This window comes from Psychrobacter sp. ANT_WB68 (assembly GCF_008369115.1).
GTDB lineage: Bacteria > Pseudomonadota > Gammaproteobacteria > Pseudomonadales > Moraxellaceae > Psychrobacter.
In genome coordinates this window covers 1-57,671 of sequence record NZ_VOAZ01000001.1, presented here as the reverse complement: position 1 = coordinate 57,671, position 57,671 = coordinate 1, and the positions used below count along the sequence as shown (strand labels likewise).

Genomic DNA, 57,671 nt, shown 5'->3' with positions numbered 1-57,671 from the left:
CTTGTACATGATGACTGATTTGTTTAAGACCGGCATTAGGTAACAAAATAAGCATTTGCTCTTTTTTACCCACGCTATCCAATAGATGACTCATCGCTTCGACTTGGGCATTGTCACTTACCCCAGCTTTTGCTGGTAGGGCAAATCGTGATAGCTCGATATGCTTATCATGAATGATTTTATTCAGCATCAGATACAGTTTGCCGAGCATCACGCCTGCCAATGCGACTTTGGCGTGGCTATTATCTGCTTTTAGCATCACATAAGCACCGCTTTCATCAAAGTGTGGCTCATTGAGCGCACTTACCCCAAGCAACAATGGCTGTTTGAGTAATTCGGTCACTGCTTGATTCAATAGCTGGGTACATAATGCCAAATAAGGCAGACGCTGCGACGGTGCTAGGCGCTCAAGCATATTGAACTCATCATGAAAGACAATCTGGACGCTGACACTGTCGAACGGGCGGGTCGCAGACAGTCTGGCAGCAGTACTCGCTTTGTGGCTGCTACTATTAGTAGCCGTCACTTCCTCTTGCATACTGTCCGTTTCATTACTGACGACACTATCTAGCGGATGGTTATTGTTATGGTCTTCAGCTTCATTGTCATCATTGTCATCATTGTTCAGTGCTGCATCCTGACCCTGTTGCCGTCTAACATACTGATTTACGGCACTATGGATGTCTAATTTTCGGGTATTTGGTTTTTTACCACTGGTATCATGAGCTGTTTCTTTAACTACGCTATCAAAACCAGTTGAGTCAGATTTAAGGCTAGGGTCAGAGTTATACTCTGATTCACTGTCACGCTCAAAATTTCGTTCATAACCACGCTCAAATTCACGTTGATCGAGTTGTCTATACTGCTCGCGATGCAAGTCTTGAATATCACGGCTCAGCGCATTGATTTGCTCTCTGGATGGACGCGCAATATAGCCATAGATCAGCCATAGCAATAAATGTAGCAACATCGAGCCAATAACAAACGGCCATTGCATGGCGATAATCTCACCCTTGCTAATGTCTTTTAGCGTCAAGGCCACACTACCGATGACCGCATCGCCTTTGGTCGCGATTTGACTAATGGTATCACCTTGCTGCATCGGCGCATTACCAACCGGTACCAATATATCGCCATTATTGTCTTTAATCAGTATGCGGGTCACGTCCTGCTCACTGGTATAGCGATTGGCAATGACGCTTAGACTGACGCGGTCTTTATTTTCTAAAGATAAGCGTGCTTCATCTATGAGCTGGGCGACCATTTGCTCGCCCTTTTGGGCACGGCTGTTGGTCAGCTGCTGATCGGTACTGATGACCAATAATAGGGTCTGCAAACAAAAACTGACCAGAAGAATAATGGCAAACAACCCTTGCCGCGGCGCTAAATACGTCATGATATGTTAAACTTTTTTGGATAAATGGAATTAAAAAACGAGGCTATGGCTCATTTTCTGGAAGAATATGCAGCTATCTTTGTTTAATATACTTTTGCTCAATCTACTTTGGCTCTGTATAACCACGCCGCCTCTAAGCGACGGACACGTCATAAAAAGCTATTTCATAAGAAGTTATTCAATAACACGCTATTTCATAAGCATCAAATAATTATTCAATAAAACTCAATCCATGAGACCTTGCCATCCTACAGGAGATTTGTTGTGCAAGTATGTTTGGCTCAGGCGTAAATCAAAAAATCTCCCGCTCATTTGTCCTACTATATCACCATAGTAAGGGTTATGGCGTCAGCTAATATCATAAATTTATTGTAAGAATTTTCTTTTATTCCAAGGCGCTTTTTGGTGATGATAAGCATTTTTATCTGACTGTGAGACTTTGTACCTCATCTATAGGCGCTGCCGAGTAAAACTGTTATTATTCCTAATCTTATATCAGCATACAAGGGACAATTGAGCGATGCAAAAAAATACATCTTACTCGTTACCAAAAGACAGCAAAGCCTGGCAACAAGCCGTTGATTCTGTAGCGTCATTATTGCCTGAGGGTACTAATCTGCAAGATTTTGATGCGCTGCAATCCTTGCCCGTTTTTGCGTTGATTGTGGTATTGCCTACGCATGTATCATCGCTCGACATCCATCAATATGTGCAATCATGGGTAGATGAGCAGCCTAACTGGCATTTGGTCACCGTAGCAGAAGATGCTGATGCCAATTTTGTTGATATTGAGATTGCCGATATAGACACCACACAGCCATTTGCTAAGCGCTCGTTTGTCGATGTGCAAGTTTTCCGCTATTTGCTAGTGCCGGTCACAGATACTCTGATGCATCCTGCTAAGAAGACGGCGGCAGCGCACATTATTGATGACCAATTGACCACGCGTTTGCGTCATGACTTAGCGGAAGACTATAAAAACTCGCAAAGCGCAATCAGTGGCGACCACTTAGACGTTGTCGATTGTCACATCTTATCGGTCGGTCATATGTTACGCACCCATAAGCTGGCTTGCTTTGATATGGACTCTACTTTGATTGAGCAGGAAGTCATCGTTGAGCTGGCAAAAACAGCTGGGATTGGCGAGCAAGTAGAAGCCATTACCGAAGCAGCGATGCGCGGTGAAGTAGATTTTGATGAATCTTTTGCTCAGCGTGTGGCATTATTAAAAGGCATTCCAACGAGCGTGCTGGATGATATTTGCACGCGTTTGACCTTGTCAACAGGCGCGCGCACCACGATCACTGCTCTTAAAGCCTTGGGTTATCATACGGTTTTAGTCTCAGGCGGCTTTACCTATTTTGCCCGCTATATCGCTGAGCAGTTAGGCATCGATGAAGTGCATGCCAATGCGTTAGATATCGACGAAGGCGAAGTCACCGGTCATGTGCAACTGCCTATTATTAATGGTGCTAAAAAAGCGGCGATTGCTGAGCATACCGCTGAGCGCATGGGTATTGATATGTCACAGGTAGTCTGCGTCGGTGATGGTGCCAATGATTTGCCGATGATGGCTTTGGCTGATTTGGGCGTGGCGTTTAATGCCAAGCCCATCGTCCAAGCGCGTGCAGATGCTGCGGTCAATGTCACAGGGCTTGAAGGCGTTCTTTATGCGCTTGGCTATCCAGCTTTTTCCCGACCTAAATAACGCTTAAACACGCTAAACCACGAGCTAGGTTAAGGGTTTATTCTTAGCCTAGTTTTTATGGTTGAAGCATTTTTTATACTTATATCTCTTTTACCCTATTCATCTCACTTTTAACTTGTTAAATAAGAAAGGAATGTCCATGACGGCATCACAATCCCCACGGCCAGATGCGCCGTCATCTTCCACTCATGCAGCCAGCCAGCCTATAGCTGACGAGAGCAGCCCCATTTATCACGACAATCCAAAACAGTTATTGGGTGTTTATGTCAAAGGTATTGCCATGGGTGCGGCGGACATTGTGCCCGGTGTTTCTGGCGGTACCATTGCCTTGATTGCGGGGATTTATGAGCGCTTGATTAATGCGCTAAGTAGCGTGGGTCCCAACCTTTGGCAGATATTTTGTCAAGAGAGCGGGCTGAGAGGCTTGGTTGCAGTGTGGCGACAGGTTGATGCCACTTTTTTAGTGTGTCTATTACTTGGTATCGCCACCAGTTTTGCCACCTTAGCCGGACTCATTAAGCACTTATTAGACAATCAACCTTTACTGATTTGGTCATTCTTTTTTGGTTTGGTGGTGGCGACTGTCTTTATCTTATTGACTGAAATTACGCGCTGGAATATAGGAAGGGTCGCATTATTTTTGCTGGGGGCTGGTAGCGCCGTCGTCATCAGTAGCTTGCCTTTATTGACCACAGCACCGAGCTTGCCTTATTTGTTCCTTGCGGGCGCGATTGCCATTTGTGCGATGATATTACCCGGTATCTCAGGCTCATTTATCCTGTTATTAATGGGCGCTTATCATTCGATACTCGAAGCAGTTCATACACTAAACTTTAGTATTATTCTCACTGTCATTGCCGGTATGGCAACGGGATTATTGCTCTTTACCCGTATACTCAAGTGGTTGTTATCACGCTACTATCAAGCAACTCTCGCCTTACTGACAGGCTTTATCGCAGGCTCATTGGTAAAGGTATGGCCGTGGAAAACGGATGCGCTAGGCACATTAAATAGCGCCGCCGTCAATAATGTCATGCCGGGGCAGTATCCTACTGGCGCTCACTGGCTAACCACTTTAGGGCTGATGCTATTAGGGGCAGTTTTGGTAACTGCCTTATCATGGTGGGGACGCCGCGGCGTTCGTCCTTAAAAGTCATTCAATCTAAAAGAATCTTAAAGCTAAACCGACTTTAAAAAACACTTTAATTCCGAAAAAGCGCCCCTCATTGTGGCGCTTTTTTGTTTATCTTATTGGCAGAATTTACGCAGTATTTTCTGACTATCGTTTAAAAAAATCAAACGTCAGCTGTTGTCGCAAAGTCGTCGCTACCCTCTTTAGTTTTAGGTTGCAAACTTCCATAATGACCTTGTTGGAATTCACCTGATGAAGAGCGAGATGAACAATGTCATTAACAATATTTTCTATTTTTGCGAGTGAAACATGGGGCGCTGGGGCGATACTCGGTACTGGTCTACTGATAGGTGTGGTACTGGCGCTTGCTTTATCGTCGCAGCGTTGGTTGCTATGGTATTTGTTCGGCGGCATGGCATATTGGTTGACGGTTGAAGCCATCCACAGTTTATTGACGTATTGGTTAGTATTGTCAGAATGGCACAATTATGTGGTCGCTATGGGTATCAGCTGGCTGCCTTTAGCCGCTTGGGTACTCTATCGAGCGCTGCGTTACGAAGATGTCAGTCGCACCGTCCATCAACAACGTGAACTGCAAGCCGCCCGCTATATTGAGCATACGCCCGTCTATGACGATGACTATCAGCCGCGCTTTCAGTAATTTTATCCCGTCATACTGCCGTCATCGAATGTTACAAGATACTTAAGGCGCTCTACGTAACTCCTAAAGAATTGAAACCTATCATTCGTTCAATCGTTTATAATCTAATTATATATTTGTCGCAAAAATTGTTATAAAGTACGCATTATTTTGCGTCTTATTCTTTAGGAGTTCGATTATGTTTACTGTTCCTGTACTAGATATCAAGTCTGATCCGTTAGATGTTTTATTGGCAGTGATTGGTTACCGTTTATCGATGCTGGCTGATAGCGATAACGAAGACGTCAAAGCGCTGTTTGCTGATCGTAAAGTAACTATCGAGCTTGCCAGTACTGAAGCTGATGTTGCGCGTTATTATAGCTTTGATAATGGTGCATTTAGCCAACACAGCGGTCATGCTAAAAAAGCTGACCTGACCATTAACTTTAAAGACTCAATGACAGGCGTTAAGCTGTTGACCAAAGGCAGTCTTCCTGCTTTTATGACTGCCGTGCAAGAAGGTAACTTAACCATAGAAGGCGATTACAGCCTAATGATGTGGTTCAATAAGCTTGCCAAACACATCGTGCCAGCCATCCCAGAACAATACAAACCTTATATCCAAAAAGCCAAGCCATATGCTTATAAAGCACAAAAACTTGCTAACCATTGGATCGGTGTTGCTAAGCACAAGTTGGGTAAATAATTGAGTAATTTAGACAAGTAGCTGACTAACATTTAACAAGCTACTTAGCACTATTCTGATTTTCTAAAAAGGTTGCGGTATACTATACGGCAACCTTTTTTATTGCCTAGATTTTATCGCCTTAACTTCATAAAAGGCAAAAACCCAAGGTTACTTAATTTAAATAATAGTTATTAATTTATCTAACACTTCTAATACCGTTATAAAAGGATTTATCTCATGGCAGGATTGCTTAATATCTCAGAACCGAATGCCAATAACCATACTGATACGACACTTAATAATAAAAACGCGTCCCATAATTTTTTAGCGACATTAGCAACAGACGCAACTAATACCAAGCAACAAACAGCCAGTAAGCACAGCCGTGAACAGATTGCTCAATTATTTGATTTGCCATTGATGGATTTGTTATTACAAGCGCAGACGATACACCGCCAACACTTTACCGCCAATGAAGTACAAATCAGCACCTTATTGTCTATCAAAACGGGCAACTGCCCTGAAGATTGTGGCTACTGCTCCCAATCTGGTCATCACCGCGATACCACTAAGCTACAAGCAGAAAAACGGATCGAGGTCGATAAGGTCATCGCCGCCGCCAAACGCGCCAAGGCTACAGGTTCATCGCGATTTTGTATGGGTGCAGCGTGGAAGCACCCAAGTGCCAAAGACATGCCTTATGTGGTAGAGCTGGTGAAAGAGGTGAAAGCATTGGGGCTTGAAACCTGTATGACCCTTGGTATGCTAGATACAGACCAAGCGGCACAGTTGGCAGATGCTGGACTAGACTACTACAATCATAATCTAGATACCTCAAGAAGTTACTACGAGCAAGTCGTCAGCACCCGCAGCTATGATGAGCGTCTAGATACCATTGCAAACGTACGCAATTCAGGTATTAACGTTTGTAGTGGCAACATCGTTGGCATGGGCGAAAGCCGTGATGATCGCATTGACTGGGTCCATGAGCTGCTTAAAATGCCCAAAGCGCCTGAATCCATTCCGGTTAATCTACTGGTTCCTATTCAAGGGACACCGATCGGCGACAAGGTCTTAGCAGAAGGTCAGCTACCAGTCCTTGAATGGATACGGACTATTGCCGTGACGCGCATTTGCTGTCCAACCAGCTATGTCCGTCTATCTGCTGGGCGCGAAAGCTTGTCTGACTCTGAGCAAGCATTGGCATTTATGGCAGGGGCAAATTCATTCTTTTATGGTGATAAGCTTCTGACCACAGGCAATGCAAGTCAATCAGGCGATGATAGACTCATGCGTGAGCTTGGTTTGACTAAGCAGTTTGCCGCGCCACGAGCGCCGAAGCAAGTACCAGTACTTGACGCGATGAGTGGTCATCAGTCGCAAGTTGTCTTAGCAGAATAGATGCCATGCGTGCCGCTACCATTATCGCGTCATCTGCGCTAAGCTTGCCGACGTTATTGTGCATGAAATATTAAATCGTAAGAGAGAGAGTATGATGGCAGATTATTTTAATTGGATTAAAGCGGCACACATTATCTCCATGGTGTGCTGGTTTGCGGCGATATTCTATTTGCCACGCTTATTCGTTTATCATGCAATGAGTGACGATAGCATCAGCCACGAGCGTTTTGCCATTATGGAGCGCAAGCTCTATCGCGGCATCATGACGCCGTCGATGATAGCCACCTGGATATTTGGTCTATGGATGTTGGGACTGGGCTGGGATGTTTATAAAACTCAGGGCTGGCTACACGTAAAGCTCTTATTGGTGATACTGCTATCTGGCTATCATGGCGCATGCGGATTTTATCGTAAAAAGCTCATTGATAACCCGCATTACAAGTCGCATAAATTTTGGCGTTGGTTTAACGAAGTGCCAGTGTTTGCGTTGGTTATTATCGTGATTTTAGTGGTGGTAAAACCCTTTTAAAAATACCTAACAGTAAAGCTTATTTACCTTAAAAGTATTTTGTATTTTTATACTGAAAATCCATAAAAAAGCGTCCGTTACTTTAATAAGTGACGGACGCTTTTTTAGGTCTCAATAAGCTGATTAAATGCCTTTAAACGTTTGGTCGCATGATTTGATAAACATTGCTCAAATCATAAACACGGTAGCGCGCAGGCTCACGGCGATTTTCGCCCGCATAGCTGAGTATCAAGGCTTGCTTGGCGCTCTCATCAACCCAACCAACAAATAGTCCACTATGCTCGACGCCATTGTAGCCGTGGTTGATATAGTAGAGCCAATCACCGACTTCAATATCCTTGCTACTGGCATAAGGACCTTGACCGTAGGTGCCTTTATGGATGGTATCGCGGCTCACTCCTGCCCGGTTAAACACGGCATTGAGATAATCCCAGCAGCCACCTTTAATAATCGCACGCTCATTTAATGCCATCTTACGCGCGGTACTGATAACTTCGCGCGCCGCCTGACTGCTTTGGGTTTCAGCATTGCTCAGCAGCGGCAAATATTCGCTATCGACGTTATCATAATTGCCGGATAAAAATGCGGGCAGAACAGATGGTGCTTGGCGTTGTACTTCCGGATAACGATAATTGTTTTGAGCGTTACCAAGGTAAGCATTCTGATTAGAATGGTTGTTGTTAGAATAGCTTGGCTGCGCATTACTCGTATTTGAGCGATAGTTAGGAGAGGTATTAGCACGTTGGATGGTAGAGCGCGTGCTGATTTTGGCAGAAGGGACAGCCGAGTACGCTGGGCTATAACGGGCACTATAATCAGGTTGGGCAGATTTTTGCGCAATCAAGGTGCTCATACTATCGGCATGAACTTGACCGACCGCCCCGAAGCTAAGTAGAAATGCACTGCACGATGTTGTGATTGACCAAAGGGACAAACGCGACATGACTAACTCCTTGTCAACATATTATTGATAGCCTAGTATTCACAATTCAGTATTAATAATCTAGTATCGATATTCAGTATCAATAACCGCATTAACGATAAGATCAATAACCGCATTAACGATAAGTAAGATGAGATTTTTCAACCCTACTTATAAACCATTTGTACAGGAATCTGCAAGTATTATTGCTCTAAGATAAGCGATAAAAGGTGTGATATTAAGGATAAGTGGTCAGTCAGCGAAGGGTTTTAGAGAGGCGGGCGGCGATTTGAAAAGCATAGTCGGCCATCAGTTTGAATGTCAGTCATAGTATGATTAGAGCATTAAAAGCTGATCAATATTTTAATCGTTACTCATTTTAATATTAGCATGGCGCTTGGTCAGCGTCTGCCCTTGTAGGATAGCTTTGGCAGCGGTTGCTTCTTGGATATTGTCAAAACCGCTAATCAAGTACTTACGTATGTCATCACAATCAACAATCTGTAGCTGTTCACCGATCAGGTTGATTTTGTCGCCATCGGTCAGATGAATATGCTCACGTTTCCCTTGATGGTCATGCACCATCTCACCATCACGTACCCACAATACGCCGCTACTGATAACGCCGCTCATGGCTTTTTTATGCTGCTGGCGTTGCCGATTAAAAACGAAACTGCCAATGATAAGTAATGCCAGAGCGCCGATAGCCAAGCGCTCAGGTAGTAAACTCATTGCCAAAGCAACCGCCACTGCCCCAACCAATAATGCGAAGCCAAACCAAAACAACCCATTGTCAGCCGTACTAGGCTGACCTTGCAAAGTGATTTTAGCGCCGTCATCAGTCAGCTTTAGCATGCACGATTACCTATGAAAGAGCAGTGAAAGTATTATTAAAACACGAGTGTCAGCCGTATGGTGGTCTGATATGACTACCAGCCTAGGGCTGTTTTTTGCATGGCAATCAACTCAGCGATGCCTTTTTCGGCAAGAATCAGCATATCGTCTGCTTGAGTACGGGTAAATGGCTTTTCTTCTGCCGTACCTTGCAGCTCGATAAACTCACCTTTTTGGGTCATCACCACATTTAAATCGGTATCACAACTGGCGTCTTCTTCGTAGTTTAAATCGAGATACGCTTCGCCATCTTTCATACCAACAGATACTGCAGCTACCAAACCAATTAATGGATCAGCTTTTAATTTTTTGGTTTTTTGTAGGCTTTCTAACGCATCAATAAGGGCAATAGCGGCGCCCGTCACACTAGCCGTACGCGTGCCGCCATCCGCTTGCAACACATCACAATCAAGATAAATGGTATTTTCGCCAAGCTTACTCAAATCAATCATCGCCCTTAAGCTACGACCGATTAAACGCTGGATTTCTTGCGTACGACCTGATTGTTTACCGCGTGCCGCTTCACGTTGATTACGGGTATTGGTCGCACGTGGCAACATACCGTATTCCGCTGTAATCCAGCCCTTGCCTTTACCTTTGAGCCAGCGCGGCACGCCAGACTCAACGCTCGCGGTACATAATACTTTGGTATCGCCAAAGCTGACCAATACTGACCCTTCGGCATGCTTAGTGTAATGGCGCTCAAAGCTGATTGAGCGAAGTTGGTTAAGCTCACGGTTGTCAATACGCATAAAATTTCCTAGTACGGTGTTGTAAAAGCAGGATTATAAAATAAGAGGTTCGTCGCTACGTGGTTGATTGGTATTTATTTGGTGGGGTATGATGGTCATTGTTACACCACCCTAAAAAACAACCGCAGGCCCTAGCAGACATCAATATGACGATATCCTAACGTGACAGCGGCGCAATAGCAAGATTCGCTCAAGCTATTACGCCGCTGCTTTAGTAAGATTTAGCGTTGATTTTATTCTAAACCTTCCATCTTACGCAATTCTTTACGTAGGATTTTACCGACGTTTGATTTTGGTAATTCATCAACGAATTGGATATGACGCGGACGTTTATAGCCAGTCAATTGCTTTTTGCCAAAATCAAGCAACTCTTGCTCGGTCACATCGCCTTTTTTGACCACAAACAGCTTTGGCTCTTCACCGCGCTGGTCATTCGGAATACCAATGGCACCGCACTCCACTACTCCTGGATGCTCGCTCATGACTTCTTCGATTTCATTTGGATACACGTTAAAACCAGAAACCAAAATCATGTCTTTTTTGCGATCGACAATTTTTATAAAACCTTTTTCGTCCATAATACCGATGTCACCTGTTTTGAGGTGACCACTGGCCGTAAAGGCTTCAGCCGTTTCTTCAGGACGATTTTGATAGCCAATCATCACTTGCGGACCTTTGACACAAATTTCACCGCGATCACCTAGTGCGACTTCATTTTCCTCTTCATCAATCAAAATTACGTCGGTGCTAGAGGCAGGAATACCAATTTTACCGGTAAATTCAGAGATGGTCATCGGGTTAAAGGCAACCACTGGTGAGGTCTCAGACAAACCATAGCCTTCAACGATGGGCAGACCAGTGATTTTATGCCACTCTTTTGCCACGCTTGGCAATACTGACATACCGCCGCCAATCGATGCTTTTAGGTTAGAGAAATCTAGGTCAGCAAAGCCTTCTTTATGAACCAAACCATTAAACAAGGTGTTTACCGCAGGGATGTAGGCAGGTTTATATTTGCCCATCTCTTTAATGAGACCATCCAAATCACGTGGGTTCGGGATGAGCAAGCCTGCACAACCTTGGTACATACTATACATGCCACAAACCATAAATGAGAACACATGGTATAGCGGTAGTGCGGTCAAAAGAACATCCGTAGCGTCGATATCATCTTCGAAAGCACTATCCATCAAGACACTAATCTGCAGCATATTAGCGACTAAATTACCATGCGAGAGCATTGCACCTTTGGCAACACCGGTCGTACCGCCAGTATATTGCAACAATGCCACATCGCTTAAATTTAAATCTGGACGCTTATATTTGCTGGCTGAGACTGCATTTAACGCATGCTTAAAGCTGGTGCTCTCTGGCAGATGATAAGCTGGAATCATCTTTTTGATATGGCGCGCGACCAAGTTAACCACTGGCCCTTTTATCGTGCCTAGCATGTCGCCAATTTTACAGACGATGACATGCTTAACCTGACCCTTATCTTCCGCATCTTGATAGGTTTTTGCAAAATTCTCAACGATAAATAAGGCTTTCGTACCACTGTCATGTAGCTGATGCGATAACTCACGACTGGTATATAAAGGGTTGACATTAACCAGCACCATACCAGCACGTATGATACCTAACGCCACCACTGGATACTGCAAGATATTGGGCATCATCACCCCCACTTTATCGCCTTTCACCAATCCTAGCGATTGTAAGTAGCTAGCAATTTGACGACTGTATAAGTCTAATTGCTTATAGGTAATAGAGGCGCCCATGCAGATGTAGGCAGGTTTTTGTCCATAACGGCTAAAGTTACGCTCGAACACTTCAAGTAAAGACGTACTGTCATCTGGCATATCGATTGTTGCCCCGATACCATAGCGCTCATAAGAGCTCAGCCATGGACTGTCGCTATCTATCGTCGGCATGGTAGGAAATGCATTTTCAACCATTGATTGAGTATTACTCGCAGCGTTATGATTGGTGGTTTCTTTATTGATACTGTCCGTCATAGTCTTTCCTAAATGTTACCGTTAAATATAGAGTATATTTTCTGCCCTTACCGTGGTCGCCAACCACGTATTTATAAAATTAAAAACCTGTGAATAACAAACTGCTCATCACCTAAGCGCTGGGCACCACGGTTATGCACAAAATTTTTAAATCGAAAAATTTTAGGCTGATGCCTAAGTTTACGCTCACTATTATGCAAGCGGTTAATCACGCACTTTTATCGTGAAATAAAAAGAGATAATCGGTATGAACTATAGCAGTTTTGCTCACCATTCTCTATGAATACGGTCAAATCATCCTAGAAAAATAAAAAAAATGATAAGGTCTTATATAAACGACCTTATCATTTTTCACTATTACCACATCGAATACCTAGTGGTTTTCAACTCTATTTATCATGCATTAAAACTGATAATTATGGGTAAAAAGCTTGATATTCGATGCTAAGTTACTTAACCGTGATTCTTCTCTTCTAAAGCGCGTAAGTCTTTGTGTAAAATCTTACCAACGTTAGATTTTGGTAACTCATCGATAAACTCAACATAGCGTGGGCGCTTATAGCCAGTGAGATGTTCTTTACTATAAGCAAGCACTTCTTCCTTCGTCAAGCTGTCATCACTACGTACGACATAAATCTTCGGTACTTCGCCACTCTTTTCATCATCGACACCGATGACGCCACATTCCAAAATCTTTGGATGAGCTGACATCACATCTTCCACTTCGTTTGGATAAACGTTAAATCCTGATACCAAAATCATATTCTTTTTGCGATCGACAATCTTAAAGTAGCCTTCTTCATCCATCACGCCGATATCACCGGTACGGAAATAACCGTCAGAAGTCATGACTTCAGCTGTCGCATCTTCGCGCTTCCAGTAACCTTTCATTACCTGCGGACCACGAACACAAATCTCGCCACGCTCACCCAGTGCGACTTCATTACCCTCTTCATCCAAGATAGCCATGTCCGTTCCAGGCATCGGTAGACCGATATTACCTGAGAACTCACCGGTACCTTCCGGGTTTGCTGATGCAACGGGAGAGGTCTCTGATAGACCATAACCTTGAACGATGATATTACCGGTAATTTTTTGCCATTTTTCAGCGGTGTCTTTTAAAACTGCCATCCCGCCGCCCATAGACATCTCAAGCTTGCTATGATCTAAGGCTTTAAATGCCTCACTATTAGCGAGCGCATTAAATAGCGTGTTTACTGCTGGGAAAAACGCGGGTGGGTAGTCTTTATAAGCTTTGATTAAGCTTGCGCCATCACGTGGGTTTGGCACCAATAGTCCGATACAGCCGCGATATAAGCCAAACATGCCACAAACCGTGAATGAGAAAATATGATACAGCGGCAAGGCAGTCATAATAACAGGCTGCTCATTAAGCCCTTCAAACTTATCAAAAGCATCGCCAAGATACGTATCACACTGAATTAAGTTTGCGACCAAGTTGCCGTGCGTGAGCATTGCGCCTTTTGCGACACCTGTTGTACCACCGGTATACTGTAGTACTGCCACATCCTCAAGCCCGATATTGGTTGGACGTTTATACTTTTTAGCCGATAATTTATTGAGGGCTTTTTTAAAGTTTACGCTCTTTTTAAGCGTGTAGTGAGGCACCAGTTTTTTGACGCGGCGCACGACAGTATTGACGATAAAACCTTTTAACGGGCTCATCAAATCACCCATCGAGGTGACCATAACATGATCCACCAAGTCTTTGCCAATGTCTTCATAGGTTTTGGCAAAGTTCTCCAGAATAAACAACGCTTTGGCCTCAGAGTCTTCTAACTGATGCTTCAGTTCTTGTGTGGTATACAGTGGATTGACGTTGACCAAGGTCATGCCAGCACGTAGAACACCTAATACGGTAACCGGCAGCTGTAAGATATTGGGCATCATAACCGCCACTTTATCGCCTTTTTGCAGTCCAAGCGATTGTAAGTAAGCGGCAATTTGTTTGCTATAACGATCTAAATCTTCGTAGGAGAGCTTTACATCCATACATACAAAAGCGGTACGACCAGCATGTTTAACAAAATTCTGTTCAAATATATCGATTAAAGAGGTATTGGCGGCTGGCATATCAATATGATATTGAATACCAAGCTTTTCATAAGTTTTGAGCCACGCTTTGTCATCACGACGAATTAAGTTACCCTGATTTTCCATAATCTTACTGCTCCTAGTAATGGTGTGCTGCTGTTAACCCTTCTCTATCACAGAGTGATAAACATACCAAACATCGTCGTATAAGCTGACCAGCGGCTGACGATATAAACGTATGGCGATGGGTAAAAAAATATAGCGATAAATAGCCCTTTGTTGATTAACATACACACTTTATACAAACTACTCAATATAAAAGATTGCTACCTGAGTTCTTAAACTTACTTGACGGTAATTAATACTATATCTATCAACTGCCTATCTATAAAACGACCGACGACATCACTGATGATTACCACTAACTTGCTACCGAACAATGCTTTTTTATCAATAAAAACAACCATGCCTGACGCTTTTATTACCGTTTATGGTCAAGGGCGCTGGCCAGCTCAGTTAAAGTCACAAAGTTACGCCGCGTGCCGTCTTTATCGCTAGCCGGTTTTTGTGCAAGGGTGCTGGTCACAAGGTTGCTGCTGTCGCTATATTGCCAGTCATTAATATAATCGCTTTGGCTTAAGCGTTGACCGAAGCCCGCTACCGCGATGGCAAACTGGGTATCGATAGTGCTTTTGTTTAAAGGAAGACTGACATGATTAATCGGTTGACTGATTAGTTTAGAGCTACCGCCCGTAGGCGCTTTATAACGAATATTTAGATAGCCGAGCTCATTGGTTTTTTTACCGCTAGCTATCTGCTTTGACTTATTATCACTATAACGACGCTCACTGTATAAACCTTTTTTACCCGTTGGCGTCACCTCAAACAGCGCAATAACTGCTTTACCTGCCCCCAACTCGCCTGCATCGACTTTATCATTATTAAAATCTTGCTCATTTAATACGCGGTTTTCATAACCTATCAAGCGCCATTCGCTGACCACATTAGGGTTGAACTCTACTTGCACTTTTACATCTTTGGCAACGGTATTAAAAGTCGCTGCCAGCTCATCACCAAAGACTTTTTTAGCTTCAGTCAAACTGTCGATATAGCTATAGTTACCATTGCCACTATCCGCCATTTGCTCCATCATATGATCGTTGAGATTGCCACGACCAAAGCCAACGGTCGACAAGGATATACCACGGTCGCGATTGGCTTTGACTAAATCTAGCATCTCATCGACAGCGCTGATACCGACATTAAAGTCGCCATCGGTCAGCATCATAATACGATTGATACCGTTCTTCTTCAGCCCTTGCTCTGCTTGTCTATAAGCCAGCTTGAGCGCATCTTCACCATTGGTCGATCCACCGGCACTTAAGCCTTCTATCGCTGCCAGTATTTTTGCTTTTTGGTCACCACTGGTCGCAGGCAATGCCACACTGGTACTGCCCGAATAAGTAACAATACTGATGCTGTCTTGGGCGCGCAGCTGCTCCGTGAGTAATTTAAGCGATGACTGCGCTAGTGGCAGCTTATCTTGTGACGACATAGAGCCTGACACATCCACCAAAAACACCAGATTAGCGGGCGGCATGGCTTGCTTGTCACTTTTATTAGACCAGCTATTATCAACCGCTTTAATACCAACTTTAACAATCTTATTATCCTGATCTGCCTTATCCCACGGCGAGTCGACCACTTCGGTGGCGACGACAAATGGCGCGTTGGCGATACGTTTACCCTCATCAAATTGATAATTAAAATAATTCATCAGCTCCTCTACCCTTACAGCATCAACAGGTGGCAACTGCCCTTCATTAAGATAGCGACGTACGTTGGCATAACTGCCGGTATCAGTGTCGATAGATAAGGTAGCAATAGCCATTTCAGTGGTGCGATGTACTGGATTAGAGGTGTTCTTTTGATAATTATCACGCGCTGGTGGGCGTACGGTTATGCCAGATAAAGGACGCACACTCCATTGCGGCGCCGATCGTGTCATCATGCTCACAGTATTGTCAGCAGGGGCAGTGCTTGGCATTGCTACCTCCGACTGGGCGACTGGTACAATAGGCTGGACAGATTTTGCATTCTCTAATGGCTTTACGGCATCTTGATTGACAGTGCTACTGGTTGGCGCAGGCATCGGCGTGCTCATTTGCGATGAGCTACACGCCGTCAAGCACATACTGGTGACCACACTAACGACCAATGCATTTCTGGTTAGATTCTGAGCAAGGGTTGGTGATAAAGAGGCAGATGACATAGTCGCTACTCCATAGGATAGACAGTGCTAGACAAGGTGATTAAGGCTTTTATCCTGACAAAATTTCTGTAGTTATTGAATACTAAAATGCTAAAAACCTGTTAATTCACTATACTTATCTTATTTTGTAAAAGCTATCAGCCAACGCACACTAGACACCTCATTCCTAGTAAGTCATATCTGGCACGTCACGACCTGTCGTCTATTCTGACTTATGCCTTTTTAATTCTGCCAATATCCTTTACGATAGCACTATCCTAATTGTACGCTTGAACCAATTATTTATACCTATTAAAACTGATAAGTGAAACCTACTTTATGTCCGATGTTATTGATCATACGATTACCCCCATCATTCCTAGTGAACCTATGGACACCCGCTCAGTGGCGGAGTTCACTGAGCAGGCCTATCTCAACTATGCCATGTACGTCATCATGGATCGGGCACTACCCAATATCGCTGACGGTCTAAAACCTGTGCAACGTCGTATCGTCTATGCCATGAGCGAGCTGGGGCTAAAGTCGACTGCCAAAGCCAAAAAATCTGCGCGTACCGTCGGTGACGTCTTAGGTAAATACCACCCACATGGTGATAGTGCTTGTTATGAAGCCATGGTACTAATGGCGCAGCCGTTTAGCTATCGCTACCCGCTCATCACCGGTCAAGGTAACTGGGGTAGCCCTGATGATCCTAAGTCGTTTGCTGCCATGCGTTATACCGAAGCCAAAATGTCGGCTTACGCCAATACCTTGCTTGCAGAACTCGGACAAGGCACCGTTGATTGGCAGGATAACTTCGATGGCACGATGCAAGAGCCAACCACCCTACCTGCCCGCCTACCCAATATTTTATTAAATGGTACGACTGGTATTGCCGTTGGTATGGCAACCGACATTCCACCGCACAATCTTAATGAGGTGGTACGCGCCGCTATTCGTCTGCTAAAAAACCCTGAGTTATCGGTTAAGCAATTAACACAGTCGATACCAGCACCTGACTTGCCGACCCCAGCTGAGATCATCACCAGTAAAAAAGACTTACAAGCCATGTATGAGACTGGACGTGGCAGTTATAAAATGCGCGCGACCTTTCATATTGACCCAAAAGAGAAGAATTTAGTCATCATCGACGCGCTTCCTTATCAAGTCTCAGGCAATAAGATTCAAGAGCAAATCGCTAAGCTGATGACCGATAAGAAGTTACCGTGGATTGTTGATATTCATGATGAGTCCGATCATGAAAACGCCTGTCGTATCGTGCTCGAGTTACGCTCTTCACGGGTCGATGTCGATCGTGTCATGAGTCATTTGTTTGCCAGTACCGATCTTGAAAGCAATTACCGCGTCAATATGAATATGATTGGTCTAAACGGTAAGCCACAGGTCAAAAACCTCAAAGAAATCTTAGAAGAATGGCTCGTCTGTCGCCGCTCAGTGGTTACGCGCCGTCTGCAATATCGCCTTGATAAAATCGATAAACGCTTACATATTCTGGCAGGTTTGCTGATTGCTTATCTGAATATTGATGAAGTCATTCGCATCATTCGCGAAGAAGACGATCCAAAATTATCGTTAATGCAAGATTATGACCTCACTGAGATTCAAGCCAATGCTATCTTGGATATTCGTCTGCGCCAATTAGCTAAGCTCGAAGAGATTGAACTGCGCCGCGAGCAAGATGAGCTCGCTGCCGAACGCGCCATCATCCAAGAATATTTGGATAATCCTGACAGCTTGACCAATCTTATGATTGATGAGCTCACCGCCGATATGAAGGAACACGGTAACGAGCGTGTGTCACAATTGGCGGAACGTGAAGAAGCACAAGCATTAAAAGAGTCTGATCTCGTCCCGAGTGAGCCTGTGACCGCTATCCTATCGAAAGCGGGCTGGATTCGCGCCGCCAAAGGTCATGACGTCGATGCTACTGGTATGACTTATCGTTCAGGTGATAGCTATCAAGCACACGTCCGCGCTAAATCTAACGAGAGAATCTACGTGCTCGACAGCACCGGACGCAGCTATAGTATCGACGCCCATAACCTCGCCTCGGCACGTGGGCAAGGCGATCCATTGACCAGTGTTTTAAAGCCGCCCGCAGGCGCCAGCTTTGAGCAGCTATTAACCGGTGCAGATGATCAGCGCATTATCCTCGCCAGCTCCGCAGGTTATGGCTTTATCAATACCATCGGCAATCTTGATAGCAATCAAAAAGCGGGGAAAAACATCATTAATCTAGCGACTGATAGTCGATTGCTGCCGGTTGCACGTATCGATGCGCCAGCGGATATGACTGCCAACGCTAATAATGGAAACGCCGAAGGTGAAAACAGCACCACAAGCGCCACTCCTGACCATATCGCCGTCGTGACCAATGCGGGATATTTACTGATATTTGCCCTTGATGATTTGCCTGAACAGGCTCGTGGTAAAGGTAATAAGATGATTAAATTAAAAGATGGTGAAGAAGTGCTTGCCATCACGCCACTCAGTCAGCAAGACAGCCTAATCATCACCGCTGGCAAACGCCACGTGACGCTAAAGCCTAATGATTTGGCTAATTATACGGGCACACGTGGTAATCGTGGTGGGCAGTTGCCAAGAGGCTTTCAGAATGTGACGAGTGTTGAGGTTGGTTGATGAGAGTAAATACATGAGCTTAGTTATCAATATGAAAGAGGAGTTTAATGAATCTCCTAATGTCAGGGAAAACGATAAATCTAACAGTAGTGTGGGTTCATCGATACTACTTTTTATTGTTTGTTTACTAGTTTGGGGAAAAATGGTTTCGTATGGTCAACATACACTCATAACTGCTTTACTACCTAAAGTATGACAATCAACCTCAGAAAAAATATCTAAAATAAATAATTTGGAATATAAAGATGTTAAATACTCAAACCCCAAAAATCATATTCTTTGACATTGATGATACGCTCAGCCGTAACGGTATTATCGCCGCGCACAACCAAGCGACCCTTGAAGCGCTTGCTGAGACTGATATTAAACTGGTGATTTCAACGGGGCGTTCTAAAGCGATATTGCCAGCGGATATTTTAGGCTTACTGGAAGCGGATATATTAGATGCTATTATTTGTATGAATGGTCAATATAGCTTTGATAATAAGGGCTTAATCAGTCATTATCCGTTATCAGATACCCAGACTGATAAGATTGTAATGCTGTGCCAAAAGAGTGAACTTATCCATAAATTTGACTCGGCGACTCATATCGCATGGTCACATGAAAACGCGCGCCTGCGTGAATACAATGCCATAACGCCAAACTCTATTCTTGATCCAAATTATCATAAGGCAAATACGGTTTATCAATGTTCGGTATTCTTTAACAATCAAGAAGAGAAAATGCAGGACGTCGATTTTGCTCAAGATGATTTAAAACTGGTACATTGGCATCATATTGGCGCAGATATCTTGCCGGTAAATGCTTCCAAAGCTCGCGGTATTAAAGACGTTTGTCAATATTATGGCGTAGACGCGCGCGAGTGCATGGCGTTTGGTGATGGCATGAATGACTTAGAGATGTTTGATTTGGTCGGCTATGCGGTGGCGATGGGCGATGCGCAACCCGCCCTAATCGAGCGTGCAGATTTCGTCACTGGCACGATTGAAGAATACGGAATACAAGAAGTGCTTGAGCAATTTAAGATAGCCTAATAAACAGAACCGTTTCAAGAAAAAGCAGTCAAAACACCTGTCTTAATAGCCAATAAAAACCCTTGCCAAACACTGACAAGGGTTTTGTTTTTCTAATAACTGCTAATTTTTACGTCATCATTCAGAGCTGATTGACTTAATAAGGTAGCGAGGTACCAAGACTAATGCCGCAAGTAACTATCTTAACAATTAAATATAGGGCAAAAAAGGACTTAACGCTTCCTTGTCATCAGACTATAAACCCAGCCACCAATTTTATAAAAGCCGACGACCATCAGGATAAGCACCAGCGCTGCCAGCACATAGGCCAGCCAAGTGGGCACACTACTCAGCCAACCAATGGTAAATGCCAAGCCCATAAAAGTTTCTACCGGCCAGTTTAGGATAGGCGTTGGTGAGCCAGCATGGAACATCATCATAAAAGCGAATATGCCAAGCACTGCAGTGATAATTCCAGCTCGTTTGCGGTTATTCATCTTATCCCTCTATCTATTATTTAATCAATGTGGTAAGAGCTTTACTTGGCTTTTTATTTTGCTATTTTTATTAACGTTTAGACATCACGGCATCAAAACCTTAAGGCATAGTCAAACCACCATCGACAGCGATAGACTGTCCGGTAATGGCCAAGCTCAAATCAGACGCCATTAGTAGCACCGAATTGGCAAAGTCAGCCACCGAGGTTGCTTTACGTAATGGCGTGGTGGTCGCGATATAATCAAAGACTTCTTCAGTTGTCAAACGGCTTGCATCCGTGGTTTGTAGCAGTCCGCCTGCTAGCAAGTTAACGCGGATTCCATATTGTCCAAGCTCAGCGGCTAAGTTACGCGTCAGCCCAATCAATGCAGATTTGGCAGTGGTATAGTCGTAATACGTGACCACCGGATTATAAACAAGATTGGTTGAGATATTGACAATCTTGCCCATTCTTTGCGCTTTCATTTGTGGTAGTACCGCTTGCACGGTATTGACCGCACCTTTCACAATACCGTCAAGCTGCTGCGAAAAATGCGCCCATTTGACGGTTTCGATACTGGTATAGTCGGCACTGGGATTAAAGTGATAGCTTGGCAAAGCGTTATTGACCAATATATCGATGCGGCCATAACGCGTAACCACTTCAGCTGCCAGCGCTTGCATTTGTGCTAAGTCGCTAACATCAGCTTGATAAGCAAATGCTTGACCACCTGCTGCGATGATATCAGTAACCACTTGGTCAGCAGCCTCTTTACTATTAAGATAATTGACGCAAACGCGCGCGCCTGCTGCTGCCATTTGCTCAGCAATCTGGGCGCCAAGTCCGCGACTAGCGCCAGTAACGATAGCGACTTTATCCGTGAGAAGCGCTGGAATCATTGGTTTACTCTGAGTCATGATGTTGCATCCTTTATTATTGTGTTATGGTTAATCTATTTATTTTATAAAATTATATTGTTGAGTGGCGGCTGAAAATAAACCAACGCTCATCATAGCATGATTGTTTACGCTCATTATCTTACAAAGGTTTAACAATAAACCTCATACTACTACTTATAAATAATTCTTAGCCAGTTCTCAGCATTAGCTCTAATAATTGTATGAATATCGGTTGCATCCTTACCCTTTAAATTATTCACAATCATAGCCATAATAGTTTTACATTTGGCTTGATGACTTATATTCAGCACTTAGTATTTAACACTTAGTCTCTAGCACTTAGCATTAACTATCTACCATCTAACTTTTACTCATTTGCATCATTTTTACTTTAGGAGAGATATTTTGACCCATTTATTATCGTCCAACCCTGCCGCTCACAGCGTTGCTCGTAGCGCTCGTATACTACCAAAAGCACTATTAGCGGTGACAGTCGGACTTGCACTTGCCAGCTGCAGTAATTCTGACAATGCGGCAACTGACGGTACAACTGCCAGCACAGAAACGCTTAATTTGTATAACTGGTCTGAGTATATGCCGCAGGAAATCTTGGATGGCTTTACCAAAGAAACGGGCATTCGGGTCAATTACACCACCTTTGATTCTAATGAGGCCATGTACGCCAAGCTCAAACTGCTCGACGACTCTAGCCAATATGACTTAGCGATTCCATCGACATATTATGTGGAAAAAATGGCCAAAGAAGGGCTGCTACAAGAGCTCGATAAGTCTAAATTAAGCAACTTTAAAAATCTCGATACTTCATTTACCAATACCAAAGTTGATCCAGGAAATAAATACTCGATTCCTTATATGTGGGGCAGCACTGGTTTGGCCATCAATGGTGAAGCGGTTGATCCTGCAACAGTGAATAGTTGGAATGACTTATGGCGTCCTGAGTATAAAGGTCAGGTGATGCTGATGAATGATATGCGCGAAGTGTTTGGCATGGCGCTATTGACCCTTGGATATTCAGGCAATAGTAAAAATCCTGAAGAAATTAAAGCGGCTTATGAGAAGCTAACGACCTTGATGCCAAACGTAAAGACCTTTAACTCGGATGCCTCGCGCATGCCTTATATGGAAGGAGAAACCACAGTTGGGATGAGTTGGAATGGCGAGGCAGTCATTGCTAATAACGAAGGCTTGACCAGCTTGGTTTATAAATACCCAACTGAGGGCGCAATATTATGGATGGACAACTTTGTGATTCCTAAAAACGCCAAACAAGTCGATGCGGCGCACAAGTTTATTGATTACTTGCTCCGTCCAGAGAACTCTAAAATCGTCAGTGAAGAGATTGGTTACGCCTCGCCTAATATCGCTGCCCGTGAGATGATGCCAGAAGAAGTGAGAAACAATCCAACCATCTATCCTAGTAAAGAAGTACTAGCAAAGGCTGAGTTCCAAGAAGATGTGGGCGATGAAGCTTTGCAAGTCTATCAGCAGTATTGGGATAAGCTAAAAACCGGTCGTTAACAGGTTGTTCATTGCTGTCTTTTAGCAAACATGATCGTAAAAAAACGCTGACTCTATCAAGTCAGCGTCTTTTATTTGTCTTTTATTTATAAGTGCAAATCGGTTTCGCTACCTTTATGTTCAATACGACGCTGCTCGCGGCGCTGATAGCGCAGACCAGAGGCTGCAAACCATTGGGGTTTGGTAGTTTGTAATAAATCACTAAGCCGCTGCAGCTGCAGCTGTAAGGTTTGGGTCAACCAAAAATAGCCTTGCCACTCAAAACCCAAATTCTCTACGCTTGGATATTCTGATACCGCAATGCGCGTAATGGGTTGAAAGACCTCATCAGTTGGACTACGTAATACCGCGGCCATATGCTGCATCGCCTGCGTCAATTCGTGCTGATATTGAATCAGTAAAATATGATTTTCATCATCAATCTCAATATTGGCCAAGCGCGGTGCCGCACTGAGCAATAAATCAATGGTACCAATAATATTCCGATGGGTGCGTTGAATGGTCTCTAACGTCTCTTTTTCAATACCAGATTCACTGGCTGTCGCGGCGATATGCGGACGCACGGCAAGCAGGCGCTTATTAATTTTTTGCAATGCCTTCACCAAAGACTTATTGACTGGCGTATCAGGGACAGAGCTGCTCGAAGGATAAGTAATACTAGCTGAGCTGGTCGCCTTACTATACTTAAACGGCTTGGGCACTAACACTTCCGCATCAATATGATTACCGACCCCTGCGTATAAATTACTGCACGTTTCAAGATTGCTTGCCAATAAAAACCGCCACATCAACGTCGATTTAAGTGGCAAAATTAAGGTTGCGGCGACCGCCACCCCTGCACCGAGCAGAATATTAAACGCTCGGTATAAACCATCTTGGGCGATATTGCTATGGTCAGGGCTAGAAACAATCATCAGCATGGTGATACCTGTCAATAGACCAATATAACCCAGTTGCTTGACCGCTGCATAACCGATGATGCTACTAATAATGCCTATTAGCCCATAATATAACCACACCAAGCCACCTATATCTTGAATCAGCCATAAGAAACTGAGTCCGACCACCACACCTAATAAGGTGCCGAGTATCCGCTCTTTGGCCTTGGTATAAATCGCCCCTTGATATTGTAATAAACCCAATATCACAAACACAGTAATGGTCGTCCACTCACCATGCGGCAAGTGCGTAAACTCATTTAACAAGAGTGCAATAAGCACGGCCATACCCAAACGTATGGCATGCAAAATATCCGCATGCTGATAACGGGCATAAGGCTCTACAAACGGTGCGGTAAATCGCTGCCAAAAAGTCGGTTTCACGCAAGCTGTCTCTTATAATAAATGAATAAAAATATGGTTAAATAATAGCTGCTAGCTTAACTATTGATAAAGCGATAATAAAGAAATGATCAAAAAATAACGCCTTTCATCTATTAAAAGATAAAAGACGTTACAGGTCAAAACATGCTAGCACATAATGAGAAAAAATCCTCTATCCGCTCGTGCTCAGTGGTCAATCGCCCACGTTATTTTACTACTGACTAGCATGCTTTTAATAATCATAACGGCAACAACTACGCTTCTAAAAAGTCTAAGATGCCTTCCGCGGCTTCACGACCTTCCCATATCGCTGTTACGACCAAATCAGAGCCACGCACCATGTCGCCACCAGCAAAGATTTTGGGGTTACTGGTTTGAAATTTAAAGGTTTGCTTTTCGGCGGCTACGACCCGACCCGAGCTGTCCATCGTGATTTGCTGACCTGCAAACCAATCAGCAGGGCTAGGACGGAAACCAAAGGCCATAATGACCGCATCACATGGGATAATTTCTTCTGAATTGGGAATGGGCTCGGGGCGCTGGCGACCACGATTGTCAGGAGCGCCCAATTGCGTGGTAATCACCTTGACCGCGTTCACTTTACCATTTAAACCAATAATTTCTGTTGGTTGACGATTGAATAAGAACTCAACGCCCTCTTCGCGCGCATTGACCACTTCGCGGCGGGAGCCAGGCATATTTTCTTCATCGCGGCGATAAGCACAAACTACTTGCTGCGCCCCTTGACGAATACTGGTACGGTTACAGTCCATTGCCGTATCACCGCCGCCTAGCACCACTACTTTTTTACCTTTTAAATCGATATATTCTTCTGGATTTTTCTCCCAGTCGTTACAGCGATTGACGTTGGCAATCAGATAATCTAGCGCATCATAGACACCTTCTAGTGCTTCACCAGCAAAGCCACCGCGCATATAAGTATAAGTACCCATGCCCATAAATATCGCATCATATTCGCTTAACAGCTCATCAATACTGATATCCGTACCAATTTCTGTCTCTAAACGAAAATCCATGCCCATGCCTTCAAAAATGACACGGCGGTTACGCATGACGTCTTTTTCCATTTTAAATTCTGGAATACCAAAGGTTAATAAGCCGCCAATTTCTGGGCGCTTATCAAAAATAACAGGTGTCACGCCATTTCTTACTAAGATATCCGCACAGCCCAAACCTGCTGGACCGGCACCGATAATAGCGACTTTTTTGTCCGTCCAAACCACATCCGACATATCAGGACGCCATCCAAGGGCGAAAGCGGTGTCATTGATATACTTTTCGACGTTACCAATGGTCACCGCACCAAAGCCGTCGTTTAACGTACAAGCGCCTTCACATAAGCGGTCTTGCGGACAGACACGTCCACAAACCTCAGGCAAGGTATTGGTACGATGGCATAACTCTGCAGCCTGAAATATTTGACCTTCGCTGGCCAATTTAAGCCAATTGGGAATGTAGTTATGTACCGGACATTTCCACTCACAGTACGGATTACCGCACTCAAGGCAGCGATGCGATTGCTGCGCCACTGACTCACTCTCAAACGGCTGATAAATTTCAACAAACTCAGTTGAACGCGTAGCGATGTCTTTTTTCGTGGGCTCAAGGCGTGGTACATCTAAAAACTGAAAACTATTTTCTAAGCGTTTTGCCATGGTGTTGTCTCTTTTATAGTGGGTGACGACAGCCAATATCTGTAGCCTCACTGAGGCAAACTTACGGATACGGACTGTCATTTACCTGCTTAAAACCTATGCATTAAAAACTGCTCGTAAACTCTCTTGCTGACTCATCTCGTTTATTGCGGATCAGCCGTCGTGGTCTTAAGCAAGGTCGCAACGTTCGCTGCTTTGGGCTTCACCAAATAGAACTTACGGGCATAATGCTCAAAGTCCGCTAAGAGGGTTTGTCCCCACGCACTACCGGTTTTATCGACATGGGTTTCAATCACTTGTTGCAAGTAAATACGATGACCTTCCATTTGCTCACTTGAGATACGGTTTAAGTCAATCAGCTCATGATTACAGCGATCAAAAAAGTCGCCATCCATATCAAGCACATAAGCAAAACCACCCGTCATGCCCGCGCCAAAATTTAGACCCGTACGTCCAAGAATGGTAATGATGCCGCCCGTCATGTACTCACAGCAATGATCGCCCGTGCCTTCAATGACCGCATGCGCGCCAGAGTTACGTACCCCAAAGCGCTCGCCTGCCGTGCCCGCAGCGTATAATTTACCACCCGTTGCACCATAGAGACATGTATTACCGATGATAGCGGTTTCTTGCGCACTAAAGCTTGAATCTTTCGGTGGATAAATTACAATCTCACCGCCTGCCATGCCTTTACCGACATAGTCATTGGCATCGCCTTCAAGCTCAATATGTAAGCCGCCAGCATTCCAGACACCCAAACTTTGCCCTGCGGTTCCGTTTAGATGCAGCTTAATGGGCATATCACTCATGCCAAGGTTGCCCCATACCTGCGCAATCTCACCCGAGATACGTGCGCCGATTGAGCGATCACAGTTACCAACTGCGTAGCTATAATCGCCGCCATTACCTTGACGAATATTGAGCAGCATATCACTAATCATCTGCTCAGCAAGCAAGCCTTTATCAAATGGCTCATTACGCGCAACCTGACAGGTTTGCGCTTTACCGCTACTGGCTGGATGACTAAACAATAATGGCGTTAAATCCAAATGACGCTGCTTATCGGTATTACCTTCTAACACTTCAAGCAAGTCAGTACGCCCGACTAGCTCTTCCATAGTGCGCACACCTAATGCTGCAAGCCATTCACGCGTTTCAGTCGCCACAAATTTAAAGAAGTTGATCAACATCTCTGCTTCACCGATGAAATGCTCATCGCGTAGCTGGGCTTTTTGCGTCGCAACCCCTGTCGGACAGTTATTAAGATGGCAAATACGCAAGTATTTACAACCGACAGCAATCATTGGCGTGGTACCAAAACCAAAGCTTTCAGCACCAAGGATAGCGGCTTTGACCACATCCAGACCCGTTTTGAGACCGCCATCGGTTTGAATACGAACCTTATGACGCAAGCCATTTACCCGTAGTGATTGATGCGTTTCAGCAAGACCTAACTCCCAAGGCGAGCCAGCATGATGGATAGACGACAGCGGCGAGGCGGCAGTACCACCATCATAACCTGAGATGGTAATCAAATCGGCGTAGGCTTTTGCCACGCCCGTTGCAATGGTGCCAACCCCAGGACGTGAAACCAGTTTTACCGAAACCAAGGCATCTGGATTGACTTGTTTTAAATCAAAAATCAGCTGCGCCAAATCTTCAATAGAATAAATATCATGATGCGGCGGCGGCGATATGAGCGTCACCCCTGGCACCGAGTAACGTAAACGCGCAATTAAAGCATTGACCTTACCACCTGGCAGCTGCCCGCCCTCACCCGGCTTAGCACCCTGTGCAACCTTAATCTGCATCACTTCTGCTGAACGCAGATATGCCGGTGTCACACCAAATCGACCAGAGGCAATTTGCTTAATTTTTGAGTTGCGCAAAGTACCATAACGTACCGGATCTTCGCCGCCCTCACCAGAGTTTGAGCGCCCACCGATGGTATTCATCGCCATGGCAATCGCTTCATGGGCTTCGGGTGATAATGCCCCTAACGACATGCCAGCTGAATCAAAGCGCGTCAGGATTTCTGAAATATCTTCGACCTCATTAACATCGATAGCGTTGCCAGTCTTTAATTGCAATAAATCTCGCAAGGTCGCAACGGGACGACTATTGACCAAATCGGCATACTGGCGGTAATTATCATAATCACCGGTACGGACGGCGTTATGTAGGCTATTAATCACATCAGGATTAAAGGCATGATATTCTTTATTAAAGACAAATTTTAGCAAGCCACCTTGATCGAGGGGCGCACGACGCTTAAAGGCATTAGCAGCTAATTGCGCTTGGTCAGCAGCCAAATCGGCAAAGGTTGCGCCTTTAATACGACTTTGCACGCCTTTAAAGCATAAACTCACCACTTCTTCAGAAAGACCGACGGCTTCAAATAACTGCGCTCCACGATAAGACACAATGGTCGAGATGCCCATTTTTGATAAGATTTTCAGCAAACCTTTATCCAAGCCTTTACGGAAATTCACCCGCGCTTGAATCGGATCGCCCAGCAGTTCACCGGTCGCCACCAAATCATCAATGACGTCATAAGCTAAGTAGGGATAAACACAGGTCGCGCCAAAGCCAATCAATACCGCCACTTGATGCGAATCGCGCGCTAGACCAGTCTCGACGATTAAATTAGCATCGGTACGAATTCCTTGGGCAATCAGATAATGATGCACCGCACCAGTGACCATAATGGCATTGGCCGGTACTTTATCAGCAGCAATGTTTTTATCAGATAAAACAATTAAAGTATAACCAGCACGAATGCTATTGGCCACTTGCTCACAGATGGCTTTGATAGCGGCTGATAGCTCAAGATTGGCATCATAGTTTAAATTGATACGCGCCAGCTGAAATGCTGGATCAGCCAAGGTTTCAAGCTGCTGCATTTTACTGGCTGATAATACCGGCGACGATAAGATAATACGATGCGCGTCGCGTGCTGACGGCGCAAAGACATTGGTCTCAGCTCCCAAGCAAGTCTGTAGCGACATCACGATTGATTCACGCAATGGATCAATCGGCGGATTGGTTACTTGTGCAAACTGCTGGCGGAAGAAGTCACCGACATGACGTATTTGCTGCGACAGCACCGCCATAGGCGTATCATCGCCCATAGATCCAACTGGCTCCTGACCATTTTCGGCATTGGGACGGATAATTTCGGTACGCTCTTCGTTGGTAATATGATACATTTTTTGCAATGCTTTGAGCTGATCGCCGCGGCAGGCTTGTGATGCCAACTCTTCTTCTAAGCGCTCATCATCACGGATACGGGTCGCTTCTTCGCGTAGCCATTTACGATACGGATGGGCTTTTTTCAATAAAGTTGCAATCGCTTTGGTATCCATGATTTGACCGGTCATGGTATCAATAACAAGCATCTGACCAGGGCCGACCCGACCTTTAGCAAGTACATCTTTCGCAGCATAATCCCAAACGCCGACTTCTGAAGCCACGGTGATATAGCCGTTTTTGGTCGTCACCCAACGTGACGGGCGCAGACCATTACGGTCGAGCATACAGACCGCATAGCGACCATCCTGAATGACTAAACCTGCTGGGCCATCCCACGCTTCCATATGCTGCGAGTAAAACTCATAAAACGCGCGCAAGTCCATATCCATGCTATCGACATTTTGCCAAGCGGGTGGCACCAGTATCGACATCGAATGGAATAAACTCATACCGCCTGACATCAGTACTTCAAGCATATTGTCTAAGCTTGATGAATCTGAGCCCGTGCTATTCACCAAAGGCGTTAGTTCATTCAAATTTGGCAATTTATCGGACTTTAATTTTGGCGTACGGGCTTCAGACCAGCTACGGTTGCCGGTGATGGTATTAAGCTCACCATTGTGTGCCAAATAGCGAAACGGCTGTGCTAATGGCCAGCGCGGCAGCGTATTGGTCGAAAATCTTTGATGGAAGACCACGATATGCGAGGCCAAACGCGCATCTTGTAAATCTAAAAAGAAAGCAGGCAGGTCTGATGGCATGACCAAACCTTTATAAATAATCGTCTGGCAGTTTAATGAACACACATAAAACAGTTCATCATCCACCAAACGCTGCTCGGCTTTTTTACGCGCGACAAACAGCTTACGGTTAAAATCATCGGCCGCTAAACCATCCACGGCATTGACAAACACCTGCTTAAAATCTGGTAAAGTCTGACGACCAATCTCACCAACGATACTTAAATCAAGCGGCACATCGCGCCAACCTGCTACCTCTAACCCTTGTGCACTAATTTCTTCATTAAGCACCTGCTGGCTATACTGCGCTTTTGTTTCATCTAAATTGACAAAGACCATACCTATCGCAAAATTGGCGGTAATGGTAAAACCCTGCTCAGCAGCGATACTGCTAAAAAACACCCTCGGCGTCGCCAATAATAAACCGCAACCATCACCTGTCTTACCATCAGCCGCGACACCGCCGCGATGAGTCATACAACTCAAACTATGAATGGCTGTTTTTACCAAATCATGGCTGGCCTGTCCCTCAATATGAGCGATCAAACCAAAGCCACAGTTATCAGAAAAGTCATCTGGCGTCGCCAAATGCGTAGAAGAGGAAATCATTGACATAGCTTGTCCTTTTAAGTGAGCGGACAGCATATACATCTAATATGACATATAAACCAAACTCCGCAGGCAGAACGGGCTAAATATATTCATATAAACGGATTAATAAAACGCAGGCAGAGAAAATAGAGCAGGCGTTTTGAATGTGATAAAAATACTTATCACGATTCTATTTATTCTATAGTTGTCAAAGCCATTACTTTAACGTTAGCTACCAAAGGATTGCGGTAAAGAAATACATGGTCATCACCATGTTAATCTTTAAAGCATTTACACGTCACTCACTATCCGTCTTGGCTAGCTTTTGCGCATCTTTTAACAGTTAAGCTACTCAATATGAGCCATGTAATTGTTGGTTAAAACTGATACGTACCGTACTAACCACTTCGATAGATAATAAGCAAAGCAACTGATAAGAAAGTGATGAATAAATTGGCTACTATCACTATAAAATGCCGTTAAGTTTGAATATCAGACGCTCTATACTCAAGCGCCTTAATAACCCTAGTCAGGGTAATAACGAGAGGTTGTGCCACTTGCAATAAGCTCAATAGGGAGAGCAAGTAGCAACGCTTGAGACAACAACATTATTATCGTAAGCGCTCATCTTATTATCAAGTCGACTCACTAAATGCCGAGCTGCTAGATAGCTATTTACGATAACTATACAGAACGTCGCCCACAGTTATCTTAGTTAATGATTGACAAAAAATCTAGTCTTTTCTATCACCTCATCCTCTAGATTTTGTAAAAACTTATATTATCAATCATAAATTCACCACTGACTTTCTAGAATGTTATAAGTTTTAAGCCACTCCTATCAGAGTTTTCAGTAGTCTCGCTATTGCTCTGAGCATTAACATTAATGGATAAATTCAGATGCAATCTCGATAATCAAAACCACTGGCACAAAAAAGCCTACTAAACACCATATCTAGTAGGCTTTTTTAAAAAAATGTGCATTAAAATTAATTGCTTTTTTCTTCAATAAGCCCTTTTATGCTGTCGTTATTACTTTTCGAGGCATTAGCATTGGCACTCGGTGGTTTAGGGGTTTCAACCACTGGCGGTTTTTTCGGCGCATTGCTATTATTGCCTGAATTGTTGGCTGCTGCTGGTTTTTTAGATTCTGCTTCAGGCTTGCGACTATTGTCCGCATTTTTAGGCGTTGGTGTAGTCATTGCCTGTTCATCGATACCGACCGTACGTTCTTCACTGACAGATAAGGTCTCAGAGGTATCAGCTGACTGACGAATACTTTCATTAGCGCCATTGTTAGCCCCTTCTTGTGGGCCGCGATTGGCATTATTATTTGCTGCTTGTTCATTGGCACTATCGTTATTCGGTGTTTTCTGGCGCACTGGCACTTCACGTTTGGTCGGGCGCAAATTCACAGCACGCGTGCGTTTGGTGCTCAAATCCTTGACAGGGTCAGGACGTTCGTAATTATCGATAATACTGACGTAGCGATTAACCTCTTCAGGCAAGACCCGCACATTAGCAGGCAATTTAAAGTCTATCAACTTAGCAGCGCCAACCGCTTCTTGTGGACTGCTCATCAGCCCATAAGTGAGCATATAACGCACTTGATTGTTTTCATCAAGGTAGCGAAAATAAGCAAACTTCTCACGATCTTCTCGGCTTTCTAAATAACTAACAATCACATCATTTTCAGCGACATTCATCACCTGCACCGTCCACTTGCCTTTATTAGCCAGCAAGTAACGCTTGTCTTTAAACTCATCAGGATAGCTGCGCAAATCTCGAACTGTGGTATCAAAACTAATCGGTTGTACATCAGTATCAAGCTCGTGCAAGGATTCAATCTTTAACGGCTGCTCAAGCTCAGCGCTTGATGTTTGCGGCGCTGCTATCGGTTCATTCTCAATTTTTGCGCCCATCGCTGGCGTTTGACTAAACATCCAAACTAAGGCGGTAAACACGCTCAATAGCAGTGTCGCTATCAGCCAAATCAGTGCTTGACGGCGATATTTATGCCCAGCTGTGCGAGTCGTCGAGCGTGATGCTGCCATGGAGATGTCCTTGGAAGAAAAAGTCTTATAAAAAGCCAGTTATAAAGCAATAATTATAAAAAGATGCTGAGAATTATAAAAACACTTACTAAAAGAGAAATAAGGTTAAACCGCTTACTTTAAGCGCCTAGCTAATCATATCAACTTATTAATAGTTGGATGATTAAAGGCCATATCAATGATGTTGTGACAATACCTCTATTAAAAGCTCCGCATCAAAATCATTGGTCAAAACCGCATTACCTAATGATTTTAACAAAATAAGGCGGATTTGTCCGTGTTTGACTTTTTTATCGTGACCCATCAAACCTAGTGCCGTCTGTACATCAATAGCGGGTGGCGTGATGGGCAGATTTGCCAATACTAACACACGCTTAATACGTGCAACGTCATCGCTCGTTAGCCAGCCCATTTTTTGTGACAGCTCAGCTGCTTGAACCATACCAGCAGCAACTGCCTCACCATGTAACCAATTACCATAGCCTTCATGGGTTTCAATCACATGACCAAAGGTATGACCGAAGTTTAATAAGGCGCGCACACCGGACTCTCTTTCATCTTGCGCCACGATATCGGCTTTGTACTGGCAGCAGCGCTTCACCGCTTCGCCAAGTACGGCTAAATCAAATGCTATCATCGCTGGTAGATGTTGCTCAAGCCAAGTCAAAAAATCGGCATCCATAATCAGGGCGTATTTGATGACTTCCGCCAATCCTGCTGATAGTTCGCGTGCTGGTAACGTTTTTAGCGTACTCATGTCGGCTAAAACCATTTGTGGCTGCCAAAAAGCCCCTATCATATTTTTACCTTGGGCGTGGTTGATGCCCGTCTTACCGCCAACGCTTGAATCCACTTGCGACAGTAAGGTCGTTGGAATTTGAATAAAATTGACCCCACGCATAAAACTTGCGGCGGCAAATCCTGTCATATCACCAACCACACCACCACCAAGCGCGATAAGGGTCACATCACGGTTAAAGTGCTCCGCCATCAACGCATCATAAATCTGGTTAATACTGGTCTGATTCTTATATTGCTCACCATCTGGAAGCACACAGACCTTGACAGTAAACTGCGCTTCAAGTTCCTCTTGTAGAGTCTTTAAATATAGAGGTGCAACTGTCTCATTGGTGACGATAAGGACTTGACGACCCGCAATATAAGGGGCAATTTGACTTGCCATGCTGCTTTTTTCAGCACTGTTACTAACAACGTCCTCAGCATCGCTTTCAAGACTGCTTACATTGCTATTTTCAGTAATGATAATAGGATAATCATGACTTTGCGTCTGTACTGTTAGTTTGGCATGAAACAGTGGCGTTGCCATGAAAATCTCCTTAAAGATGAGGCTTGGGTTAAATCGCACGGGTTTATTTATTAAAGTTTTATTATTCATCTTCTTCGTGTGCTGAGGTGATAGAAGTTGACTCACAAAACCCTTCTAGTTGCTGCAATAACTGATTGACCATATGGCGAGGATAAGTATGGCCCGTCGGCATGATAATATGCGCCACTTGCCGATACAAAGGATCGCGGGCACTGTATAAATCTTGCAATATTTTTCTAGGATTCGGCTGTTGTAATAATGGTCGCGACTTATCCTTGGCAGTACGCGCCATTTGCACGTCAACTGGGGCGTTAAGATAAACGACGATGCCGCGCTCTTTGAGAAATGCACGGTTTTCAGCCGCCATCACCGCGCCGCCGCCAGTCGCTAAAACAATTTGTGATTGTTGCGTCAGCTCATCGATAGCGCGCGTCTCACGTTCGCGAAAGCCCGCCTCGCCTTCTTTAGCAAATATCCAAGCAATATCCGCACCAGTTTGTGATTCAATATACCAGTCACTGTCTACAAACGTGCGCCCTAAATGCTTAGCCAATAACCTGCCAATGGTGGTCTTCCCCGCTCCCATCGGCCCCACTAAAAATACCGACGGTAATTCCTCAACCATAATACGCACTCAGCTAAATTAGGTATGATACAACGTCATTGATATTCTGGCTAGTAATGCGCGTTGATTATTGTGAGTAAAATCTATCCAAGCACAAAATTTGGCCATAAAAAAAGCAAGCTCGGATGCTTGCTTTTTTTAGTTATAAAATAATTATACGCTGATTAATTTAAACGGCTGATACCATCATTAATCAATTTTGGTGTAACAAATATCAGCAGCTCTTCTTTAGAGTTATTACGTACATCACGGCGGAAGGCTCGACCAACATAAGGCAGGTCACCTAAGAAAGGTACCTTATCGACACCATTGCTACTACGGTTTTTAAAGACACCGCCCAAAACAATGGTCTGACCGTCTTCAACAATCACGTTGGTCGAGATTGAATCTTCCGCAATCGCGACCTGATTATTAATAATTGTCGGTGTACCATTGGTAATAACAAGTTGTAGACCAATCTTACCGTCTGGAGTAATATTTGGCGTCGCTTCCAGACTTAATGCCGCTTCTTTAAAGCTAGTAGTGGTCGCGCCACTGGCCGATGCTTCTTGATAAGGAATTTGCGTACCAGAAGATACTTTTGCCGTCTGTTTATCAGCCGTTAAAATCTTTGGTGTCGAAATCACTTCACCGCGGTTATCGGCTTGCAGTGCTGACAACTCAAGATCGAGCATCACATCTGACATGCTAAGTAAGCCAAAAGCAATACTACCCGCTGGGTTGGCAATGCCTAAGTCCACATTCAAGTTATCAGGACGGCTGATATCGTACTTAGGATAAGAAACCGTCTGACCATTTACTGTCGTCGTTTGTACGTCAAAATCTTTTAAATCCCATAGCGTCTGATTACTACCACCGACTAATAAGTTACGGTTATTGGCCGCACCGTTTGACAAGATACCCCAACGCACGCCAATCTCTTTACTAAAGCTATCCGTGGCGCTGACGATACGGGCTTCAATCATTACTTGACGGACTGGAATATCAATTTTACCAATCAGCTTATGAATATTTTCAATGCTTGCAGCCACATCTTTGATAATCAAGGTATTGGTACGCTCATCAACCGTTACTGTGCCACGGTTAGACAACAAGGTATTGTTATCAGTAGAATTTGTGTTGCCAGTGCCGCTGCCACCAGATGAGCCACTGCCCTGAGAGATAAGCGTCAACACATCTGCCGCTTTAGCATAGCTTAAGCGAATGTATTCAGTGCGTAGCGGCGCATAAGACTCAACCGCTTGCTGCGCTTCAAGATCACGAGCTTCTTGTTCAGCAAGCTCAGTTGAGGGAGCAACCAAAATCACGTTCCCGTTTTCACGCTTACCAAGATTTTTACTCTTTAGAATGATATCCAGCGCTTGATCCCAAGGCACATTAATCAGGCGCAAAGTGATATTACCAGCGACCGAATCACTAGCAACGATATTCATGTCGGTAAATTGTGCCAAGATATCTAACACACTACGGATTTCGACGTCTTGGAATTCCATAGATAGCGCTTCACCGCTATATACTTTCTCTTCAAGCGTTGGCTCACGGAGTAGCTCAGGTTTTCGGATATTGATATTTAACTGATTACCCGATTGGTAAGCTTGATATTCATAATCTTCTTTGACATTAATAGTGATCACACCATTTTGCCCTTGGTTTTTAGTATCAATACTATCAACCAGACCACTATTAACATTTAAGCGACGTAATAAATTTCTAGGTACGGTGCTGCCGGTTAAGCGTACCACCAGTTTATTGCCTTGGCGCTGTACGTCAACAGGAATGGCTTCGTTGGCAAGCGCAATACTGACGTTACCGCCACCGTCATTGCCTGCAGTAAAATTAACCGCGGTTAAACCATCATAACTATACTGCTTGCTCACTTGTGAAGCCGCAAGTTGTGGACTTAGCAAGGGGTTGACACGTACCACCATAGTATCGGCAGGTACTTGTGTTTTAGATGCTTGAGTGTTGACTACTTTTGTTTTAATCGGCGCAACAGCTACGCTATTGCTCTCAACTATCGGCGTGACAACAGCAGTGGTAGTAATACCCGCATTATTGTTAAGAACATCTCGCACAGGGTCATTGGTGATGACTGAACGACTTGGGTCGCTAATCGTCAGCAATAAATCATTGCCCTCAATGGCAGTGGTATAATTGCCCGCTTGCTTCAGTCCGACAATCAGACGGGTGGTATTGTCGCTATTTAACGTCGTGACATCGTTGATCATGCCAACGTTGTATTCATTAAAACGACTGGCAAGCCCATTTTGTACTTTTTCAAAATCTAATACTAGACGACTTGGGTTATCAAGTTGATACGCTGCAGGCAATACTGGCTTGCCAGCAAAACCCAAACGCATTTGGGTAACGGCTGGTGCGGTTTGTATCACAGAGACGTTATTAATGCGCTGCTCAGCATAAGCACTGCTACTAATTGCTACCATACTCATTGCCAATGCAGAGATGGCAAAAGTAGAAGATACGCGGTTGTTCATCTTCATTACCTTGTTATTGCGTACTGTCATTATATATTCCTCAAAAAATCTGCCGACTTAGCTTATAGGGGAGACCAGCGACTGGGGTTTTTCTACAAATCCAGCGCGGCTGTCTGGCACAATTTCAATCAAGTTAATCTGGGTCGGCGTGATTTCAACAATACGGCCGTCATTTAAGCCAAGATAATTACCGACTCTAACGCTCGCCACTGAACCATCAGGACGCTGCACTAAGGCATATTGCTGACCTTCAGGGGAAATAACGACACCGCGAAAGACGAGTTGGGATAGCTCATATTGCTCAAGCGGTTCTTTTACTCGGGTTATATCGGGGCGTACACCATCGATAGAGGTGACAGGGCCTTGAACATTCACTAAGCTTGGTGGCAAAAATGGGCTACGCTGGGTACTGGCACTATAGACAAAATCTTCTACGAGTTCAGCTTTAGGCGGTGGCTCTATCGGCTGCGCTGGCTGGTTACGAATATCAGCCATCGACTGCTCTGCCATACCGATACGGTCAGTACAGCCCGTCATCGATAAAACAATAGCACTTGAAATCAGCAGCATGGGCAGTTTTTGGATACTCATTAGTTGCCTCCTGCAGCATCAGTTGTAGCGGCAGCATCAGTCGCGACGGCTTCATCACCTTCAGGAGCCGCTTCTTTTGAGCGATACGTTTTGGTTTGTAGCACCAGATTGAGCTCTGGTAGAACATCTAAAGTCGGCTGCGGATTACTGACTTCAAAATCATGCATCGTAATAATACGCGGCAAAGCAGCAAGTCCACTGATGAAGCTACCGAACTGATGATATTCGCCTAACGCTGCGATACGAATAGGCTGCTCAATAAAGAATTCATTTTCAATCTCAGGCTCTACGGAGATGTCTTGAAAACGGATATTACTACCAACACCCGTCATATTAATACCCTCGACCAATTCTGATACACGGGTGTCTTTTGGTAACTGGTCGAGTAAAGTATTAAACTCTGTTTCCATTTGAATCACTTGCGCTTGATAGGCCTTTAAATGGCGCGCACGCGATTCTTTTTCACGGTAGCTATCAAGCAATGTCTGCTGTTGACTTTCAGCGGCTGTGATCTCATCAATTTTACTGCTGATCGGCAACGCCCATGATAAGGCAGCTATCAAAGCAATAATAAAACCAATCACTGTGACCTTGACAGGGAGTGGCCAACTGCCATAATTCTCGGCATCTAATGACTCAAAGCTACGGCGGAACTCATTTAAATCGAACTGCTTTTTAGCACTGACAGCAGTCTTTTTGTTCTTAACGAGGCTTTTCTTACGGCTCAGTTTCATAACTTACCTCCAAGCGCAGTATTACCATCAGCAGCAGTATCTTCAACCTTTTCTGACTGCACTTTGGTCGTTACGACAAACTGAACATAACTGTCTTCAGGATAAATAGGACGTGGCTGTTCACCTGTGGTCACCGTATTTTCTAAAGCAGGCGCAGCTTCATAAGCGCTGATATTTTGCTGGATATTACTAACCGCAGAATTGCCCATCCACTTACTACTATCAAGGTTACGAATCAAACTTGATACAATATTTGGATTGTCAGCAAGACCTGTTAAGGTAAGTACATCACCTTCGCGTTTTAAATTAGTCAAATAAAGCGCTGGCGGCATCGCCTTGGCAAGATCGTCCCATAAACGTACAGGAACCGGACGTCTACCTTGCAAATCTTGGATAACCTGCATGCGTGAGATAATATCCTCGCGGCGCTGTTCTAAGCTATCAATCTCTACTAAGGCTTTATCTAGGCGGGCGTTTTCTTGTTCGATCAGCGCATTGGCATCTAATTGTTCATCGAGTTCATTATTAAAATAACTCCATGAAGCGAATGCCGCTAATAGAGCAAGTAAAGTGACTGCCACAACCAAAGTGATAAATTCTTTATTGCGGCGTTCGCGCTCTTCTTGCCGCCAGGGCAATAAGTTAATACGAGCCATTAGTCGAAGCTCCTTAACGCAAGACCACAAGCGGCCATTAAACTTGGTGCATCAAGCGCTAATTGCTCATTATCGATGTGCGGAGCAATGGTCATATTGATGAACGGATTTGCCATACTGACAGGGACGCCCAATCTTTGTTGCGCCATACCAGCAAGCCCTGCAATAGAACTACTGCCACCTGCAAGCACCACATGATCAATACTGGTGTATTGACTGGAAGAGAAGTAAAACTGCAGTGAGCGAGTAATCTGTTGGATGGTATTCTCTATGAATGGTGTCAACACATCAGGATAATAATCGTCTGGTAAGGTGCGTTCACGTTTGCTGATAGTTGCCTCTTCAGCAGATAATCCGTAGCGATTTTGTATTGCTTCGGTAAGCTGTGCGCCACCGAATAACTGTTCGCGACTATAGATAAACTCACCATTTTTAGCAATATACAATGTGGTTTGATTATGACCAATATCAACGATAGCCACTAAATCTGGTACGTTTGGCAAGCTATCTGCCATTAAACCAAAGGCACGCTCAATCGCATGCGATTCGATATCCATTACTTTAGTTTGCAAACCACCAAAGGTCAGCGCATCTACTCTTTGTTCAACATTTTCCGACCGTGACGCTGCTAATAGCACTTGCACCATATTATCGTTTACCAGAGAAGGCCCCAATACCTCAAAATCCAGATTGACATCTTCTAATGGATAAGGTACGTATTGATCGGCATCTAAGCGAATTTGAGCTTCACGCTCAACGTCGCTTAGCACCATGTCCATATCGATAATCTTGGTAATCACAGCTGAGCCTGATACTGCAGTAGCAGCACTACTGCCCGCGTTTTGGCAACGGCGTGCCAAGTTTGCTATAGTAGTACCCACCGCCTCAGTGTCTACAATGAGTTTGTCGACGACTACGCCTTCCGGCAACCTTTCTATACCGTAAGATTTTAGGTGGAATATGCCTTGTTGACGCTGTATGTCAACCAACTTCACTGAGGTGGTGCAAATATCCACGCCAATCAAATGTCGACTCTTAGAAGTAAATAGCCTCACAAACTCTATACCTTATATTAAGTGTACAATCTGATAGTTATTTGTAATAATTCAGTACAATACTTTACTTAACAGATAGATTCAAGCATTTAAATTACTTATTAAGCAACACTTACACATTTATTATTACTTGCCTATTTTGTTCAAGGTATAATGCCTCATCTATTGAAATTTTAATTGATAAGTCTTCTTATGACCAAAAAAAATGCTACCGCTCGTCTCATTCACTTTTTGGTGGGGCTTTTCATTGCCTGCTTAGCGTTGGCGCTAATCTTAGCACTTGCCGTTCCTATTGGTTTTTATGGTATGGCGATGTATTTATCGCCGACCTTGCCTAGCATTCAAGAGATTAAAACGGCCAATCTAGAGATGCCACTACAGATTTATAGTAGTGACGACAAGCTGATTGGTCAGTATGGCAATCGTTTATCGCTACCAGTTACTTTTGAAGAAATCCCTAAAGGCTTAACAGATGCTTTTTTAGCGGCAGAAGATGCCTCATTTTTTCAGCACAGTGGTATCAGCATTAAAGGCCTTGGACGCGCCGTGACCGAAGTTGTGACGGATGATGACAGTCAAACGGGCGGCTCAACCATCACCATGCAGGTTGCCAAAAACTATTTTTTAAGCTCAGAGCGCACGCTCAATCGCAAACTGACTGAGCTGTTTTTAGCCCGTAAAATCGAAGACAAGCTGAGCAAAAATGATATTCTTACCTTATATGTTAATAAAATCTATTTAGGCGAAGGTGCTTATGGTATCCGTGCCGCTGCCAAAAAATACTATAGTAAATCTCTAGAGAACCTAACGATTGCCGAAATGGCCATGTTAGCTGGTCTTCCAAAAGCCCCTTCTAAATACAATCCTGTTGCTAATCCTAGCCGCGCGCTTACTCGCCGTAACTGGATTATTGGACGCATGCATGAGCTTGGTTATATCAGCAAAGCCCAACATGACGAAGCCATTAAAGCCCCTATTGGTATTAATCTTTATCAAGAAAAGCTTGATATGAATATGCCCTATTTGGCAGAAATGACGCGTTCTGTATTGGTTGAGCGCTATGGCGAACAAGTGATGCATGGCGGTTGGCGTGTGCGCCTGACTGTTAATAGTGAAGCACAAAAAGCGGCAGAAGCGGCAGTACTAACAGGTTTGGTCGCTTATGAGCACCGTCACGGTTGGCGCGGGGCTGAAGCAAATGACGAACCACTAGAAAATTTCCGCCGTTATAGCAATATGTCTCCTGCTAAAGTTACCAAGGTTAATTCTAGTAGCTTTGAGGCAACGATGCAGTCCGGAGAAAGTGTTAAAGTCAACTGGTCTGGCATGAGCTGGGCGCGCAAATATATTTCTGCCGATCGCATTGGATACTTCCCAAGTAACGCCAGTCAGATCGTTAGCAAAAACGATATCGTGCGCCTAATACCGACGGCCAATGGCGATTGGCAATTGGGTCAAATACCTAAAGTACAAGGCAGCTTGGTTTCTTTAAATCCTGAAACGGGTGCTGTTCGAGCCTTAGTGGGTGGTTTTGATTTTAATCATAGTAAGTTTAACCGTGCGCTACAAGGCTGGCGTCAACCAGGTTCAACCATTAAACCGCTTGTGTATACCGCTGCGTTAGAGAAAGGCTATCGCCCAGATAGTATTGTCTCGGATCGCCCTATTCAAGTAGGCGACTGGAAACCCAAAAACTCCGACGGTCGTTTCTTAGGCGATATTACCTTACGCCGTGGGCTTTATTTATCTCGTAATTTAGTATCTATTCGTTTGCTGCAAGCCATTGGTATCTCTGATGCGCGCAATTTATTAGACGAATTTGGCCTTGATAAAGAAAAGCTGCCTACAACTTTGTCATTAGCATTGGGTGCCGGTCAGGCAACGCCATTACAAATGGCGACCGCTTATGCCACCTTTGCCAATGGTGGCCACCGTATCCAGCCTTATTTTATCGAACAGATTTATAATTATAACAATAAGCTGTTATTTCAAGCCAATCCACAGCAGGCTTGTGCCTTATGTTTTAATGAACAGCTTGACGATGTCAATAAAAAGCTGATCAAAGATTATGAGGCAAAAATAGCAGAAGAAAACAAAGCGACTGCCGCTAAAGATGAAAAGATTAGTGCGAAGGATAAAGCATCAGCTAAAAAAGCAGCTGCTGACCTAAAAGTAGAAAATAGCGACAATGCGGCAAAAGATAATAAAGCGCTTGAGTTAGCTATTTATGATGCAAGCCCAGAATCAGATCGCCTAAAAGCGCCAGTGATACAATATGTACGTGCCGAACAAGCACCGCGTATTTTAAAACCAAGGGTCGCTTATGAAATGGCAGATATCTTACGCGATGTCATCCAGCGCGGTACTGCCGTGAAAGCTAGGTCTTTAGGACGTGATGATATTGGCGGAAAAACTGGGACGACAAATGAAGCGAAAGATGCATGGTTTGCAGGATTTCATCCTACCAATGCCACGGTCGTATGGATGGGGTTTGATCAACCATCAACGTTGGGTCGGCGTGAGTATGGTGGCGTAGCAGCATTGCCCGTATGGATGGATTTTATGAAAGCCCAATTAAAAGACACTCCTCATCAATGGGTCTCGCTTAATAACCGTGCTAAATCAAAGAAACAAAAACAGACTATTATAGAAATGATGGATGAAGGGGCTGCTGAGCTTGAAGACGACGCTACCGATGACGGCAAAGCAGCAAAGCCCGTTAAGACCACAACCCAGCAACGTAAGCCGCCTGCTCCTAAGCCCATTGAAGAGCAAGTTCAGAGCCGCCCACTTGCTGAAAAACCCAAACCAAATCGTAATAATGAGAGTAATTTTCGAAATAACCCCCTATCAGCAACACCGGTTGAGCGTATGCCTCCGATGCCAGAATAAATAATTTATTATTTTGGTTAGCAGTTTAATAAAAAAGGTCTTGCTCAGTCTGCTGCGCAAGACCTTTTTTTACGCTTTTAGAACTTACAAGTGGAGTTAAAGCTTATTTATGAGGCTAAAGCTTATTGATTAAAAGAATGGCTGATGACATTAAAACTCCACCATACCAGCGCGCAGCTGCTCAATCAGCTCCGCAAACTGCTGACGCCATTCGCGTATGGTTGCTTCATCTGGCAACCACTGATTCGATAAAGTCACGACGTTGACAATCAGATCGGGCGCTTCTTTTATCTCACTACCCGTCTTTCCATCTACAACATTATCAGGCAATACCGCATATAAACAACGCTGGTAAGCATGCTCTATATTCGCTAAAAAACCTTGTTGCTGTAATTGTTGTAAGCGCTGCACTTCAGGCGAAACTTGCGTGCGTGCGCTTAGTGCTTCTTCTATATCTGCTAAGGTTGGCGCTGTCATATTCAAACCATAAAAATGCCCCAGCTCTTGCACAAAAGCGAGAAATGTTCCGTATAAGTGAAAAATAGCCGTCTCACAATGCCCTTGGTATAACTGTTTATCGTTAGTATTACCTGCCGCCTGACAAGCCAAACGACAAAAATATAGCTTTTGATTAGTACGGTCAGCTTGGTATTTGGCAACGCGAGTCTTACCTGCCATATGCCTATCCTTATTATTGAGTGAGTTAATAATCGTGATGATAATGTTAATAGTAATAAGCTTTGCAAATAGCTTTTACGCTAGTAGTTCCAGTCGCTGAATAAGCGCTCTTTTTCAATAAGGACATTTATTCCAAGATACTTAAAAATTATCTCTATAGCAGCGTACTATTTTCTGAAGTCATATTCTAAACAAATAATTTACCTGATTTATTTTCTTTAAGCCACAAAAAAGCCAGCAACTTAGGCTGGCTTTTTTATTGGGAAAACAACTAAGCGTTATTTAAATTAATGATTGCCTTGATTCAGCTCTTGGGCAAAGGCTTCATCGAAGCTTGCAAAGTCTTTGCTATCAGTACTGGCTGACATATCAAACGCTGCGTTTAAATCTTTATCTTGCAGTTTTTGCTCCGCTTTTTCTTTACGGGCTTTATGATAAGCAAGACCGGTACCGGCAGGAATCAAGCGACCAACCACCACGTTTTCTTTCAGACCACGTAGCTCATCCACTTTACCAGTCACGGCAGCCGCAGTTAGGACACGAGTGGTCTCCTGGAACGACGCTGCTGAGATAAAGCTTTCTGTTGCCAGACTGGCTTTGGTAATACCCAATAATTGACGCTCATACTGTACTGGGAATTTATCTTCCGCTTCCAGCTTAGCATTCAACGCTTTGATATCAGCGTATTCGACCTGATCGCCTTTAAAGTGGTTTGAATCACCGCCGTCCGTTACTTCAACTTTACGCAGCATCTGACGAATGATAACTTCGATGTGCTTATCGTTAATTTTTACGCCCTGCAAGCGATAAACGTCCTGCACTTCGTTAACGATATAATCAGCAAGCGCGGTTTGTCCTTTCAGACGTAAGATATCGTGCGGGTTTTGTGGACCATCAGCGATAACCTCACCACGAGCAACGGTCTCGTTTTCAAAGACGTTGATTTGACGCCATTTCGGGATCAGCTCTTCATGAACCTCACCGTCTTCATTAGTAATAATGAAACGGTTTTTACCTTTGGTTTCTTTACCGAAACTTACCACACCGGTCATTTCTGCCATGATGGCATGATCTTTCGGGCGACGTGCTTCAAATAAGTCAGCAACACGTGGTAGACCACCGGTAATATCTTTAGTACCTGAAGAAGCTTGTGGTACACGACCTAGGATCGAACCAGCGGCTACTTTTTCACCGTCGCTGACGCGAATGATGGTTTCAGCTGGTAAGAAGTAAACCACTTCTTTACCTTCGTCCGTGTTCAATATAATCGCCGGACGTAAGTCTTTGGCTGAGCTTGAACGGTCACGAGTCGCTAGAATCTCAAATGAGCTCATACCGGTTGCATCATCAACCTTCACAGTAGCAGTCATACCATCAGTGATATCACTGAAGCGTGCCGTACCAGCGAATTCTGTGATAATTGGATGCGTGTGCGGATCCCATTTAGCGATGGTTTGACCACCTTCAACTTGATCACCGTTTCTCACAAGAACGCTTGAACCGTAAGGTACTTTATAACGCTCACGCTCACGACCAAGCTCATCAGTCAACGCAATTTCAGCTGAACGCGAAACGATAACTAAGTGACCGTCAGTATGTTCAACCGTTTTCATGTTTTCGAAATGCGCTTGACCAGCACTACGGACTGAAATACTGTTGTCCACAGAGGCTGAACTTGCTGCTCCGCCAACGTGGAAAGTACGCATCGTTAACTGAGTACCCGGTTCACCGATAGACTGCGCTGCCATAACACCGACTGATTCGCCGATATTCACTTTATGACCACGAGCAAGGTCACGACCATAACATTGTGCACAAACGCCATGTTCGATTTCACAGGTAATGACTGAGCGTACCCAGATATCATCGATGGCATTGTTATCAAGCACATTAACCCAATGCTCATCAATCAAGGTTCCAGCAGGAATCAAGATTTTTTCAGCATTATCGTTATAAGTCACATCACGTGCCGTTACACGACCTAGTACTAGCTCGCCCAACTTCTCAATGATCTCACCACCTTGAATGTGTGGTTTCATGAGCAAGCCTTGCTCAGTACCACAGTCTTCACTGGTAATAACCAAATCTTGTGCCACGTCAACCAAACGACGCGTCAAGTAACCCGAGTTAGCGGTTTTCAGTGCCGTATCCGCAAGACCTTTACGCGCACCATGCGTTGAGATAAAGTACTGAAGTACCGTCAAACCTTCGCGGAAGTTGGCTTTAATCGGCGTCTCAATGATTGAGCCATCCGGTTTTGCCATCAAACCACGCATACCTGCCAACTGACGAATCTGTGCCGCACTACCACGAGCACCAGAATCTGACATGATAAAGATAGAGTTGAATGATTTCTGCTCTTCTTCTTCACCTTTAGCATTCATGATTTTGTCAGTGGCTAAGTTGTCCATCATCGCTTTGGCGACTTTATCATTGGTACGTGACCAGATATCAACCACTTTGTTATAACGCTCACCAGCAGTCACAAAACCTTGCTCGAATTGATCTTCAATCTCACGAACTTCTGCTTCCGCGGTTTCAATGATTTGTACTTTGCTTGGTGGAATGACCATGTCATCGATACCGATAGACACACCAGATAGTGTTGCTTGAGCAAAACCAAGGTACATCAATTGGTCAGCAAACATAACACTTTCTTTCACGCCAACTTTACGGTAGCAAGAGTTAATCAACTTAGAGATGTTCTTCTTCGTCATCTCTTCATTACACTCATCGAATGACATACCTTTAGGCATGATATTCCAGATAAGTAAACGACCGGCAACGGTATCTTGTAACTTGACTTCTTTGGTCTCATTGCCTTCTTCGTCGACATGCGTTTCAGTCACACGTACTTTAATTTTAGCGTTGACATGCAAATCGTTTGAACCAATCGCACGCAATGCTTCATTGACGGTGGCAAAAATCATGCCCTCGCCTTTAGAATTAATTGATGAGCGGCTGATATAGTACAGACCCAATACAACGTCTTGTGATGGGACGATGATTGGATCACCGTTCGCAGGTGATAAGATGTTGTTGGTCGACATCATCAAAGCACGTGATTCAAGCTGCGCTTCTAGGGTCAATGGCACGTGGACTGCCATTTGGTCACCATCAAAGTCAGCGTTAAAGGCTGTACAAACCAAAGGATGCAGCTGAATGGCTTTACCTTCAATCAATACTGGCTCAAATGCTTGTAGACCCAAACGGTGAAGGGTTGGCGCACGGTTCAAGAGTACTGGATGCTCACGGATAACCATGGCCAGCATATCCCACACTTGCGGCTCTTCACGTTCTACCATCTTTTTGGCAGCTTTAATTGTCGTTGCCAAACCATGTGATAATAGTTTGTTATAAGTAAATGGCTTGAATAGCTCAAGTGCCATTTTCTTCGGTAGACCACACTGATGTAGACGCAGGGTTGGACCTACAACGATCACCGAACGACCAGAGTAGTCAACACGCTTACCAAGTAAGTTTTGACGGAAACGACCTTGCTTACCTTTGATCATATCTGCCAAAGATTTCAATGGACGCTTATTACTACCCGTAATCGCACGACCGCGGCGACCGTTATCTAACAACGCATCCACTGATTCTTGCAACATACGTTTTTCATTACGTACGATGATATCAGGAGCACTTAGCTCTAATAGACGCTTTAGACGGTTGTTACGGTTGATCACGCGGCGATATAAATCGTTTAGATCTGACGTCGCAAAACGGCCGCCTTCTAGTGGTACTAGCGGACGCAAATCTGGTGGTAGTACTGGCAAGATGTTCATTACCATCCACTCAGGCTTATTATGAGAATCACGGAAGGCTTCTAATAATTTAAGACGCTTAGACATCTTTTTAAGCTTGGTTTCAGAACCAGTTTGCGGAATCGCTTCACGCAAATCATCAATCTCGATATCTAAATCGATATCTTTTAAAAGATCTTGAATGGCTTCAGCACCCATTTTGGCGGTGAATTCATCGCCAAATTCTTCAAGGGCTTTATAATAATCTTCATCATCAAGCAGCTGATACTTCTCTAAAGAAGTCAGACCTGGCTCAGTCACGATATAGCTTTCAAAATAAAGCACACGCTCGATGTCACGTAGCGTCATATCTAGCAATAGACCGATGCGGCTTGGTAATGATTTTAAGAACCAAATATGCGCAACTGGGCTAGCTAGGTCAATATGACCCATACGGTCGCGACGAACTTTGGCAGTAGTGACTTCAACACCACATTTTTCACAGATAACGCCTTGGAATTTACGGCGCTTATACTTACCACATAAACATTCAAAGTCTTTTACTGGGCCAAAGATTTTGGCACAAAATAGACCGTCACGCTCAGGTTTAAAGGTACGATAGTTAATCGTTTCAGGTTTTTTAACTTCACCATGTGACCATGATTTGATCACGTCAGGCGAGGCTAAAGTAATTTGAATACTGTCAAATTCATGGTTACCGTTGCCGGTAGGGCTTTGCATGATATCGAGTAAATCTTTCAAGTTGCTTCTCCGTTATCTTTATAATCATCTGACAGCGTATTATGAGCGCGGCTAAGATGAATGAAGGCAATGAATAGGGTTGAGACAAATCACTAAAAGCAGCAGCAATAAAGCACACTGCCTTTAGTTGACAACTAAGTTAAACAACAATTTTAGTTGCTTTGTTTTAACTCAATATTAATACCCAGTGATTTGATTTCTTTGGTCAACACGTTAAACGATTCAGGCATACCTGGATCCATATATTGCTCACCATCGACGATGTTTTTGTACATACGAGTACGGCCTTCAACGTCATCCGACTTCACCGTTAACATCTCTTGCAAGGTATAAGTCGCGCCATATGCTTCTAGTGCCCACACTTCCATTTCACCGAAGCGCTGACCACCAAACTGTGCTTTACCACCGAGTGGCTGCTGCGTCACTAATGAGTAAGAACCCGTAGAACGCGCATGCATTTTGTCATCAACCAAGTGGTTAAGTTTGAGCATATACATATAACCAACGGTTACCTTACGGTCAAATTTCTGACCCGTACGACCGTCATATAATGTTTGCTGACCATCACGTGCCATACCAGCAAGCTCTAGCAAGTCTTTTACTTGATGCTCATGGGCGCCATCAAATACTGCCGTGCCCATCGGTACACCATCACGTAAGTTGTCTGCTAGCGCCATGATGTCGTCATCACTTAAGCTATCAAGATCAACCTGCTCACCACCTACTTTGTTATATATTTGGTCTAGGAAATCACGCAAATCTTTGATCGCAGCTTGGGCTTTGAGCATACCATCAATCTTCTCACCCAAACCTTTCGCAGCCATACCTAAGTGCGTCTCTAGTACCTGACCGATGTTCATACGCGATGGTACACCCAGCGGGTTCAAGACGATATCAACGGTATTACCATGTTCATCATACGGCATATCTTCAACCGGCATAATGCGCGATACCACACCCTTGTTACCATGACGACCCGCCATTTTATCACCAGGCTGAATACGACGCTTAACTGCCAGATAAACCTTAACGATTTTTTGCACACCATGTTGTAAGTCATCACCAGCGGTCAATTTGCGTTTTTTCTCGGCAAACTTAACGTCGATATCTTTTTGCTTATCGACTAAATAATCAGCGATTTGCGTGAGACGCTCAGAGATTTCTTCTTCAACCGGCTGAATATCAAGCAAGGTTTCGAGGCTCATGTCTTTCATATCAGCCAATGCCATCACCGTACCAGCTTTTAAACCAGAACCGCCACTGACTTTTTGACCGTCTAGCAAGCTTGCAATACGACCACGAGCTGCTTCTTCAAAGATACGTAGCTCTTCTTTTAAATCTTTACGGTAGCTATCAAGCTGCGATTTTTCAATCGCTTTTGCACGTGCATCTTTTTCAACGCCGTCACGAGTAAAGACTTGAACGTCAATAACCGTGCCTTTACTTGAGGTTGGTACACGTAGCGACGTGTCTTTTACGTCCGCCGCTTTTTCACCAAAGATAGCCCGCAGTAGTTTCTCTTCTGGCGTTAGTTGCGTCTCACCTTTTGGTGTGACTTTACCAACTAAGATATCACCAGCATCTACTTCAGCACCGATGTAAACAATACCTGACTCATCAAGAGCAGATAAAGCCGCTTCACCAACGTTTGGAATATCCGCAGTAATCTCTTCTGTTCCAAGCTTGGTATCACGTGCCACACAGGTCAATTCTTGAATATGAATGGTGGTGAAACGATCTTCTTTTACCACTTTCTCAGATAACAAGATAGAATCTTCGAAGTTGTAACCATTCCAAGGCATAAAGGCGATACGAATGTTCTGACCTAGTGCCAATTCACCAAGATCCGTTGACGGACCATCAGCCAAGATATCACCAAAGGCAATCTCATCGCCTTGGTTAACAATGATACGTTGGTTGATACAAGTGTTTTGGTTTGAACGTGTGTATTTGATCAAGTTATAAATATCAATACCCGCTTCACCAGCGACCATCTCATCTTCATTCACACGGACGACAATGCGTGAAGCATCAACGTCTTCGATCACACCGCCACGCTTAGCGATCACACAAACACCAGAGTCACGCGCAACGTGACGCTCCATACCGGTACCTACTAACGGCTTATCAGCGCGTAGTGTAGGAACTGCTTGACGTTGCATGTTCGAGCCCATCAAGGCACGGTTAGCATCATCATGCTCTAGGAACGGAATCAAACCTGCTGCTACCGATACGACCTGACTTGGTGACACATCCATATGCGTCACTTTTTCTGGCGGCATACGGACGAATTCACCATAGCTACGCACGCTGACCATCTCATCAGATAACGCACCATCTGCGGTCACTGGTGAGTCAGCCTGTGCAATCACAGTACCCACTTCTTCAATCGCTGATAGATACTCGATCACATCGGTTACTTTACCATCAACCACACGGCGATATGGCGTTTCTAAGAAGCCAAAGCTGTTGGTTTTAGCAAAAGTCGCTAATGAGTTGATCAAACCAATGTTTGGACCTTCAGGCGTTTCAATCGGACATACGCGACCATAATGGGTATCATGTACGTCACGTACTTCAAAGCCTGCACGCTCACGAGTCAGACCACCGGGTCCTAGTGCTGATACACGACGTTTATGCGTCACTTCTGACAATGGATTGTTCTGATCCATAAACTGTGACAACTGACTTGAACCAAAGAACTCTTTAACCGCCGCAGCTACTGGTTTTGAGTTAATCAAATCTTGCGGTGACAAGTTATCAGATTCCGCTGAGCTTAGACGCTCTTTAACCGCACGCTCAACACGTACCAGACCAACACGGAATTGGTTTTCAGCCATCTCGCCAACCGAACGAATACGGCGGTTACCTAAATGGTCAATATCATCGACTTCGCCGCGACCATTACGAATTTCAATCAATTCTTTTAGGACATTAACGATGTCATCATTGGTCAATACGCTACGAGCACGTTGAATATCAGCATCGTCAGTATCTTCGAACGCTAGACCTAAACGACGGTTAAATTTCATACGACCGACGTTTGATAAGTCATAACGATCAGGATTAAAGAACATGCTTTCAAACAGCTTCTCAGCGGTCTCAACCGTTGGTGGCTCACCTGGACGCATAACTTTATAAATCTCAATCAACGCTTCTTCACGGCTTGAGGTGCTATCTGCACGTAGCGTATCGGCAATATAACTACCTTGGTCGATATCGTTGGTGAACAGAATGCTGAATTCTTTGATAGACTCACTGGCTTCAAATGCACTTAGTTTGACCAACAATTCGTGGTCAATCAGCGTATTGGCTTTAGCGATGACTTCGTCATTAACAACGATATCTTCCGCTAGAATACGCTCATATAAATATTCGTCAGGGATAGAGATTTTAGTCATACCCGCTTCTTCAAGCTGACGGATACGGCGAGCATTAATACGTTTGCCCTGCTCGACAATCACGTCACCTTCAGGGGTCACGATATCAAACTGCGCCATTTCACCACGTAAGCGATCAGCAACCAGATCAATCTCAAACTGCTCTTCACCTTTGTAAACGGCTACTTTTTCAAAGAACAGGTCTAAAATCTCAGAAGTACTTAAACCTAACGCACGTAGGATAATAGAAGCAAGCAGCTTACGACGACGGTCAATACGAGCAAAGACCAAATCTTTGGCATCAAATTCAAAGTCTAACCATGAACCACGGTAAGGAATGATACGGGCGTTATATAGCACCTTACCACTTGAATGCGACTTACCTTTATCATGGTCAAAGAACACACCAGGTGAACGATGTAACTGAGACACGATGACACGCTCAGTACCGTTAATAATAAAGGTACCGTTGGCAGTCATCAATGGCATCTCGCCCATATAGACGCTTTGCTCACGGATATCTTTAATTGCTGCTTTGCTGTCTTTATCTTTGCTGTCTTTGTCTTTGATGATGAGGCGAATTTTGACACGCATCGGCGCAGCAAAGGTAGAGCCACGTAAGATACACTCACGCTCATCAAATTCAGGCGTACCTAAATAATATTCAACGAATTGTAACTCAGCATTACCAGAGTGACTCTCAATTGGAAAAATAGAGGAATACGCAGCTTGCAAACCAGTATTCTCACGAGCTTTTGGCTTTTTGTGTTCTTGCAAAAATTGCTCATAAGAATCTACTTGGATAGACAACAAATAGGGAATGTCCATCACAGTAGGCAATTCAGCAAAACTTTTGCGAATACGCTTTTTTTCAGTATAAGAATATGCCATCGAGAGTCCTTACAGTAAACGTGGAAACAAATTGAAAGCGTGGCCAGCGTGCATCAATACTATGCAAACTTAGCGACGTAAACGATAATATAAAAATATAAAACGGTTATTCCTGCTCATTTAATGACTGATCATTAATTCACGCGTATAGTGCATGATTAACCCAGCTTATTTAAGCGTAAAATAGGCATCTAAACATGCCTATATGAGTGCTGACATTGTAAATTTCAATGCTGTACACCCTATAGTACTTAAGACCAAGCACTGGCATTTAAATACTATTGATTCTCTTTATAAATTCACTTAAAGTGTTGCTAATACATTTAAAGCGTTGTTGATATCTCAAATACGTGTCTTGCGCATTAGGCCCAACTTTATGCGATTTAACGCTAAACCATTCACTATCTATAATCATAAGTAATATCGTCGCTGATATCTGCCGTTTACGAGCCTACCTACTGATAGTAAAACCATGCTGCTAGATGAATAATCTAAGATCTATAACTTTCAGAATTAATGGTAATTGGGATAACTATAAATTTTAAAACAATGACTTTTAAAATCAATATAAACTATAGTGTGAATAGGAAAGCATGCAGACACGAAAAAACGCCAAACATCGATCGACGTTTAGCCCATATTAACTGATTTCAATAACTACTACTAAGTGTGCGTGCATGTATATCGTCTGTCCTTTTGATGGGTATCCACCGTGATGTTGCTTACGACTGTTGGCAGACACAAAAGGTCAAGCTACGAATTATAATAAAAAAAAGCCAGCAATGCAAGGCATTACTGGCTTTTTTTGTACAACACTAAGATAAGCTAAGCTTATTTTAGTTCAACAGTTGCACCAGCTTCTTCAAGTTTCTTTTTCAACTCTTCAGCTTCAGCTTTGTTAACGCCTTCTTTGATTGGAGCTGGAGCGCTTTCAACCAAATCTTTCGCTTCTTTCAAGCCAAGACCAGTAGCTTCACGTACGGCTTTAATTACGCCAACTTTCTTCTCGCCAAAGCTGGCAAGAACTACGTCAAACTCGTCTTTTTCTTCAGCAGCAGCAGCAGCAGGACCAGCAGCAGCAGGTGCAGCAGCAACAGCAGCTGTTACGCCGAATTTTTCTTCCATAGCGCTGATTAATTCAACGATATCCATTACTGACATTTCAGCGATTGCGTTTAACACATCATCTTTAGATAGTGCCATGAGAACTCTCCGTTATCTGATAAAATTTAGTTGGTTTTAATATCGCTTGGATTGCTTGCCAAGTTTTCAAATAGTGTTGGCAATAAAGTGCAATCGGCGATGTCAAAGTTACGTTAAAACAAGCAATTATGCCGCTTCTTTTGCGTCTTTGATTGCTGCAACAGTGCGAACGAACTTGCCAGGAACTGCGTTCATAGTCTGGACAAGCTTGGTCACTGGTGCATTCATAGTAGCCATTAGGATAGAGATTGCTTCGTCGCGAGTTGGTAGCTTCGATACGCGCTCTAGCTCTTCTGGACCATAAACAACACCACCGACTGATACCAATTTGGTCTCTAAAGCTTTGTTATCTTTGCTGAAGTCGAAAACGACTCGAGCAGCAGATCCCAAATCTTCCATAGAGAAAGCCAAAAGTAGTGGACCAGTCATACGGTCTGACATGCTCTCAAACTTAGTGCCTTCAAACGCACGTTTTGCTAGGGTATTTTTTACCACTTTCAAAACGACGCCTTTTTCACGGGCTTGTTCGCGCAGCTTAGTAAGCTTTGCAACACCAATACCATGATATTCGGCAGCTACTGCTGAGTAAGCATTAGCAGCAACTTCAGACACTTCAGCCACAACTTGTTGTTTTTGCTCTAGCGTTAATGCCATAAGTTGACTCCTTTAATCTAATCAATCTAATTAAAACTAAGACTGACTTGATACGACACGTTATTTATAAATTCTATAAAAAATCTACTCATAACGACTGATTACGGCACCGTTATCAGAATGACATCAAGTGATAGCCTAGTATTAATACTATTCTACCGGCTCTTATCAACAACTGGGTGGGTCACCGTCTGCGTAGGACAACTAAGATTTTCATCTGTCGTCGATTAACAAAAGCAGCTTATGATTATTAGCATCAACTCATAAGAGTGATATCCAACGACCTTAAACTGCTCTCTACCTACGGTCTTAGACAGCATAGCGTTTGCTACGCTGACCTAATTCTTTAAAATATTTTTGTCGCCTTTATTTAAAATCGTTAAATAAAGGTGTATGTTTCATTATTTTGCTGTGCGATATGGAACAGGATCAATCGTAATACCTGGGCCCATAGTGCTAGACAAGGTAATTTTCTTAATGAAAGTACCTTTAGAAGTAGCAGGCTTAGCACGTTTTAGATCAGTGATTAATGCTTGAGCGTTTTGCATAACTTGCTCAGCAGTAAAGCCAACTTGACCGATAGTGGTATGGATGATACCCGCTTTATCAACACGATACTGTGCTTGACCCGCTTTAGCGTTAGTCACAGCTTCAGCAACGTTAGGCGTTACCGTACCGACTTTTGGGTTAGGCATTAGGCCACGTGGACCTAGGATAGTACCTAATTGACCAACGACACGCATTGCATCAGGAGCAGCAATAACGATATCAAAGTCCATGTTGCCGGCTTTGATTTGTTCTGCTAGGTCTTCAAAACCAACGATGTCAGCACCAGCTTCTTTGGCGGCTTCAGCAGCAGCGCCTTGAGCAAATACCGCAACGCGTTTGGTTTTACCAGTACCAGCAGGTAGATTGGTAGCACCACGAACGACTTGATCAGATTTACGTGGGTCAACGCCCAAGTTTACTGCGATGTCGATAGACTCTTTGAATTTTAGTGCTGGCAAATCATTTAAGATTTGAACCGCTTCTTCAAGAGTGTATAGCTTTTCGCTTTCTACACGCTCAGCGATTAATTTTTGACGCTTAGTAAGTTTACTCATTTACACACCCTCCACGGTAATACCCATTGAACGTGCAGTACCAGCGATGGTACGGACAGCAGCATCAAGACCAGCAGCAGTTAAATCTGCATCTTTAGTCTTAACGATCTCTTCTAACTGAGCACGGTCAACTTTACCGACTTTAGCGGTGTTTGGTGTACCAGAACCTTTAGCGATACCAGCAGCCTTACGTAGTAAGTATGCAGCTGGTGGTGACTTCATGATGAAGGTAAAAGACTTATCGCTGTATACAGTGATCTCAGTAGGAATCGGTAGACCCGGCTCTTGGTTTGAGGTCGCAGCGTTAAATTCTTTACAGAACGCCATGATGTTCACGCCTTTTTGACCCAATGCTGGACCAATCGGTGGTGAAGGATTTGCTTTGCCTGCAGGCACTTGTAGTTTGATGTAACCATCAATCTTCTTAGCCATGAGATACTCTCCTTTATGGGTAATAGCGCCAAATCAATATGGTATAACCCTTATTGACTAACAGCTCCCCGGTTGATGAATTTGTTATGGGTTTAGTCTAGCTTCTCAACTTTACTAAACTCAAGCTCGACCTGAGTCGGTCGATTAAATACGTTTACGGTTAAATGTAGCTTAGACTTCTCATAATCCACTTTTTCAACCAACCCTTTAAAGTCAGTAAATGGACCATCGATAACCAACAACTCTTCGCCCGGCTCAAAGAGAGTCTTAGGACGTGGGTCAGCTTCAGTCTGATTCAGACGGTTTAAAATACGATCCGCTTCTACTTGCGTAATAGGTGCTGGCGTTTCTGGCGTGCCACCAATAAAGCCCATGATACGTGGGCAATCTTTAACGATGTGCCAAGTGTTGTCGTTCATTTCCATTTGGATCAATACATAACCTGGGAAGAACTTACGCTCACTCTTACGCTTTTTGCCGTCTTTCATTTCAACGACTTCTTCAGTAGGAACCAATACATCACCGAAAAACTCAGCAAAGTCACTACGATTAATACGATCAGTTAATGAACGTTGTACTTGCTTTTCATATCCTGAAAACGCTTGGACAATATACCAACGCATATCACGCTCCTGATCACTAAAGTTAAGTCGTTATAAGCAAATTTTGGGTTAATGACACTAATACGTGTCATTAACCAATAAAAATACCAACGAACCAGTTAAAAAAGTTATCTAATAACCAAACAAGAAAACCAACAATCGCAATCATGACAATCGTTTGCCATGTATATTGAAAGGTTTCGTCTTTGCCTGGCCATGTTACTCGGCGCAGCTCAACGGCCGCATCTTTTAACAATATTTTAAAAGCGCGACCTTGGTTTGTTAATGCCAAGCACACGAAAGCAATGATAACCAGCGCCACGATAATAGCAATACGCACCCAAACGTCATTGGCAGGTTGCCAATAGCCAGGTAAGTATTGATTGACTAACGTTGCACCAATTAAAATCGCTGCGGCTAGTAGCCACAAAATCACATCTTTTACTGAACCCGTTTTAGCAACTTCAACAGCAGTCGTTTGATTGCCTACTGAAACGTGCTTATCTTTGGACAGCATTCCACCAACAACTGCCTTGGCATCAGATAACTTAGTCTCGAGGTTATCTTGATTATTGCTCATAAAGAACTCACTTCGGAGATGGTGGGGTATGACAAAGATGTGATAAGAAGATGGCAGGCGATGTAGGACTCGAACCTACAACCCTCGGTTTTGGAGACCGATGCTCTACCAATTGAGCCAATCGCCTATGGGTGTAAAGGACAGCATTATACAATATTTGGCATAGAATGCAAGCATTTAGGAGTAAAATTCTTTTATCATCCCAAAATCACTATTCTTGAACCTTATTATTTAAACACTTTATATGCATGATAATCTTAAATATTTAGCATAAAAGGTGCTAATAAGCTGCAGCATTAATATAGCAAGCTCGGTCAAAAATTACAATAGATAGTAAGCACCTTTCAAGGCGTATTTTCATAAATACATTTAACATGAAAACACTCTCTTCGCTACCCCTACTTCGACCATTAATTTCTACTCACTTATCCCCAACCAAAAAAAAGCCACCCTCTTAGAGGGTGGTTTTTTACTTGCTGACTAATACTATCAGATTGCTCCGATAGTATTAATGCATCAATAGTTACTGGGTTACTTAGCTAAGTACGTTAGCAACAACACCAGCGCCTACCGTACGGCCGCCTTCACGAATAGCGAAGCGTAGACCTTTGTCCATAGCGATTGGATGGATAAGCTCTACGCCCATCTCAACGT

At 43.9% G+C, this 57,671-nt stretch carries 41 protein-coding genes, 1 tRNA gene and 1 pseudogene (1 of these 43 running past the window's edge); 11 read left to right on the top strand and 32 right to left on the bottom strand.

The genetic code is table 11. The annotated features are described in order from the left end of the window. On the bottom strand, positions 1-1,396 hold the 5' portion of the coding sequence (locus FQ084_RS00205; RefSeq protein ID WP_149488650.1) for a hypothetical protein. It extends 149 nt beyond the left edge of the window; the window shows 1,396 of its 1,545 coding nt (coding positions 1-1,396); the start codon lies at positions 1,394-1,396; its stop codon lies beyond the left edge, outside the window. 520 nt (positions 1,397-1,916) lie between these two features. On the opposite strand from FQ084_RS00205, the gene serB reads away from it, so the two are divergent. The 7 genes from serB (at position 1,917) to hemJ (ending at position 7,494) form a co-directional block, all read left to right on the top strand. Continuing rightward, a complete protein-coding gene (gene serB / locus FQ084_RS00200; protein ID WP_149488649.1) occupies positions 1,917-3,104 on the top strand; it encodes a phosphoserine phosphatase SerB in 1,188 nt (395 codons plus the stop codon). A gap of 139 nt (positions 3,105-3,243) precedes the next feature. Further along, positions 3,244-4,254: a DUF368 domain-containing protein gene (locus FQ084_RS00195; RefSeq protein ID WP_149488648.1), complete on the top strand. Its 1,011-nt coding sequence runs from the start codon at positions 3,244-3,246 to the stop codon at positions 4,252-4,254. A 234-nt stretch (positions 4,255-4,488) separates the two neighbouring features. Further along, a complete protein-coding gene (locus FQ084_RS13425) occupies positions 4,489-4,542 on the top strand; it encodes a hypothetical protein (protein ID WP_367179659.1) in 54 nt (17 codons plus the stop codon). Next, positions 4,520-4,897: an AciT family ciprofloxacin tolerance protein gene (gene aciT, locus FQ084_RS13330; RefSeq protein WP_410477323.1), complete on the top strand. Its 378-nt coding sequence runs from the start codon at positions 4,520-4,522 to the stop codon at positions 4,895-4,897. The genes FQ084_RS13425 and aciT overlap by 23 nt, the downstream gene beginning before the upstream one ends. Positions 4,898-5,075: 178 nt before the next feature. Then, a complete protein-coding gene (locus FQ084_RS00185; RefSeq protein ID WP_149488647.1) occupies positions 5,076-5,582 on the top strand; it encodes a hypothetical protein in 507 nt (168 codons plus the stop codon). Between the two features lie 219 nt (positions 5,583-5,801). Next, positions 5,802-6,965 (top strand): biotin synthase BioB, encoded by a 1,164-nt coding sequence (gene bioB, locus FQ084_RS00180; RefSeq protein ID WP_149488646.1) that lies wholly within the window; start codon positions 5,802-5,804, stop codon positions 6,963-6,965. A gap of 94 nt (positions 6,966-7,059) precedes the next feature. Next, positions 7,060-7,494: a protoporphyrinogen oxidase HemJ gene (gene hemJ / locus FQ084_RS00175; RefSeq protein WP_149489536.1), complete on the top strand. Its 435-nt coding sequence runs from the start codon at positions 7,060-7,062 to the stop codon at positions 7,492-7,494. 133 nt (positions 7,495-7,627) lie between these two features. On the opposite strand, the gene FQ084_RS00170 is transcribed toward hemJ, so the two are convergent. The 7 genes from FQ084_RS00170 to FQ084_RS00145 form a co-directional block, all read right to left on the bottom strand. Further along, entirely contained in the window at positions 7,628-8,437 is an 810-nt protein-coding gene (locus FQ084_RS00170) for a hypothetical protein (RefSeq protein ID WP_149488645.1), read from the bottom strand. A 342-nt stretch (positions 8,438-8,779) separates the two neighbouring features. After that, positions 8,780-9,271, bottom strand: a complete 492-nt coding sequence (locus tag FQ084_RS00165) for a hypothetical protein (protein WP_149488644.1) — start codon at positions 9,269-9,271, stop codon at positions 8,780-8,782. 74 nt (positions 9,272-9,345) lie between these two features. Further along, the gene (rph, locus tag FQ084_RS00160; protein ID WP_149488643.1) at positions 9,346-10,062 is read right to left on the bottom strand and encodes a ribonuclease PH; all 717 of its coding nucleotides are present in this window, start codon (positions 10,060-10,062) and stop codon (positions 9,346-9,348) included. Positions 10,063-10,295: 233 nt separating this feature from the next. Next, positions 10,296-12,077, bottom strand: a complete 1,782-nt coding sequence (locus FQ084_RS00155; RefSeq protein WP_149488642.1) for an AMP-binding protein — start codon at positions 12,075-12,077, stop codon at positions 10,296-10,298. Between the two features lie 453 nt (positions 12,078-12,530). Continuing rightward, positions 12,531-14,258, bottom strand: coding sequence for an AMP-binding protein (locus tag FQ084_RS00150; RefSeq protein ID WP_149488641.1), 1,728 nt, complete (start codon positions 14,256-14,258; stop codon positions 12,531-12,533). A 218-nt stretch (positions 14,259-14,476) separates the two neighbouring features. After that, complete coding sequence (locus FQ084_RS13325; protein ID WP_262880598.1) at positions 14,477-14,599, bottom strand: hypothetical protein; 123 nt, start codon at positions 14,597-14,599, stop codon at positions 14,477-14,479. 14 nt (positions 14,600-14,613) lie between these two features. Beyond that, positions 14,614-16,404, bottom strand: coding sequence for a vWA domain-containing protein (locus FQ084_RS00145; RefSeq protein WP_149488640.1), 1,791 nt, complete (start codon positions 16,402-16,404; stop codon positions 14,614-14,616). 318 nt (positions 16,405-16,722) lie between these two features. Here FQ084_RS00145 and parC point away from each other — a divergent pair, with 318 nt between their 5' ends. Then, positions 16,723-19,044, top strand: coding sequence for a DNA topoisomerase IV subunit A (gene parC, locus FQ084_RS00140; protein ID WP_149488639.1), 2,322 nt, complete (start codon positions 16,723-16,725; stop codon positions 19,042-19,044). A 245-nt stretch (positions 19,045-19,289) separates the two neighbouring features. Further along, positions 19,290-20,081, top strand: coding sequence for a Cof-type HAD-IIB family hydrolase (locus FQ084_RS00135; RefSeq protein WP_149488638.1), 792 nt, complete (start codon positions 19,290-19,292; stop codon positions 20,079-20,081). A 212-nt stretch (positions 20,082-20,293) separates the two neighbouring features. Here FQ084_RS00135 and FQ084_RS00130 read toward each other — a convergent pair whose 3' ends face one another. Next, complete coding sequence (locus tag FQ084_RS00130; RefSeq protein WP_149488637.1) at positions 20,294-20,557, bottom strand: hypothetical protein; 264 nt, start codon at positions 20,555-20,557, stop codon at positions 20,294-20,296. Between the two features lie 100 nt (positions 20,558-20,657). Further along, entirely contained in the window at positions 20,658-21,455 is a 798-nt protein-coding gene (locus FQ084_RS00125) for a 3-oxoacyl-ACP reductase (RefSeq protein ID WP_149488636.1), read from the bottom strand. Between the two features lie 387 nt (positions 21,456-21,842). On the opposite strand from FQ084_RS00125, the gene FQ084_RS00120 reads away from it, so the two are divergent. Continuing rightward, positions 21,843-22,976: a PotD/PotF family extracellular solute-binding protein gene (locus FQ084_RS00120; protein ID WP_149488635.1), complete on the top strand. Its 1,134-nt coding sequence runs from the start codon at positions 21,843-21,845 to the stop codon at positions 22,974-22,976. Between the two features lie 86 nt (positions 22,977-23,062). Here the strand turns inward: FQ084_RS00120 and FQ084_RS00115 are convergent, their stop codons facing one another. From FQ084_RS00115 to FQ084_RS00065, 11 genes are all read right to left on the bottom strand, one after another. After that, positions 23,063-24,298 carry an FUSC family protein gene (locus FQ084_RS00115; RefSeq protein WP_149488634.1) on the bottom strand — a complete coding sequence of 412 codons (1,236 nt, stop codon included), beginning with the start codon at positions 24,296-24,298 and terminating at the stop codon, positions 23,063-23,065. A gap of 254 nt (positions 24,299-24,552) precedes the next feature. Continuing rightward, a complete protein-coding gene (locus tag FQ084_RS00110) occupies positions 24,553-25,974 on the bottom strand; it encodes an FAD-dependent oxidoreductase (RefSeq protein WP_149489535.1) in 1,422 nt (473 codons plus the stop codon). A gap of 143 nt (positions 25,975-26,117) precedes the next feature. Beyond that, on the bottom strand, positions 26,118-30,581 hold the full coding sequence (gene gltB, locus FQ084_RS00105) for a glutamate synthase large subunit (protein ID WP_149488633.1): 4,464 nt from the start codon (positions 30,579-30,581) through the stop codon (positions 26,118-26,120). Between the two features lie 965 nt (positions 30,582-31,546). Further along, positions 31,547-32,611 (bottom strand): hypothetical protein, encoded by a 1,065-nt coding sequence (locus tag FQ084_RS00100; RefSeq protein WP_149488632.1) that lies wholly within the window; start codon positions 32,609-32,611, stop codon positions 31,547-31,549. A 175-nt stretch (positions 32,612-32,786) separates the two neighbouring features. Further along, positions 32,787-33,938 carry a 3-dehydroquinate synthase gene (gene aroB, locus FQ084_RS00095; RefSeq protein ID WP_149488631.1) on the bottom strand — a complete coding sequence of 384 codons (1,152 nt, stop codon included), beginning with the start codon at positions 33,936-33,938 and terminating at the stop codon, positions 32,787-32,789. Between the two features lie 61 nt (positions 33,939-33,999). Beyond that, positions 34,000-34,563 carry a shikimate kinase AroK gene (aroK, locus tag FQ084_RS00090; RefSeq protein WP_149488630.1) on the bottom strand — a complete coding sequence of 188 codons (564 nt, stop codon included), beginning with the start codon at positions 34,561-34,563 and terminating at the stop codon, positions 34,000-34,002. 164 nt (positions 34,564-34,727) lie between these two features. Next, positions 34,728-37,088 carry a type IV pilus secretin PilQ gene (pilQ, locus tag FQ084_RS00085; RefSeq protein ID WP_149488629.1) on the bottom strand — a complete coding sequence of 787 codons (2,361 nt, stop codon included), beginning with the start codon at positions 37,086-37,088 and terminating at the stop codon, positions 34,728-34,730. Between the two features lie 27 nt (positions 37,089-37,115). After that, the gene (locus FQ084_RS00080; protein ID WP_149488628.1) at positions 37,116-37,649 is read right to left on the bottom strand and encodes a pilus assembly protein PilP; all 534 of its coding nucleotides are present in this window, start codon (positions 37,647-37,649) and stop codon (positions 37,116-37,118) included. Continuing rightward, positions 37,649-38,383, bottom strand: a complete 735-nt coding sequence (locus FQ084_RS00075; protein ID WP_149488627.1) for a type 4a pilus biogenesis protein PilO — start codon at positions 38,381-38,383, stop codon at positions 37,649-37,651. The genes FQ084_RS00080 and FQ084_RS00075 overlap by 1 nt, the downstream gene beginning before the upstream one ends. After that, positions 38,380-39,039 carry a PilN domain-containing protein gene (locus FQ084_RS00070; protein WP_149488626.1) on the bottom strand — a complete coding sequence of 220 codons (660 nt, stop codon included), beginning with the start codon at positions 39,037-39,039 and terminating at the stop codon, positions 38,380-38,382. Before FQ084_RS00070 ends, FQ084_RS00075 begins: the two co-directional genes overlap by 4 nt. After that, a complete protein-coding gene (locus FQ084_RS00065) occupies positions 39,039-40,094 on the bottom strand; it encodes a pilus assembly protein PilM (RefSeq protein ID WP_149488625.1) in 1,056 nt (351 codons plus the stop codon). Before FQ084_RS00065 ends, FQ084_RS00070 begins: the two co-directional genes overlap by 1 nt. 192 nt (positions 40,095-40,286) lie before the next feature. Between FQ084_RS00065 and FQ084_RS00060 the strand changes: the two genes are divergently transcribed. After that, positions 40,287-42,986: a penicillin-binding protein 1A gene (locus FQ084_RS00060; protein WP_149488624.1), complete on the top strand. Its 2,700-nt coding sequence runs from the start codon at positions 40,287-40,289 to the stop codon at positions 42,984-42,986. A 150-nt stretch (positions 42,987-43,136) separates the two neighbouring features. Here the strand turns inward: FQ084_RS00060 and FQ084_RS00055 are convergent, their stop codons facing one another. The 11 genes and pseudogenes from FQ084_RS00055 to FQ084_RS00005 form a co-directional block, all read right to left on the bottom strand. After that, positions 43,137-43,664 (bottom strand): DUF6586 family protein, encoded by a 528-nt coding sequence (locus FQ084_RS00055; RefSeq protein ID WP_149488623.1) that lies wholly within the window; start codon positions 43,662-43,664, stop codon positions 43,137-43,139. A gap of 287 nt (positions 43,665-43,951) precedes the next feature. Further along, positions 43,952-48,172 (bottom strand): DNA-directed RNA polymerase subunit beta', encoded by a 4,221-nt coding sequence (gene rpoC / locus FQ084_RS00050; RefSeq protein WP_149488622.1) that lies wholly within the window; start codon positions 48,170-48,172, stop codon positions 43,952-43,954. A 152-nt stretch (positions 48,173-48,324) separates the two neighbouring features. Next, the gene (gene rpoB, locus FQ084_RS00045; RefSeq protein ID WP_149488621.1) at positions 48,325-52,443 is read right to left on the bottom strand and encodes a DNA-directed RNA polymerase subunit beta; all 4,119 of its coding nucleotides are present in this window, start codon (positions 52,441-52,443) and stop codon (positions 48,325-48,327) included. 831 nt (positions 52,444-53,274) lie between these two features. Continuing rightward, positions 53,275-53,646 (bottom strand): 50S ribosomal protein L7/L12, encoded by a 372-nt coding sequence (rplL, locus tag FQ084_RS00040; RefSeq protein WP_011514491.1) that lies wholly within the window; start codon positions 53,644-53,646, stop codon positions 53,275-53,277. A gap of 126 nt (positions 53,647-53,772) precedes the next feature. After that, positions 53,773-54,300 (bottom strand): 50S ribosomal protein L10, encoded by a 528-nt coding sequence (gene rplJ / locus FQ084_RS00035; RefSeq protein WP_149488620.1) that lies wholly within the window; start codon positions 54,298-54,300, stop codon positions 53,773-53,775. Between the two features lie 401 nt (positions 54,301-54,701). Continuing rightward, positions 54,702-55,403: a 50S ribosomal protein L1 gene (gene rplA, locus FQ084_RS00030; RefSeq protein ID WP_149488619.1), complete on the bottom strand. Its 702-nt coding sequence runs from the start codon at positions 55,401-55,403 to the stop codon at positions 54,702-54,704. Next, positions 55,404-55,835: a 50S ribosomal protein L11 gene (gene rplK, locus FQ084_RS00025; protein WP_068405081.1), complete on the bottom strand. Its 432-nt coding sequence runs from the start codon at positions 55,833-55,835 to the stop codon at positions 55,404-55,406. It lies immediately after the preceding gene. 92 nt (positions 55,836-55,927) lie between these two features. Further along, on the bottom strand, positions 55,928-56,458 hold the full coding sequence (gene nusG / locus FQ084_RS00020) for a transcription termination/antitermination protein NusG (RefSeq protein WP_149488618.1): 531 nt from the start codon (positions 56,456-56,458) through the stop codon (positions 55,928-55,930). Positions 56,459-56,528: 70 nt separating this feature from the next. After that, complete coding sequence (secE, locus tag FQ084_RS00015; protein WP_149488617.1) at positions 56,529-57,017, bottom strand: preprotein translocase subunit SecE; 489 nt, start codon at positions 57,015-57,017, stop codon at positions 56,529-56,531. Between the two features lie 51 nt (positions 57,018-57,068). Continuing rightward, positions 57,069-57,144: transfer RNA gene (locus FQ084_RS00010), tRNA-Trp, on the bottom strand. Positions 57,145-57,552: 408 nt separating this feature from the next. Further along, a pseudogene (locus FQ084_RS00005) lies at positions 57,553-57,671 on the bottom strand (elongation factor Tu); the annotation flags it as partial.

Excerpts from the sequence above, each read along its gene's own strand:
- FQ084_RS00130 (WP_149488637.1), bottom strand. The coding sequence starts at position 20,557 with ATGAATAACCGCAAACGAGCTGGAATTATCACTGCAGTGCTTGGCATA.
- FQ084_RS00170 (WP_149488645.1), bottom strand. The coding sequence starts at position 8,437 with ATGTCGCGTTTGTCCCTTTGGTCAATCACAACATCGTGCAGTGCATTT.
- FQ084_RS00185 (WP_149488647.1), top strand. The coding sequence starts at position 5,076 with ATGTTTACTGTTCCTGTACTAGATATCAAGTCTGATCCGTTAGATGTT.
- FQ084_RS00070 (WP_149488626.1), bottom strand. The coding sequence starts at position 39,039 with ATGGCTCGTATTAACTTATTGCCCTGGCGGCAAGAAGAGCGCGAACGC.
- rplK (WP_068405081.1), bottom strand. The coding sequence starts at position 55,835 with ATGGCTAAGAAGATTGATGGTTACATCAAACTACAAGTGCCTGCAGGC.
- FQ084_RS00110 (WP_149489535.1), bottom strand. The coding sequence starts at position 25,974 with ATGGCAAAACGCTTAGAAAATAGTTTTCAGTTTTTAGATGTACCACGC.
- pilQ (WP_149488629.1), bottom strand. The coding sequence starts at position 37,088 with ATGACAGTACGCAATAACAAGGTAATGAAGATGAACAACCGCGTATCT.
- FQ084_RS00145 (WP_149488640.1), bottom strand. The coding sequence starts at position 16,404 with ATGTCATCTGCCTCTTTATCACCAACCCTTGCTCAGAATCTAACCAGA.
- secE (WP_149488617.1), bottom strand. The coding sequence starts at position 57,017 with ATGAGCAATAATCAAGATAACCTCGAGACTAAGTTATCTGATGCCAAG.
- FQ084_RS00135 (WP_149488638.1), top strand. The coding sequence starts at position 19,290 with ATGTTAAATACTCAAACCCCAAAAATCATATTCTTTGACATTGATGAT.
- rplJ (WP_149488620.1), bottom strand. The coding sequence starts at position 54,300 with ATGGCATTAACGCTAGAGCAAAAACAACAAGTTGTGGCTGAAGTGTCT.
- FQ084_RS00080 (WP_149488628.1), bottom strand. The coding sequence starts at position 37,649 with ATGAGTATCCAAAAACTGCCCATGCTGCTGATTTCAAGTGCTATTGTT.
- rplL (WP_011514491.1), bottom strand. The coding sequence starts at position 53,646 with ATGGCACTATCTAAAGATGATGTGTTAAACGCAATCGCTGAAATGTCA.
- hemJ (WP_149489536.1), top strand. The coding sequence starts at position 7,060 with ATGGCAGATTATTTTAATTGGATTAAAGCGGCACACATTATCTCCATG.
- bioB (WP_149488646.1), top strand. The coding sequence starts at position 5,802 with ATGGCAGGATTGCTTAATATCTCAGAACCGAATGCCAATAACCATACT.
- serB (WP_149488649.1), top strand. The coding sequence starts at position 1,917 with ATGCAAAAAAATACATCTTACTCGTTACCAAAAGACAGCAAAGCCTGG.
- gltB (WP_149488633.1), bottom strand. The coding sequence starts at position 30,581 with ATGTCAATGATTTCCTCTTCTACGCATTTGGCGACGCCAGATGACTTT.
- FQ084_RS00165 (WP_149488644.1), bottom strand. The coding sequence starts at position 9,271 with ATGCTAAAGCTGACTGATGACGGCGCTAAAATCACTTTGCAAGGTCAG.
- FQ084_RS00195 (WP_149488648.1), top strand. The coding sequence starts at position 3,244 with ATGACGGCATCACAATCCCCACGGCCAGATGCGCCGTCATCTTCCACT.
- FQ084_RS00060 (WP_149488624.1), top strand. The coding sequence starts at position 40,287 with ATGACCAAAAAAAATGCTACCGCTCGTCTCATTCACTTTTTGGTGGGG.
- rplA (WP_149488619.1), bottom strand. The coding sequence starts at position 55,403 with ATGAGTAAACTTACTAAGCGTCAAAAATTAATCGCTGAGCGTGTAGAA.
- FQ084_RS00150 (WP_149488641.1), bottom strand. The coding sequence starts at position 14,258 with ATGGAAAATCAGGGTAACTTAATTCGTCGTGATGACAAAGCGTGGCTC.
- rph (WP_149488643.1), bottom strand. The coding sequence starts at position 10,062 with ATGCGTATTGACAACCGTGAGCTTAACCAACTTCGCTCAATCAGCTTT.
- aroB (WP_149488631.1), bottom strand. The coding sequence starts at position 33,938 with ATGGCAACGCCACTGTTTCATGCCAAACTAACAGTACAGACGCAAAGT.
- FQ084_RS00125 (WP_149488636.1), bottom strand. The coding sequence starts at position 21,455 with ATGACTCAGAGTAAACCAATGATTCCAGCGCTTCTCACGGATAAAGTC.
- aroK (WP_149488630.1), bottom strand. The coding sequence starts at position 34,563 with ATGGTTGAGGAATTACCGTCGGTATTTTTAGTGGGGCCGATGGGAGCG.
- rpoB (WP_149488621.1), bottom strand. The coding sequence starts at position 52,443 with ATGGCATATTCTTATACTGAAAAAAAGCGTATTCGCAAAAGTTTTGCT.
- FQ084_RS00155 (WP_149488642.1), bottom strand. The coding sequence starts at position 12,077 with ATGACGGACAGTATCAATAAAGAAACCACCAATCATAACGCTGCGAGT.
- nusG (WP_149488618.1), bottom strand. The coding sequence starts at position 56,458 with ATGCGTTGGTATATTGTCCAAGCGTTTTCAGGATATGAAAAGCAAGTA.
- FQ084_RS13325 (WP_262880598.1), bottom strand. The coding sequence starts at position 14,599 with ATGGTTGTTTTTATTGATAAAAAAGCATTGTTCGGTAGCAAGTTAGTG.
- FQ084_RS00055 (WP_149488623.1), bottom strand. The coding sequence starts at position 43,664 with ATGGCAGGTAAGACTCGCGTTGCCAAATACCAAGCTGACCGTACTAAT.
- parC (WP_149488639.1), top strand. The coding sequence starts at position 16,723 with ATGTCCGATGTTATTGATCATACGATTACCCCCATCATTCCTAGTGAA.
- FQ084_RS00075 (WP_149488627.1), bottom strand. The coding sequence starts at position 38,383 with ATGAAACTGAGCCGTAAGAAAAGCCTCGTTAAGAACAAAAAGACTGCT.
- FQ084_RS00100 (WP_149488632.1), bottom strand. The coding sequence starts at position 32,611 with ATGGCAGCATCACGCTCGACGACTCGCACAGCTGGGCATAAATATCGC.